Raw genomic sequence first — 57671 nt, 5'->3', positions numbered from 1 at the left:
GGCTAATCGGCGGTCCGACGCGCCCATGCCGGCTGACCGCATGCCTCAGTGAGCCAGCCGCCTGGCGTAACGCCTCGCACGCTGGTTCCACCTCGTCCGCGTACACCCCCTCGGGATCAACGGCGAACGCGTGCTAATTGGGCGAACGCGTGCTAATTGTCAGTGCCCGCAGATATGTTCTGATCGCTGCCGATCTGCATGAACAGCCGTCAACTCATAGGTGGGGAAGGCATCGTGGCCCGGATCGATCCGTTAGCCAGAGCTCAAGCGATGAGGGATCGGGGAACCGACCCGCAGGTGTCGTATCCGGGGGCAGACAAGCCATGGCCGGGCATCTGCCAGACGTGCAAGCGAGAGACCCGGTCCTCGTACAGCAGCGTGATCACCAGGGGACAGGGTGCGTGCTTCTACTGCGGCCAGCGAAAGAGCTCCGCAAAGGCTGCGGAGAAGAGACGGGTAAGGCCTGAGGCGGCAGTGACCGTGATCCGGGCAGCTGGTGTCGAGCCGCTGGAAGACTTCCCCGGTACGCAGGTCACGTGGCGGTGTCGCTGCAACACCTGCGGCAAGGAAATCGACGTCTGGTACTCCAGCGTCGCCTACGCAGGCAACGGCGCGTGCTACTACTGCTCCGGCACCATGCGCCTTACCGACGAGGAAGCCCACGCCGAGATGCTGTCCCTGGGGCTGCAGCCACTCGTCACCTACCCCGGCTCCAACGTTGCCTGGCGCAGTCGGTGCCAGAGGTGCAAGAAGATCGTCGAACCGACGCTGTGTAATGCCAGGAAGACGGTGTACAAGTGCCGGTTCTGTGCGAGGGTCGCCACAGACCCCGAGACCGCTTTAGAGATCATGGAAGACGCAGGATTAACGCCACTTGTCCCCGTCCCCCTCAGCGTCAAGCTTCCCTGGCCGGCAAGGCACATCACCTGTGGTAAGCGCGTAGCCCCCACACTCGACAAGGTGACCCAGCGCAAACGCGCCCCCTGTCGTCACTGCGCCAAGTATGGCTTCCAGCCTAACCGCCCGGGTTACCTATACCTGCTCGTGAACAACGCCCTCGGCGCTGGAAAGATCGGCATCTGCAATGAGGGCACCAACCGGATAAGCGATCACGAACGTTATGGGTGGAGTCTCGTCGCACGGCAACTGCTGCCGGGGCACCTTGCTGTCGAGGCAGAGGGGCGAGTGCTCGACCGCTGGGCACTGCTGGACCTGCCTCTTGGCGCAGGCCGTCATGACATGCCGCAGGGCGGCTGGACTGAAACCGTTGCCTTAGTCGACCGCGACTTGGGCCACTTACGAGAGGACTACTCCTGGGCGCTGGAAGCTGTGGCCTGCGCCGGGAGCGTCTAGGCGCAGTGAACCGTTTGGGAGACGGCCCCATTCTGACTGTCCAGTCTCGTCCCTTGCCTGCTTCGGCAAGACAGCGACGCCAACGATGATCGGCCGTATAAGCCAGGCTTGTGCTGCTGACCACGCAGCGCATCCTGACTCATGTCTCCAGCAGAAATCTGGACCTGCTGGCCGTGGCGCAGTAACGTTCCAAGTTGCCATGGATGCCGATCACCTGGAAGCCATCCCTGCTCAGGACCCTGGGGACGCCTTCGAAGAGACTTGTTGGGGCCTGCTGCGTCGCCGCTATCCTCCCGAAAAGCTGGTCTATCTGCCGGCCGACATGGGAGGAGACTGCGGCATTGAAGGCTATTCCACAGACGGGATTGCCTACCAATGCTATGCCGACCGCGACTCGCTCACATTGCGTCATCGCACCGATAAGCAGAAGACAAAGCTTTATAATGATACAGCTAAACTCAAGACATACGCGTCGAGGTTAGAAGGAGTGCTGGACGGTCTGATTCTCGAGCATTATTTCCTGATGGTGCCCGAATATCATGCTGTCGAGTTGGTTGAATATGCCAACAAGCGAGCGCAGGCGGTGCGCGGCTACGGACTGAGCTTCATCGGCCAAAATTTCTCCATCAAAATAAAGACTCCTACTGATTATCCGGCGGAAGTCCGTGCGGCGCAGATTGATGCCTCCGCGAAAGCGATGGTCCCTTCACCTAAGGTAGCCGACGAGCAGGTATCTCTTTTCTCTACCGAGAAGCCACAGCTTGTTGGGGTGATGGAGAGAAAGCTGTCGGTGCTAGAAGAAGGCTCACCAGGTGCGAATATTGTGGTAGTGCGTGATCGGTTCATTCGCGCTTTCCTGGCAAAGGAGCAGGTGATGGAGGCGCTGCGCGAGTGGCCCGACACCTGGGAAGCCATTGAACTTCGACGCCAGTTGCGGCAGGACTATCTTGACCTTGAAAGTGAGCTCAGCGCTGAATCGCCAGATAGGCGAATGCTCAACCTAATCAAAGAGTATCAGGCTGATCTAGAGACCAACGTTGGAGGCATACGCCAGCCAGACGCCCAAACGTTGGCCTTGGGCCAGGTTGGTGAATGGCTAATGCGCTGCCCCTTGCGCTTCCGGACAGTATCATGAGCGCCTCATGGGATACGGATTTTTTTGAGATCCTTGATGTTCCGTTCGATTTCACGCGTCAACCAGACCCTATTCCTGCAACTTTGCGCCCAGAACGTCGAGTGCCACTCGCACTTCTCTTGGTAGCAAAGAGCCGCGGATCGGGCGCCAGCTGGAAGGCATTGCAGCTACTCAACTGGGCTGTCCGGGATCCGAACAATATGGACCTGCTAGTAGCACTCAGAAATAGCCAAGATATGCCGGAGCGCCCTCTAGTTCGCTTAGACCCTGCTCTAGATCGCGCTCTTGATCTCGCGGTTGGGCTTGAGTTACTCGAACAAAAGTCTTCTCGGGTTTTCCAGCTGACAGCATCCGGCAGAAGGGTGGTAGAGGATTTGAATAAGACTGAGATCTTTATTCGGGAGCGAGAACTCCTTGCCCTACTTCCTGGGAAGCTCACGCAAAAAGAGGTGCAGCGAGTGCTTGAGTGGCGGACAGCATGAGCCGACTACGGTTCCGGTATCTTCGGCTTAGAGCGGAAACCGGCAGGGGGCGCTTCGGCGCAGACATCCCAATGGCTGATGGCCTGATGGTTCTACGCGCAGACAACTCTCGTGGCAAGTCTACGGCAGTGCAAAGTTTCTTGTTTGCGCTTGGCCTTGAGCGCATGATTACAGCCCGTCCCGCACATTCACTTACCGCCGCTATGCGTGATCGACTAATCTACGATCAGAATACGAAAGGCGAGACTCCAGTTCTATCCTCATGGGTAAGCATCGAACTTGAGGGCCAGAACGACACTGTAGCGACTATCACTCGTTGGGTTAAGCACGATGAGATCGGCTCAGGTCTTGTGCGAGTTGCGCACGGGCCGGCGCTTTCCGCTCCCGGGCAATACGAGATGCAGGATTACTACGTCGGTCGGGCCGGTGCAGCGGCTAACCCCCGAGGCTTTCATCACTGGCTGGCGTCCTTTATTGGATGGGAATTACCCGAACTACCAGCCACAGACGGCCGCGTGTCACCCCTGTATATGGAGCAGGTCTTCCCTCTCCTGTTTGTGGAGCAGCGCCGAGGCTGGGGTGGCATACAAGCTCAGATGCCTTACTTCTCTGGAGTCTCCGATGTTCGTCGGCGCTCCATCGAATTCCTACTTGATCTGGATGTAGGAAAGCTCGAAGCAGAACGCCTACGTCTTCGGAGTCGTGAAACCCAGTTGCAGAATGGCTGGAAGGCGACAGTAAAAGCCTTCAAGGATGCCATACGAGGGCAAGGGCTTATCACTATCGGACTACCAGAAACGCTGACGGTAGCATGGCCTCCCCAAGAGCCTCCGATGGTTGCTGAGAGCCGTGATTCGAATTGGATTGGGCTTGATGATCTCCTCATAGAATTGAGGCAGGAGCATCGTCGTCTTGAATCGGCAGTGCTCCCACGCGTCCGGGACGACGAGTCTGAATCTGAAGACCGACTGACCGCAGCGCTCGAGGAGGCTGATGCACTCCGTGAAGCTAGTGCCTTGCTGCGTGAAGAAATCCTGCGTGAGCAGACTGAGTTGCACTCATTGCAAGACCGGCTAGAAGCCCTACGGGAAGATCTACGTCAGCACCAAGACATCATCACATTGCAGCGCTTGGGTTCTGAAGACCTTGAGCGCTTGCACGGCGACTGTCCAGTCTGCCACCAACAGTTGCCAACCTCTCTTCTAATCACCCCAACCCCCGTTAGGACCCTATCTGCACAAGATACAGCAGCTTACATCAAGCAACAGATTGAACTGTTTGAAGTCATGGAGCGCGACACTCGGCGAACATTGGAAGCAAAAACGGAACGCTGGGCAGCTATCCGGGCACAATCGGCTGATCTCCGGTCACAGATACGAGCGCTTAGGACGACGCTCAGCACACCTAACGGAACGCCATCGGTGGAGGCAATAACTCGTCAGGTGCGACTCCGCGAGCGTATTGATCGTTATGAGTCAGTTCGAGAGCGCTTCTATGGACTTATGGGCGAGCTTGAACGCTTAGGGCAAGACGGGCGATCTGTCCGTGCAGCTCTAGGGGATTTACCTAGTGAACGACTATCACCGAGGGACCGCGAAAAACTCAATTTATTGGAAAGATCGTTCGTCGATCAACTACGCTCCTACGACTTCGGATCATTCTCGGACGAGAGATTGCGTATATCTCCCGTCGACTACTTGCCTCGGCGAGAAGAATTTGACTTACAGGCCGACATCTCTGCTTCGGACTCGATCCGCGTTATTTGGGCCTATCTCCTCGGACTTCTAGAAATATCAAAGCGGTTGGCCACCAATCACCCACTACTGCTTGTACTAGACGAGCCGCGCCAGCAGAGTGCTAAGGAAATCTCGTTCCGGGCTTTGTTGCAGCGTGCCGCACAAGATTCGGTGGATCACCAAATCGTATTCGCTACATCTGAGGACTTAGGGTCGTTAAATCGTATGCTAGATGGACTACCACATCGCTTACACGCCATCGACGGGTACGTGCTCAAGCCGGTAGTAGACTGATGTGTCTTGCGAGTACTCCGGAGCTGCAACCGCCTCCCGGAGGCCTGGATTGGCCGTCAGGCCGCATGTTCTTTCCCCGAGCGGACAGCCGCACATCACCAAGGCATGGTCCCCGGCCAGCAGAATGCACAGGTGCACCGTGGTCGCTCGGCGGGCCGGGGCGATGCCCCGGACCTTCGATCGCCCTCAACCCTGTGCGGTGACCAGCCTCGGCGCGATCGGAACCTATATCTGCGTGATGGCCCACCCCTAACTCAGCCACGATGACGGGAACTTACTGGAAAACCATCCGAGCACGATGTTGTTCTCGACATGCCGTAGTGCAGTGATCTCCGTGACGGTGGCCAGCGGGACGGGTTGCAGGTGGCCGGCTCTCAGTTGGCATGACGGGGACCGCAGGGAGCGACTCACCGTCTTACTGGCTGCTTCTGTCGGCCCTCGGGCGCGCCGGGCGGTGCGTGCCCGGACCGGCCGAAGAGCCGCAGCCGGGCACGCTTGCCGACCGGCGCGCCCAGCGGGCCGCGCAGCGGGCCGCCTTTAAAGGCGTAGAGAAAGTTCTCATCGAGCGGGCTCCGTCGACATGGTGCCGGCCTGCCACGGTCGCGGGCGACAAGATGGGCCCGTCCGTAGCAAGTAGTCGGTCCCTAACCCGGCAGAAAGCCCAACTGGGCCAGGTCGTAGCGGCGGGCCAGGGCACGTCCACGTCATGCTGCAAACTCCCACATCTGAGGTGATGTACTCCGGATGTGGAGCAAAGCCAACCTTCCAGAGCCGCAGCACCTCGGACAGTTCCCAGGCGACAACCTCGGACGCTTCGTCGTCCAGGGTGTACTTCAAATGAACGGCATGCGCGCGGCGTAGAGTGCAGGCATGGCGAGCTGTTTGAACTGCGGCGACAGGTTCAGTGTCCCAGCCGCGCGAACCGCGTACAACGACGTGCTCGACGGAGAAGGCGACTACGACACAGACCATGGCGGAGACCTCTGTTTTGACTGCGCCATACCGCCGGAGATTGGCTCGGCCATGGACCATGGCCGCGCGATCATGATGATGAACGGAGACGAAGACTACGACGAAGACCACGTCGAGAAATATCTGTGAGCGCTTGGCCGCGCCGCGGTAGTTCAGCCGAAGCGCATGTTCGCGCGGTTGATATGGGGCACGCCCAGACCCAGACCGAACGGGCTGCTGTCGCGCTGGCGGTGCGGGCTTCGGTTCTTCGAGTTCGTTCAGGCCGACTACGAGCAGGCAGTCAGAAGGGGCATTGAGGGCCTAAGCAACTAGGGCGCGAACGCCCGGACATGCCGCTGACCGCGCTCTCTTGCCGATGAGAGTGTGTGCTTGGACAAGTACCCCGAGCCCGGCGCCCATTCGTCGGCGCGTTCCGGAACCATCAAGGCTGCTGGAAGCCATCGATGTATCGTCTGCGCAGCGCGTCTGTGACGCTACCAAGGCGACGGGACAGTCCAGTAGTCAGCATGGATCTCGTTCCATCGCAACGACCACAGCGGCGTACACGCGTCAGGTGTCGTTCGCGCGACGAGTGGATTCTCGATAGCCGTTAGGTATTCCATGACCTGTTCCCAGGCTCCTTCTGTGATGATCTCCACCGCACATTGTCTGCATTGCCGTTCCGCACAGTTACGGTTTCCGGTGAGTTTCTGCCGAAGATGATTGAACGCATCATTCGGGAAGTCGGCACGGACCAGGTACCAGTGGCCGGTTCGGTCCTCGTCGAGGAGGCCTGCCGCGACGGGTACCTGCTGCGGTAAGTAGAGCCGACCGTCGTTAAAGCGGACCAGCAGGTGGCGATCCAGAGGATCGATGGTGTCGGGCTCCGGCCGTTCGGCGGTGAACCAGGCGAGGGCATCGGACCAAGCGCCAGGTCCCCAGAGCCACTCTGTCGGATAGACGGTTGTCTCGAAGCGGGCATCGAACCGGTCGAGCCAAGGGTCGTATGGCACGGCCAGGGCGATCAGGTAAGTGAACTCGTCCAGGTCAAGATTCGGTGGGGTACGAAAGAGTTGCTCGGCGGGTCCAATGATGATTCGGCGAGTGGGGTCCCAACCGATGATGAAGGGACTGCGTCCCAGCGGTGCGGGATGCAGTCGTCCATCTCGCGTCGGGACACCCCACAGTTGGTTGATGATCTCAGCGAGGTCTCGGATGGCTCGCGTCGACTCCACGGGCGCGAGTAGGTAGTAGCCGGCATGATGGGCCACACGATTGCGGAATTCGACGATCAGTTTGTGGGCAAATCGGGCATAGGCCCCGTTGAGCAGACCCTCCTCGCGAGCCCATGCGAGAAGTCCCGTCAGCATGCCGTCGAACTTCACTAGGCGGGAGGTCCGGCGTGTCCGCACCCGCCAAGGGGGCGGCTTTGGCCCCTGGGACCGCCGCCTGCGCCGCGGCCTGCGCCGCCCAAGTTCATCGCGAAGGTCCTCAACTGAGGTGAATGTGAGCTGGTGTTCCGTGTCATTGTCATCGACGAAGGTGGCGGTTCCGCCGAAATATTCGACGAACCGTTCCCGGAGCGCGTACTCCAGCACTAGTTGCGCCTGATCATGGGCCACGGTGAACATCTCGTAGTCGAGGACGCCGTAGCTGTGGACTTTCCGGACGCGCTCGAAGCTCTTACGGACCGGTTCAGGGATCAGATCCACAAGATCGGCTGAGGCGACGAGCTCCTGCTGGTAGGCAGCGGCGTCCTCCGGCTTCATCAATCCACCCAGCCCCAGTGGAGTAAACCCCAGAGTCCTCTCGTCAGGCGCCTGCAGCTCTTCAAGCGATCTGATCTCCATCAGGACCTTCCGTCTGTGAGCAAAGCCCTTCAGGATAGACCTTGTCGAGCTATCGGAGGGGGCGGCCGGACATCCTCTTCTGCCGCAAGTCGCACACCCGGCACGACTACGGGTTGATCATGTCAACCCTCAACCGAGGCTGCAGAGTCAAGCATCAACCCAAGCAGGAGGGACTGTACGGTCTTCGGCTCTGTCTTCTTCTCTTTCGGCTCTGTCGCAGATTCGGTGGTGACGGAAGGTTCTACTGCCTCACAGTGAGTCATGCTTGATCTTGACGTGCTTGTGAGTGCAGTGTTCTCGGGGTTGTCGCCGCTGGTGGTGAACGACGTGCAGGACGAGGGTGAGCGAATCCGGGTGCTTGCGCGAACCCCGGACTGGGCGGTCGCCTGTTCGGGGTGCGGGGTTGAGACAACCCGCGTGCACGGCTATCACGACCGGACCGTTGCCGATGTCCCGGTCGATGCACGCCGTGTGCTGGTGGTGGTGAGGGTTCGCCGTCTGGTCTGCCCGACTCGCGGTTGCCGTCAGACCTTCCGCGAACAACTGCCTGACGTACTGGAGCGTTACCAGCGGCGCACCACACGTCTGACCTCGCAGATCGGTGCGGTGGTCCGCGAACTGGCTGGACGGGCCGGTGTGCGTGCCTTATCCGCGCTGGCGGTTGACCTGTCCCGGCACACCGCGCTGCGCCTTCTGCTGCGCTTTCCCTCGCTCCAACCTCGGGTGCCTCGTGTGCTGGGGGTGGATGACTTCGCACTGCGCCGGCGGCACCGCTACGCCACTGTGCTGATCGACGCCCAGACGCGCGAGCGCATCGACGTTCTGCCTGGCCGCACCGCCGACGTGCTAGAGGCTTGGCTGCGTGCTCATCCCGGGTGCAGGTGGTGTGCCGGGACGGCTCAGGCGCCTACGCCGAAGCGGTGCGCCGGGCGCTGCCGGACGCGATCCAGGTCACTGATCGCTGGCACCTGTGGCACAACCTCGGCGAGGCCGTCCTGAAAGAAGTAGCCGGACACAGTGCCTGCTGGGCCAAGGCCGGGCCACCAATACAAGATGGGAAACGCGCGCAGACCACCCGCGAGCGCTGGCATCAGGTCCACGACCTACTCGGCAAGGGCGTCGGGCTGCTGGAATGCGCCCGCCGACTGAACGTGTCCCTCAACACGGTCAAACGCTACGCCCGTGTGGAGGAACCGATGCGCCTGCAGCGGGCTCCGCAGTACCGCTCTACCCTCGTCGATCCCTACCGCGACCACCTGCGGCACCGCCGTGCCGACGACCCGCCGTCCCCGTCCTGCACCTGTTCAACGAGATCAAGGCCCTCGGCTACACGGGCAGCTTCAACCTTCTCTACCGCTATATCACCCAAGGGCGGGTCGAAGCCGACCGTCTGCCCATTTCCCCACGCCGCCTGGCCCGCCTCCTGCTCACCCGGCCCGACAACCTGAAAGACGAGCACCGGTGCCTCTTGGACGACCTCACCACCGCCTGCCCGCAGATGATCGACCTGGCCGAACTCGTCCGCGGTTTCGCCGACCTGCTCCGGCCGCGCCAGGGCAACGCCGAGCGTCTTGACGCATGGATCATCACCGCCCGAACCTGCGATCTGCCTCACCTGCACGCCTTCATCCGCGGCCTTGACCAGGACCGCGACGCCGTCCACGCGGCCATCACCCTGCCGTTCCACAACGGTGGCACCGAAGGCGTGAACACCAAAACCAAGCGAATCATGCGCCAGATGCACGGCCGGGCCGGCTTCGCGCTGCTCCGCCACCGAATCCTGTTGGGCTAACGCTCCGTCACCACCGAAAGAGAGACAGAGCCGATCACTGGACAGACCCGGCGACTACCTGAACTACTGGCTCAAGCACATCGTCAAAGAAGAACGGCGTCCGAAGACGTACCAGGGCTATGAGAGCGTCGTCCGTCTCCACCTGGTGCCCGTCTCGGTAGCCGGCGGCTGAACAAGCTCAACGCTCAGGATGTTCGCCTCTTCGTCACCCGCACTCGCACCGAGTGTCAGTGCTGTAAGCATGGTTGGGACGCCTCCCGCGAGGTGCCCGTCTGCTGTGCTGCCAAGAAGGGCCAGTGCTGCGAGTCGCGGCTGTCGACCCGGATGGTTCAGTCGGTCCATGCCGTACTTCGGAACGCCTTGGAGTGCGCCGTCCGGGAAGAGATCATCCCCCGGAACGCGGCCAAGCTGGTGAAAGTCCCCGTGCCGAAGTACAAGGTGAACCGTGGTCTCACCGTGCCCCAGGCCCGTGCGGTGCTCAAGGCCGCTCGGGAACATCGGCTCTACGCTCTGTACGTCCTGGCGCTCTGCCTCGGCCTGCGACGCGGCGAACTGCTCGGGCTCCGCTGGGAAGATGTCGACCTCGACGGCGGCACGTTGGAAGTCGTGCAGACCCTTCAGCGTGTCGCCGGCCGCCTTCAGTTCGTCCGGCCGAAGACGGAGGACTCAGCGCGTACCGTCCCCTTGCCCTCGATCTGCGTGGAAGCGCTCCGAGAGCACCGTAAGCGTCAGTTCGCCGAACGGTCGGACCGCTGGCAGGAATGGGAAGAACACGGCCTCGTCTTCCCCTCTCGCCGCGGGACCCCCATGGAACCGGACAACCTTCGGCGAAGCTGGGGAGCGATCCGCAAGACGGCCGGTCTCGGTGAGATGAGGTTTCACGACCTCCGACACACCTGTGTGACGCTCCTGCTCAACCTCGGCGTCCCGCCCCAGGTCGTCCGCGACATCGTCGGCCACAGCGACATCGAGGTCACCATGACGATCTACGCTCACGCATCGCTCGACGACAAGCGCACCGCCCTGCGCAAGCTGGGAGATGCCCTCGGATAGCCGAGCCCTTTTCACAGCTGGTCAGCACGCTCGGTGACGCAGTTACCGAGCGTGCTTCCATTTGATCCGATCGCGGAGAACAGGAACGTAGTCGAACCCCCGACTTTCCAGCTGCCCCGCGACCCACTGGGCAGCACGATCGTCGGGATCGAGTTCCCGTAGGTGGAATCGGAGGCTCTCGACGGCCTTCCGCTCGCGGGCCTTGCGCCTCTTGGGCAGAAAATCGCCTGGCAGGTTGTGACACACGTTGGCGATCATGCGCATGTGCTCCAGATGCCTCAGTGCTGTATCGGTCTCCCCATCAGCCAACGCGCGCTCCGCCAGGTGACTGACGGCACGAATCTCTATGAACGCCTTGGCCATCAAGCCCCTAACAGCCTCCTGCGCCGAACCACGTTCCAAGCCAGCGGGCCGGTCACGCGCTGTCCGCAGGTCTTCCGAGAACGTGTAGCAGGAGCAGTGGCCTTCGCGCTCTTCAACGCAGCGCGGGTGCTTGCAACTGTGGTCGTGTCGGTGATCTCGGGACCACACATGGAAGTCCCGCCTTATGCCCCTGGCGCGCCAGACCGTCTGATACTCCTCCCACCGTGACAGCGTCTTGGGAAGCTGCTGGAAACGCTGCATCGGTACAGACCTGTTAAGACCGCTCTTGATGAGCGCACCGTCGTTCATCCTGAGCACCATGGCCGCACAGATACAGCCTTCTACGGCCACATCCCACGACCTACGTGGCCAAGGGATCACGTAGTGTGTTCCGCCTGGAGCAAGGTGGGCAGCCAGAAAATCGCTGGCCTGCGGCTTGGTGGAGCGTGAGGTCTCACGCAGCAGCTCGATCATCGTGGCCGTGTCGACGGCACGAACCGTCCGAAGCGCCCTGGGCAACACAGTGCCGTGGTCCGAATCATTCGCCACAGGCCAAGGAAGTAACCACACGAACATCAGCGTGCCATGGTCAACGCTGCAGCGGAGGCGGCGCCGTTGCTGTCAGCGTTGCTGTCACAGACGCGAAAACGCCCCGGAGCGATAGTCGCTACGGGGCATTCTTGCTGGTCAGATGTGGTGGTCAGGGGCGGGGTCGAACCGCCGACCTTCCGCTTTTCAGGCGGACGCTCGTACCAACTGAGCTACCTGACCCGGCGGTGAGATGACACCTACCAGAGCGGTCCTGACGGGACTTGAACCCGCGACCTCCACCTTGACAGGGTGGCGAGCACTCCAAACTGCTCTACAGGACCTTGCTTGTCGCCGGGAGCTTGTGGCTCTCGGCCTTTGCGCTCGCTTAGCTTACCAGCTCTTCGGAGATCTTCTGACCTCCGTCCTGCTGGCGAGCCTGAGCTCGCGCGTGCCCCCAACGGGATTCGAACCCGTGCCGCCGCCTTGAAAGGGCGGTGTCCTAGGCCGCTAGACGATGGGGGCTCAGGACTTTCGTCCTGGATCCGTGACGTCTTCCGTCGGGGACTTCTGAAGCATAGGGGACTCGGGCCCCCGATGCCAAAGCGGTCACCGCCTGGAAGGTGTCGGGCTGGAGTCGTCCTCCCCCGTTGGCGACGGGGCGGCGGAAGGCTCCGGAGAAATTGTACGACCGGGGTCGGCCTCGATGTGACGTTGAATCTGTACCCACTGCTCGCCGAGGCCCCCGAGTGTGACGTCGTCCCAGGCCTGGAGGCGATGCGTGCTCCGGTCGAAGTACAGCACCGACGCCTGGATGGGCGTGGGCTCGTCGTGTTCCAGGCCCCGCAGACCGGCGCTCCCTGTGGAGCCCTGGATCATGACGCGGGTGCCGGACGGGAGCATCTCGGTGGACCGCTCATGGACGTGCCCGGCCAGGACGAGGGGTGTGGCCCCGGTGAACGCCCGTCCGATGGTCGGGTCGTGGACGGCGACCACGTCGACGGGGATCTTCTTGGCCGGCTTGTCGGCCGCGCCCACCGGGGAGGAGGCCGACGGGGACGCCGAAGGAGTCGTGGTGGCGCTGGGAGAGGATCGGGCAGGCGGTTTGGCGGCCGCGCGTGCGGGCTTTCTGCCCGCTTTGACGCCCTCCGCGGAGGGCGTCACCCGCGCGGCGTGGGTGCGTCCGAGGTCGGCGAGCGTCTCGGGGTCTGAGTCGACCTCCACCGACTTGTCGGGGGTGAACCTCGGGTCACCCACCCCGTAGATGCGCAGCCCCTCCACGGTCTTCTCGCGGCCGTCCAGGACGACGGCGTTCTTCTGCCGTCCCACGGCCTCCTGCGTGGCGATCGAGTCGTGGTTGCCACGCACGTAGACGTACGGGATCCCCAGCTTGCCGATCTCCTCGACGAACCTGTTCTCTGCCTTGGTCCCGTGGTCGGCGATGTCTCCGGTGTCGACCACCATATTGATCTTGAACTGGTCCTTCAGCGAGTGGATCGTGCTCCAGGCCACCGGGTTGAGGTGGATGTCGGACACATGGAGAACGCGCAGTGTGTTCGGATCCGGCGAGTAGACGGGCAGGCTCGCCCCCGCCTGGTAGAGCTGGGAGACGTTCGTGACCAGCTTGGCGAGTTGCCCCTGGTACTCCGAGAAGCGCGTCACGATCGACTCGGCGCTGCCGATCAGGGACGGCACACCGGTGAGCAGGCCGGTGTACCGCGGCTCGGCGATGGATCGCGGGTTGAAGGTCAGCACCGACAGCAGGGCGACGAGCCCGATCGCCATGATGCCGCCGAGCCCCGTCCACAGCGCGCTGCGCCATCGCCGGAAGACGATGAGCCCGGCCAGCGCCGCCCCGGCGACCGCCCACAGCGCCGCCCTGATGAGCAGCTCGCGCAGGCCGGCCAGGAGATCGGCCTCGATCAGGCCCGGCAGCGTCTCGGCCCAGCGCGGGCTCTCCAGGAGCCGCTGGGCGACGTCCGCGTGGATGCCGTCGAGGCTGAGAGCGAGCTGTACGGGACCGTGGTGGGAGTCGAACCGCAGAGTGCCCAGCGGCCGCACGTCCAGCACGGTCTGGCCACCCCAGGACGGCCGGAGGGTCATGCCGATCTCCGCGGGCCCCACCGCCGTACGCACGTGAGCGCCCATGGAGAGCCCGAGCCATGCTCCGGCCAGCGCGACGATGCCGATCAGCAGGGCGTTGCCGCTCCAGCGGACGCCACGGCGCGCCGCCAGCCCCTGGGCGATCCCTTTCCAGCGCATCGAATTCATCGCCCCTTGCCTACCCGATAATCCCGCACATCTCATAGCGGCGCGGTGTCAGCTCGCGTGTCGGTGGCGGTCAAGACGGTTCATCCTGGGTTCGCACGCATGTCGCGCCGCGATGAGTACGTGGCGCCTCCCGGTCAATGACACGATTGACCGGTGGTGGAGGTTTCGCGGGAGAAGTTCGAGGAACTGGTCGCCGAGGCGCTGGACACGATCCCGCCCGAACTGGCCCAGGTCATGGAGAACGTGGTCATGGTGGTCGTGGACGACCCGCCGGAGCCCGGCCTGCTCGGGCTGTACACCGGTATCCCGCTCACCGAGCGAGGCGACTGGTACGTGGGCGTGCTTCCCGACCGCATCGAGATCTATCGCAACCCGATCTGCGAGATCTGCGACACGGAGGACGAGGTCGTCGAGGAGGTACAGATCACGGTGATTCATGAGATCGCCCACCATTTCGGGATCGACGATGATCGCCTCCACGAACTGGGCTGGTAGGCCGCCATAGCTCCTGTTCGACGCGCCTTTCCGAGAAGCTCGGCCGGCCTCGTTCAGCGGTGGCGTAGGGCGCAGAGGTCCCATCGCCAGAGCGGGTGGGTCGGCGCCATCCGGGCGTGATCCTGCACAGCAGTGCCTGAAAAGACGCTCGCGCCGACGAGGTTCGGCCAACCACGCGCGGACCCGGCACGGTGCGTGACATACTGAACACGGACTGTCAGGAAAGGCATAGTGAGCCCACCGGAGTCATATGGCGGCCACACGGCCAGGCCGGCTGCCCGGGCGGCACCGCCGCTCGTTCGAAAGCCAGGCGACGTACAGCGAGGTCATCGCCATTGGCGAGTTCCGAGCCTTGTGGGCCGGTCAATGTCTGTCCTTGCTCGGGGACCAACTCGCCCAGGTGGCGCTCGCGCTCCTCGTCTTCGACCGGACGGGTTCTCCGCTCGCCACCGCCGCCGTCTACGCCCTGACCTACCTGCCCCCGATCATCGGTGGCCCGGTGCTGGCCGGACTCGCCGATCGGTACGCGCGCCGCACGGTCATGGTCGTGTGCGACCTGGTCCGGGCGATCCTGGTCGGCCTCATGGCCGTGCCGAGCATGCCGTTCCCTGTGCTGTGCGTCCTGGTGTTCTGCGTCGTGCTGCTCAGCTCGCCGTTCACCGCGGCCCGCGCGGCGCTGCTGCCGGAGATCCTCGACGGCGACCGGTACGTCGCGGGCTCCGCCCTGCAGAACATGACGAACCAGGCCGTGCAGATGCTGGGCTTCGCGGCGGGAGCGGGGGTCATCGCGGCGATCGGCGCCTACCAGGGGCTCGCGCTGGACGCGGTCACCTTCCTCGCCTCGGCGCTGATCCTCGCCGTCTGGGTGCGCAGGCGTCCCCCTCCGGCGCCCGAGAACGGCGTCCACGCCTCCATGTGGGCCACGACCAAGGCGGGGACCCGGCTGGTCTTCGGTGACCGGCGGCTGCGCACTCTGGTGTTGTTCGCGTGGCTCTGCGGCTTCTACGTGCTTCCCGAGGGCATCGCCGTGCCGTACGCCGCGACGCTGGGCGGCGACGCGCGCGAGGTCACGTTGATCACCGGCCTGCTGATGGCGGCCATGCCCACCGGAACGGTGATCGGAGCCTTCCTGTTCAGCCGGTTCGTACCACCGGCGGGGCGGCTGCGGTCGATGGGATGGCTGGCCATGCTCAGCTGCGCGCCCCTCATCGGGTGTGCGCTGCGGCCTCCACTGGCCGTCGTCCTCGGCCTGTGGATCCTCGCGGGAGTGGGCGGGGCGTACCAACTCGCCGCCAACACCGCCTTCGTCCAGTGTGTGCCGCCCGGCCGCCGCGGCCAGGCGTTCGGGTTGGTGCAGTCGGGCCTGCTCGCCGCTCAGGGCGCCGGCATCCTCGTCGGAGGCGCCGCCGCCCAGGTGCTCGGTCCAGAGCCGGTGGTCGCCCTCGCGGGGGCGGCCGGGCTGTGCGTCGCCGCACTGCTCGCCGTGCTCTGGACCGAAACTCGTCACGAGATCATCGCCAGGGTCCGCGCCCAGGTGTCCTAGACGTTCGCCGGCGGCTCGTCCACGGGCGACTGCGGCCGGTTCCCGGACGTGGGCGACTGGGGCTGAGCGGGGGGCGCGTAGGGCGACTGGTAGGCGCCGTCGGCGGGACGCCCGTCCTGCGGGGCCTGCCAGGCACCCTGGTCGCCGTAGGGGGACGGACCGTTCTGCGGCGCCTTCGACTGCCAGTGCGAGGAGACCTGGTGCCAGGCGGAACCGCTGTCGTTCTTCTGCTTGTTGATCAGGTCCTGGACGATGGAGCCGCTCTTGCCCTCTTGCGGGATCAGCAGCCAGGCGACGGCGTAGATCCCCACGCCGAGGCCACCGAAGAAGGTGGCGACGGCGAGCGCGAGCCGCAGGATGTTGGCGTCGACGCCGATGAATTCGGCCGCGCCGGAGCACACGCCGGCGATGATCCTGCCCTGGCGGGTGCGACGGAGTTCCTTCGTGGGGTGACCGTGGAGGTTCATCTCGTTCATGCCTTCAGACTGCCCCGAGGCTCCTTCTCCGCACATCGGGATTCCCCCTGGCCGGACCCTGGTGACGCCCTGAAGCCGAACGGCGAGAACCCGCTGCTTGAGCCGTACCCTGAGAGGGCACCACCCGTAGTGGAGTCGGGGTCGCCCTGACGCGGCCCTTGCGCCTCACGAGAGGTGATAGGCAGTCGCGCGAGGCGCGGTACGCTCAGTACTCTGCATTCCATCCGGGCCGCTAGCTCAATGGCAGAGCTGCGGACTTTTAATCCGTAGGTTCAGGGTTCGAGTCCCTGGCGGCCCACCTGCGAAAACAGGCGTGTTGGGCCTTGCTTCGGCCCGCAGTACAGTCATCCGCTACAGCCAGCAGGGCCGGACCCCGTCTTGGGAGTCCGGCCTTTATGCTTCCGGCACCCATCCGACTGGCTCCTTGGCGTCCACATCGACGGCCTCTCGTCCGGCCTCCGGCAGGACGTGCGCATAGGTGTGCGTCCTCTGCTCGATGCCTCGAAGGACAGCGCCTGCGAGTCCGGCCCGGCAGGGGGTCGGGAGAGAGTGGGCGCCGGGACGGTCGGTCCCTTTTGCTGGGCTTCGGCTGTTCCTGCTCGAAGCGCCGCCGCTTCGTCAGATCAGCAGCAGGGTCTTACCTATGGCGGTGCGGTTCTCGATCGCCGCGTGTGCGTCGGCGGCGCGTTCCAGGGGGAAGGTCTGCCCGATGATCGGCCGGACGAGGCCGGCGGCGGCGTGGGACATCATCTGCTCCGCCCACCGCACCAGGTTCGGCCTGAAATCGAAGAGTTGCTCAATGCCGATCACGTCCACGCCCTTCGACCGTGCCTCCGCAGGATCGATGAGGGTGACCTCGCCGCTTGAGGCGCCGTGCACCGAGAACCGGCCACCGCGGGCCGTCACCTCGAACGCGGCCCGCCCGATCGGTCCGCCGACGCCGTCGAACACCACATCCGGTCCCGCGCCGCCGGTCGCTTCGAGCACTCGCCTGGTCCAGGCGGGTTCGGTGTAGTCGACCGCGGCCTCAGCGCCCAGTTCACGAATGACCTCAAGCTTGTGTGCTCCGCGGGCGGCTCCGATGACCCGAGCGCCCGCTGCGACGGCGAGTTGCACCAGCAGACTGCCGACGCCACCGGCGGCCGCTTCGACCAGGACCCACTCGCCCGCGCGGATGGCGGCCTTCTCGGCCAGTCCCTGCGCGGTGCTGCCATCGCTGTGCAGCGCGACCGCTTCCGGCAGGCCCAGTCCGTCCGGGACCGGGAACAGGTCTTCTACCGCGGCCACCGCCCGCTCGGCGAAACCGCCGGTCTCTCCGGTACCGGCGAGGACGCGCCGCCCCAGCCAGGCCGGATCCACCTGCGTCCCGGCCGATCTCACCCGTCCGGCCACCAGACCGCCCGGCACATAGGGCAGTGACGGCATGGAATGCCATTTGTCGATGCCACGCCTGATCTGTGTTTCGACGAACGTTATGCCGGCGACCGCCACATCGACCACGACCTGGCCCTCCCCGGCCACCGGATCCGGCGCCTCACCCGGCACCAGCACCTGCGGACCCCCGAACCGGACCACCCGAACCACCCGCATGCCGCCCGACTCCCATCAGGTCGCTGACGTGAACCCCGAGCATGCAACTTCAAGCAGGCTTGAGGTCAAGGCGCCGGGGTTCAGCCGGGCGGAAGTCGCACGGCAGGGGCTTTGCACGGTCACCCGTAGGAGATGGATTCCTGAGGAGCGCGCCGGATGTGAACGTGTCCGTCGTTGGGGAAGGGCGGTCGAGCGGGAACGATCTCGGCCAAGCCGTACCCGCACTTTTGCGCCACTCGGCAAGAAGCGTGGTTGTCGACCTGGTGGAGCAACCTGAGGCATTTCAATCCGTGCGGGGTGAACCTCTCGAAAGCCCAGGTCGTCAGCAACTCGAGAGCCCGGCCGGCGATACCTCGCCCGCGTACTGCGTGGGTGGTCCAATAACCTACTTCGGCGGAGTCTCCGCCGGCGACGTACCCTTTCACTACCACATTGGCCACCAGGCGGGGGCGGTCGTTCTCAGCCGCCGATTCGATGACGGCGAAGCTCAGCCGGTCACCGTCGTTCCAGCCTTTTCTCTGCAGCTCTATCCACCGCCGGGCGTCCTGTTCGTCATTGACGTGGAACCTGGTCCATTGGCGCATGACGGGATCGCGGTAGGCGTCGATCAACTCGGGAATGTCGTCTTCTGTCCAGAGCCGGAGCAGCAGAGAGGAACCCTCTTCGCGCGGGGGACTGTGAACTACGACGGTCATGTGGATCCTTGTCGTCTTTGCTATGGGATCTCCATCCTGCCCTCTCTAGCGGGGGCGGCGAGCATGCCTCATCGACGTGGACCAGGGCACCTTGGCGAGCCGGAACCGCGGCGCCCTGGAAGACCGTCAGCGGGCGACGACCATTTCAAGTCCGAGAACGAAGGCCCTTTCGAGGGCGTGTCCGCAGCGCTGCCCCTGGCCTTCGATGGGGCATGAGCCGCGTGCTCTGCTCGGGGAGCCGGTCTCTCAGTCGCCGTGGTGGTGGTGGTCGCCGCAGTGCTCGGCCTCGCCGGCGGGCACGTTCAGCGTGGGGTTGCGGTCGAAGAACCCGTACGGCGTCAAGGAGAATCCGGTGTGGTCGACGGGCATCACCGGCCAGTCCTCGGGCCGCGGGAAGTGGGTCACGCCGAAGGTGTGCCACAGCACGACGTCTTCGCCGTTCAGCGGCCGGTCACCCGCGACGTACGCCGGCAGACCGTCGCCTCCGGGGTTCTGGTTGACGAACTCGCCGGCCGGGTACCGCTCCTCGGGCGCGTACCGGGTGATCCACAGGTGCCGGGTGGTGAACGCCGCTCGCGCGGCGATCGACGAGGACGGGTCCGCCAGCAGGGTCGGGTTCTGCTGGGCGTGCAGTACGTAGCCGGTCGGCTGACCGAGCCGGTTGGTGCGCTCGGTGCTCACCACGTGCCAGGTCCGCCCGACCGAGGCGTCCGCACTGCGCGCTCCCTCGGCCTCGCTCTCGATGCGGGTGCGGGCGTAGCTGAAGGCGTTGCCGTAAGGGTTCTCCGGCGAGACCGGCACCCGGACCGCGTCGACCTCGTCGACCGCGTTCCGGAGGCCGTCCACCATCATGTCGAGGCGAGCGCTGAACAGGTGCTGGTGGAACGGGGCGCCCAGTCCCGGGGCCACTTCGCCGGCGTAGGGCCGCTCTCGCGGCCCGGGGTAGGCCGAGGTGAAGAGGACGCCGGTGAGCTTGGCCTCGCACTCGATCTTGCCGTCGAGGTAGAGGTACCAGTAGAAGCCGTAGTCGTAGTTGCCGACCGTGGTGAAGAACGAGATCACCAGACGGCGCTGGCGGCGGACCTCGGCCGAGTTCGGGGTGTAGATGTCGGTGTGCTTCCAGAGCGTGCCGTAGTCCTCCTCGTGCAGGCAGATCGCGTTGGGGATCCGCCGCACGGTGCCGTCCTCGTCGGCCAGGTCGACATCGATGTAGTGGATCTCGCCGAGACAGTCGCAGCCCAGAGTGAGCGAGTTCGCGAACCGGCCGAAGAGGTATTCGCCGGTGTCGAAGTAGTTCTGCCAGAACCGGACCGGCGCCGGGTCTCCGTACGGCACCACCATCTCGGCGATGGAGGCGCGGTAGACGATCGGCCGCAGCTCGCCGTCGTGGTCGGGGTCGGCGTAGGCCAGCTGGTGGAGCACCAGGCCCTCGCGGGCGTCGAACCCGAAGTGGAAGGACCAGTTCGCCCAGGAGATGCGGTCGCCCTCGACCTGGAACGACGGCCCGTCGGGCTGGGTGATCTCGATGGGTCTCAAGGTCTCCAACGGTGCCGGGCGCCCCTGTGGGAGATGGAATTCGCTCAGTTCTTCCGGCAGCGGGAGGACACCGCTGTCCAGGACCTCGGTCACCTTCCTCGCCACCAGGTCGACGTAGGCGCTCAGCCCGTCCACCGGGTGCGCCCAGACGTGACCGTTGGGGTCGGAAGTGGCGAAGCACAGCACCCGGATGATCCTCCTGCCCTCCTCGCCAGGCAGGTCGAAGGCGCCGGCGGACAGCGGCGCGCATCTCACCTGCTCTGTGGTCAGGCCGCGCCTGGCCAGCGCGTCGACCCAGGCGGGCTCTTGGGCGAGGATCCCATCGACCGACATGAACTCCTCGACCAAGATCGGCATCCCGCCGTGGGAGCCGTCGACGTCGGAGATCGCGGCCACCGCGCCGGCGGTGAGGTCGACGGTCACGTCCCAGGCGTCGCCGGTCGCGGTGTCGAACAGCAGCACTCGCGCCCGGCGGTCGGGCCTGGGCCCGGTACCGGCCTGAAACGCGAGCACCTCTCGCTTGTGCGGCTCGAGCAGGCCGACGTAGACGAAGCGGACGCTTTCGCCCGCCAGGCCGGCCTCGCGTACCAGAGCGGCGGTCCGCTCGATCTCGGTCGCGGTGAGGCTGGAAACCGGGGTGGTCAGGGTGGTCATGGGGTCCTCTCGGGTGGGGGTCGAGTCGAGGCGTCCGACTCGACGGTTCGAACGTCGGATAACGCGAGCACCGGATTGAACATCACGGACATCCGGCCGGTGCGGGCGGAGAAGAGCGTGACCGTATGACTTCGGCGTGGGTGGCCCGCGAGATGGTGCATACGAGGTCCTTGGCTTCGTCTCGGAGAACCGCCGTCGACTCGAAGGTGACGAGGGTGAACGTCAGCGCCGGTGCGGGGGAGCCATGACTGGATTCTTCCCCAGAGAAGCGGCGAGAGCGAGAGGCTTTGGCCGACGATCACCAGGGAGGAGCATAACGGGCAGAATGTCCGGAGTGAGCAGGTCAATCGTCCCGGATGCCGAGAGGCTGCGGGTATGCCCCGGGACACAGCGGCCAATTGTGGATTTCATGCCATGATAACGGTGTTCTTCGTGGTGTCCGTATCCCTGGAGCGCATTGTGGCCATTGACCGTTATGCTAGATCTCCGGATCCGTGCAGGCGGTGTTGACAAGCTCGACCCGAGTGTTATATCTACCCGGCTCGCACTGTTCCACTTTCCGCCGTGACCGAAAAGCGAAAATGCGCCACTCCGCAGGATCGGAAATATTCGAACATCATCTGCGGCCGATCTCCGCAAGAGATCGCGGCAGCGGTGCCCATGCCAGAGCGGGCGGGCCGCCACGCGGCGCCGGCGGTCGCATTGGTGCTCACCGCCGAAGACCGCCCCGTGGCTCCACTGGACCCCGCCGCCAGGCCCTGACCTCGGCGAATCATCCTCGAATGGATCGCGTCATGATCGAATCTGTGCTGTCGCGCCAGGCGTGTTCACTGTGGGCGACCTCACCGTCGACATCGCCGGCAGCACCGTGACCTCCGCGCGCCAGTGAACTCGAACGCCGAGTTTGTTGCAGGTTCTTGAGAAACATTCATATGCGCCGAAAAACCAGGACTAAGTGAACATTTCCGCACCACCATCACTACGTGTGACCGTGGCACGAATCTGCCATTCCATCTGCATCCGAGGACTTGCGTGAGCCCTGCCGTCGATGCTTAGGTGGTGCACATGACAAGCGTGCCGCCATGTGCGACAGGTGAGGGGAAAGCCGGAATCACCGCGCCTCACCCACGACAGATCTCCATCAGATCCTGATCGTCGACGACACTTTCGCGAAATCCGCTCGCGAACCGCTTGAACGTAGCTTCACCCGAGGGTCAAGGGCACCCTCGCATCATCTTCCACGGTCATCGATCGGCACTCCGTCCGCAGTTTGGACCGATTCAACCAGTCAAGACAGGACAAAGAGACACGAGTCCCTTTCGCCCTTCGGACGCCGAACATCTCTTCCATTTCGACGTTTCACCGCAACTCACCGCCTGTTCACGAGAACCTTCATGTGATCGCCCGGAAGCGTAATTCACTACGCCCGGATCACCGGCCGGACGCGACCATATGCGCGTTTCTCGACTCCGGATGAACTTGGAGTCCCCTCCGTGACGAGTTCGCTTTCCGATGTCCAAAACCCGAATCCGACGACCGGTGAAAGCTCCCAGTCACCCGCGCCGGCCCTCACCGCGGCCTTCGATCCCGGGCGTTTCCACGACGGCGCCGTTGACATCGTCAGTCGCCTGACGACGTATCTAGGCGACCTGTCGGTCCGGGGGCTCGACCTCCTCGATCCGGCGACGCTGCTGAAGGCCGCACGAGAGCTGATGACCCTCGAACGGCAGGGCATCGCCGACTTCGACGCCGATCGGGTGAACCAGATCGTCGACCTGTACACCGGAACCGGCATCCCGGTCTACTCACCCGGCTACATGGGACGGCAGTTCTCCGGCGTGGTGCCACTGGCCAGCCTCATCGACCTGGTCGGCTCGGTGGTCAACCAGCCCTCCTCCTTCTACGAGGCCGGGCAGCTCCCGAACGTCGCCGAGCGGCTCATGGCCGAGGAGCTCAACCACTTCATCGGCTGGGACCCCGACCGGTTCGCCATGGTGACCACCTCGGGGGGCTCCCTGGCCAACCTCACCGCGCTGCTGGCCGCCCGCAACCGCGCCTTCCCGCAGATGTGGACGGCCGGCGCCGGCGGCATGCCGGGGCGCCCCGCCATCGCGGTCAGCGAGGAGGCTCACTACAGCGTGACGCGGGCGGCGGGCGTGCTCGGCATCGGAGAGCGGCAGATCGTCCGGCTCCCCGTCGATCAGGCCGGGCGGATACGTCCCGATCTGGCCGCCCCGGTACTGGATGAGGCGCACCGGCGCGGCCTGCGGCTGTTCTGCCTGGTGGCCTCGGCCGGGACCACGTCGATGGGCGCGTTCGACCCGCTGGACGAGCTCGCGGCCCTGGCGCGCCGGTACGGGCTCTGGCTCCACGTGGACGGGGCGCACGGGGCGAGCCTGCTGCTGTCGGACCGGCATCGGGACAGGCTGCGCGGCATCGAGCAGGCCGACTCGCTGACCTGGGACGCCCACAAGATGCTGTTCATGCCGGCGCCGTGCACGTTGCTCTTCTACCGCGACAAGGCGGCGGCGCGTGGCGCGTTCCGGCAGCGTGCCAGCTACGTCTTCGACGAGGACCCGGACGTCTACAGCGCCTACGACAGCGCGGACCAGAACTTCGAGTGCACGAAGCGTCCAATGATCATGCCCCTCTGGACGGTCTGGTCGGTCTACGGCCCGGCGCTGTTCGCGCAGAAGATCGACCGGCTGTGCGCGGTGACCCGGCAGGCGTACGAGATCGTCGCCGCCGAGCCGGACTTCGCGGTGGCCCACGAACCGGAGTCCAACATCCTGTGCTTCCGCTACCGGCCGGACGGCGTGGATCCGGCGACGGTGCACCGGCTGCAGCTGGAGATCCGTAACCGGATCCGGGACGGCGGACGCTTCTTCATCTCCAAGGTCGACATCGACGGGGTGGCCGCGCTGCGCGTGGTGGTGATGAACCACCTGATCGACGCGGACCACCTGGCCATGCTCATCGCCGAAATCAGGGACATCGGGCAACGAGTGCTGCGCGCGAGCGCCACGGCCCGCCACGATCAGCGGAACGGGAGTCATTCATGACCATGACGGACCTGGACACCACCGCCTCGGCGGACCTGGCGGCCCGGCTGATCCCGGAGGAGGAGCTGCGGCCCCGCTCCGTGGACGACGTCACCCGGCTGCCCTCGTTCGCCGAGAAGCTGGAGGAGTGCGGGCGGCTCACCGGAACGCCCTACTGCGAGTCGCCGCTCGGCCTGCAGAACGCGCTGGTGTTCCGCCGCCTTCAGCAGCTCGTCGGCATCGCCCTGCTCAACCCGCTGTGGCGCGAGCGGCTGCACTACTACGGGATTCGCAGCGCCCCGGCCGACCTGTCCGAGTGGGAGCGGATCCCCCTCTCGGACAAGACCGTGCAGCGGGACATGTTCATGGGCGCGCGGGCCGGGATGGTCGTGCCGCTCGACCGTGGCGGGTTCGAGGTGGTGGCCAGCGGCGGCACCGGTGACGGCATGCCCCTGGAGATCGTGTACTCCCTGCGGGAGCTGCGCGACACCTATCGCATCTCCGGGGCGTTCATGGGCGCGTACCAGCTCGGCCGCTACCTGCGTGGCCCCGCGCCGCGCTGGCTGTTCACCACCCTGGCCGACTACCAGATGTGGAGCAGCGGGACCATGGTCGGCGGCGTGCTGTCCCAGGTGCCGGGGGTCAACTACATCGGCGCGGGACCGGTGAGCGCACCGGTGCTGGAGCACATGTTCTCCTACCCCGGCCACAAGGCGCTGATGGGCATCACCGCCGGCATCGCGATCCTGCCCGAGCTCGGCGCGGGCCTGACGCCGCAGGCCAGGGCGAGTTTCCGGGTCGCCATGTACGGCAGCGGCTCCCTGCCGCAGCGCAAGCGTGACGAGCTGGAGGCGTTCTTCCCCAACGTCTCGATCCTCAGCTACTTCGCCGCGACCCAGGCCGAGTGCGTGGGGCTGCAGCTCGACCACACCTCGCCGGCGCTCTCGGCCGTGCCGGGGCTGCACCTGGTGGAGATCGTGGACGAGCACGGGCGTGCCGTCGCCGAGGGCGAGGAGGGCGAGCTGGTCGTCACCCGGCTGCACGCCGACGAGACGCCGCTGCTCCGGCTCAAGCTCGGCGACCGGATGATCCGCCGCCCCGCCCTGGACGGGCCCGGGTTGCGCACCGAGCGGTTCGAGTTCGCCGGGCGTACCGCCGATGTGCTGCACCTCAACGACAGCCAGTACTCGGCGACGCTGGCCTACTCCGCCTTGCGCGGGCGGCTGCGCGCGACGTCCGGTGTCGACCTGGACCTGATCGCGCACGAGGTCCAGTTCCACAACCACCGTGAGGACCGGAGCCTCACCCTGCTGGCTGCGGTGGACGACGCCGAGGGCACGGCCGCGGCCGTCGAGCACGCCCTCGGCCCGAGTGGGACGCGGCGGCTGTTCACCCAGGCGCTGCCGAGTTCCCTGTCGCTCTTCAACGACCGGGAGGCGAACGCGGCCGCCATCGAGCAGATCGGATACGAGTTCCGGCTGGTGTTCGTACCGCCCTCCTCGCCGCGGATCGAGCGGACCACCGTCGGCAAGACGCCGCTGGTCAGGGACCGGGGCTGAGCACGCGGCGGCCCTCGCACCCAGGAAATCCGACAAGGAGCATCAATGGCAGAAAAGGTCAGCATCGTCGTGCTGGTCGACGCCGTCGGGGCGTTGTCCGACCGGACGCTGCACAACGGCAACCTCTCGCTGGTCGACGACAGCCCGGCGGGAAGCCGGCACCAGGGGACTCCCGACCTCATCACGGCGGTGGTTCCGGGACAGGTCGTCCAGTGGACGCCCATCCACGTGGACGTGCAGACTCCGGTCGAGATCGAGGCGATCGAGTTCCTGTCCGGCGTGGCCGTCCCGCCCTCGGACGCCCAGGTCTTCCCACCCCCGGGCGACCCGGCCGTGCCGCCGTACCCGGTGGAGTCGCCCGCCGTCGCGGCACCCGACGCCACGGGTTCCGACGGGTACGACAACCACGACCTGCTGGTGTGGGAGGGCGTCGTCCCCGACTACATGGTGCCCGGCGTCCCATACCGGTACCGGCTGTCGCTCAAGCTCCACGACGGACCCAACAGCGTGCTGCACATCGACTCGCCCGCGCTGCTGCGCGTGTGAGCCACGCTTCGCGAAAGGCGGTTTCATGGCCCAGCAACACGGGATCATCGTGCTGTTCGACGTCGAGAACGCGCTCCGAACGCGGTCGCTCGACGGCAACACCTACTGGTTCGACAACATGAAGTTCCTCGGTTCGGTCGGGGAGGGCACCGGGCAGCTGGTGACGATCGTGCCGGGCACCTACTTCCTCGACGGGTCGCAGGCGACCGAGCAGGTGCTGAACTGGCTGCCCGCGGCGCTGGGGGCGATTCCCCCGACGGTGCCGCGCAACTACCTGGCCGAGCAGGAGCGCGCCCACGACCGGCGCACCCTGGAGCAGCTGGCCGCGCTCGGCGGCGATGGCGAGGTGAGCAGTACCGAGGTCTCGCGGCTGCAGCAGCGGGTCGGCAGGCGTCCCCGCAAGCAGGCCGGCGGGCGTGGCCTCACCGCGGCCAAGCTGCTGGACGTCACCGGGAAGGCCACCAGCAGCGCCGCCGCCTACAACTACCCGGCTCCGGTGATCACCGACATCACCGGCCAGGCCGTCAGCGAGAAGATCATCTACCCGGCGCAGTACGGGTCGCCCGACATGGTCTACGACGGCTGGTACTGGGCCGCGACCGTGGACACGAGCCGGCCGGGCGTCTACCCGTACACCATGCACGTCCAGCTGCACGAGCTGGTCGAGCAGAACGACGAGCTGGTCTGGCAGTCCGTGGACCTGACCTGCGAGTCCAGCCTCAAGATCACCAGTGACCCGAAGCGCAACGCCTTCACCGGTGCCGGGCTCGGCGTCCTCCCCCTGCCGGCCGCCCCTCCTGCCGGCTGAACCGGCCCGCACCGGAGCATCTTCCAACGAAGGAGCCACATGCCCCCGAGGAGCAGACAGCCCGCGCCCCGGCCCGCCCGGCCTGTGACGATCACCGCGGTGATCGACCCCGTGGCCGCGCTGGCGTCGGAGAACCTGGACGACAACCTCTACCTGTACGACACCAACAAGGCCGCCGGGTCCTCCGGTTTCGGCACTCCCGAGCTGCACAGCCGGGTGCGCAAGGGCGACACCCTGCTGTGGAACGTGATCCCGCTGGAGTGCGAGACCTACGTGGCCCTCGCCGACATCGAGATCGACCCGCAGATCGCCGAGCCCACGCGCAAGGTGTATCCCGGCACCGACATCGTGTTCTGGACCGCCGAGGTCAAGCAGGACCTCACCAAACCGGTGCCGTACCGGCTCTCGTTCCTGCTCGGCACCGTCAGCACGCCGTTCACCCCCACCGCCCGGCCGGCTCTGACCCGGCCCGGCGACCAGGGAAAGGAAGGCCGATGACCCAGGCGTACGCGGCGACGGACTTCGCCGATCGGGGCCAGCTCAACTCCGTCCAGCTGAACGTGGTCACCCTCGTCGACATGGAGAAGGCCGCCGCGACGAAGTCCCTGGACGGCTGCCTCTACATGATGGACAACAGCGTCGGCGGGGTCGGGCAGGGCAGCGACCACCTGGAGACCATCTGCAAGCAGGGGCAGGTGATCAACTGGATCATCCGCCCGATCGACATGCACCGCCGTCCGGACGGCACCTGGCCCCCGATGCCGAAGATCAACAACCTGGTCTTCCTCGACATCGAGAAGGGCGACGAGGACGACGTCGCCGAGCGCCGGATCATGACCGAGCTCAAGGTCTACGGTGCTCCGGACCGGATGCGCGACCAGTACACCGCGGTCTACTACTACTGGGCAGGGGCGGTGATGAGCGACGCCAAGCCCGGGGTCTACCGCTATCGGTTCGTCCTTGAGCTGGAGAAGGAACACGGCACCGACAAGTTGTACCTGAACTCCGCCCACTACCCCGCCCTGCGGGTGCTGCCCGTCTGACGTTCCCGTAACGGCAACGGCTTGTCATGGCCGCCGCGCGGCGGCCATGACAAGCCGGGCCGGCCCGCGTCCGTTCGGCTAAGGTGTCTCGCAGGATGCGCCGCGGTGAACGGAGCTGCTCATGACGACCACCATCACCGTGATCGGCGGCCCGACGGCCCTGATCGAGCTGGACGGCCTGCGCGTCCTCACCGATCCGACCTTCGATCCGCCGGGCGATCACGCCGTCGGGCCGCTCACGCTCACCAAGACCGTCGGCCCGGCCCTCTCCTTCGCCGACATCGGCCGGGTGGACCTGGTGTTGCTCAGTCACGACCAGCATCCCGACAATCTGGACAAGCTGGGCCGTGAGGCGATGTCCGCCGCGCCGCTGACCCTGAGCACGCCCGAGGCCGCCGCGAACACCGGCGCCACTCCTCTGCGCCCCTGGGAACACCACGACGTCGGCCGGCTACGCGTCACCGCCGTTCCCGCCCTGCACGGCCCGCCGGGATGCGAGCCGATCGTCGGTCAGGTCACCGGCTTCATGCTCACCGGCGCCGGGTCGCCCACCATCTACGTCAGCGGGGACAACGCCTCGCTCGCGTACGTGGAGTCCATCGCCGAGCGGTTCCCGGCCGTCGACGTCGCGCTGCTGTTCGGCGGCGCCGTCCGCGTCCCCATGCTCGACGAGCCGCTCACCCTGAACGCCGCCGAGATGGTGACCGCCGCGCGCCTGCTCAAACCCCGGCACGTCGTGCCGCTCCACGTCGAGGGCTGGAGCCACTTCACCGAGAACCAGGCGGACGTGCACACCGCCTTCTCCGAAGCCGGTCTCGGCGACCTGCTCGTCGCCCCCACCCCCGGGCGAGCGATCACCCTGATGTCCGCCTGACGGCACGGAGCGGCGGCCGCGGATGCCGGTGCACAAAGCCTTCAGCCGGCGAACCCGCCCCCTTCACTCACGACGTTCGGAAGACAGCTCACCCACCAGCGCGACGTCATGTGTTCCGGCTCCCGCGCATCGCCAGACGACCATCTCGTCTTCCAGCTCGGCGCGCAGGCCCAGACCGTGCACGGAGCAGACCGGCCAGACTCCCCAGATCATCTCCATGATCACTTCTTGGGCGGCGTCGGCGACGCTCGCGAGCGCCCCCTGAGGGTCTCTTCCGGCGACGGGCCGAATGCCGTTGCCGTGGTGAACGCCGCGGAACTCCACCCACGCCTGATCGCTGTCATCCCAGTCGGGGACGACCAGCCGGAGCATCCCGGGAATCCCCGTGGCCCGGACGTCGCGCGCCACCCTCTTCAGCGCCTGCTCCAGCTCGGTCCACAGACCCGGTTCGAGCGCGAAGGTCGGCTCGAAGCCGCTGTCACGGAGAAGGTCCTCGCCCAGCCGGGCCAGGTCTCGCGCGGTCAGGTGGGCGGTGGCGCGTTCGAGGACCTCTTGTACGGCAGGCGTGCGCAAGCCCTTGTCGTAGAGCAGGCAGGCCAGTTCGACGACGAGTTCGGCATCGAGGCCGTCATCGCGCAACGCCACGTGAATCCGGCCGCCCAATTCGTCGGCGAGCCGTACGGCTTCCTCACGGGAGTGCATACCGCAAGTGTCACCCACCGCGGGACTCCGACCGGCGGCGCCGTACGCGCCGCCGCGTGTTTCCTTGTGCGGTGGCGCCCGTCATACGATCATTCGCGACGGCCGATGCCTCAGATCTCCTACCGGTGCTACTTCCACTGGTCACTCTCGGGAACGCCCTCTACCGTCTGTCCAGAGACCGAACGGCGGCGAGCAGCATTTCCTGACCGTCCCCGGCCGCCGTTCGATGTCAGGGTGATCGGAGATCCCGGCCAACCGGGCAGCCTGGGCGGAGTATCAGCATGAGCAGGATTCTGTACGTCATCGTGTGCGCCGCCGGTCCTGCCGGGCAGGTCGGTGAGCTGGTCGGGCCGGCGCGGGAGGCCGGATGGACCGTCCAGGTCGTCGCCACCCCGTCGGCCCTCGGCTTCATCGACGTTCCCGCCCTGGAGCGACAGACCGGCCGCCCCGTCCGCAGCCGGTACCGCAGACCGGACGAGCCAAAGCCGCCGCGAGCCGACGCCATCATCGTGGCCCCCGCGACCTACAACACCATCAACAAGTTCGCCCAGGGCATCGCCGACACCTACGCCCTCGGCCTGCTCGCCGAAGCCCCCGGACTCGGCATCCCCGTCGTCGTCCTGCCCTTCGTCAACGCCGCTCTCGCCGGCCGGGCGCCCTTCCGCCGCAGCGTCGACCAACTACGCGCCGAAGGCGTCCACATCCTGCTCGGCCCGGGACGGTTCGAGCCCCACCTGCCGAACTCCGGAGCCGACCCCACCGACACCTACCCCTGGCACCTCGCCCTGGCCGCCCTCCAAGCAGCGGTCGGCTGATTCGAAAGGCCTGGCCGGGGCACATGGCACGCCGCCAGGTTCTGTCGGGCGGGTTTGGCATGATGCCGGGATGGCTGTGGATTCCAAGCACATCAGTGAACACATCGACCGTCGCGCGGCCGACGTCTACGACTATGCCGTGGAGCCTGCGAATCTTCCGGAGTGGGCACCGGGGCTGGGCGACGCGGTGCACAACGTGGACGGGCAGTGGTTCGTGGAGACGCCGGAGGGCCGGGTCGGCCTGGCGTTCGTGGAGCGCAACCCGTACGGCGTCCTCGACCACACGGTCACCCTGCCCTCGGGTGTGGCCGTGTACAACCCGATGCGGGTCATCCCCGACGGGGACGCCTGCGAGGTGGTGTTCACCCTGCGCCGCCTCCCCGGGATGAGCGACGACGACTTCGCCCGAGATGAGGGCCTGGTGCGAGCCGACCTGGCCCGGTTGAAGCACGTGCTCGAAGGGTGACCGGCGATGCCGGGCCCTGAGCGGACGCGGGCCCTGGCGGGTACGCCCGCCAGGGCCCGGTGCGGAGGAGCGGTCAGCGCACGAAGTTCACGTCACTGCAGAAGAAGAACGCCTGGTCCATGTGCGAGGCCTGCCAGATCGTCAAGACCACGGCCCGGCCGGTGTGCCCGGAGGTGCTGACGTTGGCCGTGTAGGACGAGCCGGGGCTGTACCTGCCGGTCTTGGTGATCAACTGCAGGTCGCTCCACTTGATCGCCTGGGTCGTGGGGTCGAAGCCCTGGCGGGTGACGTAGACCAGCAGGTAGTCGGCGCCGTGGCTGGCCTGGTCGTTCACCTTGACCGTGAAGCTGTTGCCGATGTCGGTCGTCTTCCACGCGCCGACGGTGTCCATCGACTTGTACAACCCGCCCTCGGCGCGGCCACCACTGCAGATCTGGCCGTCCGGGATGCGAGCCGAGAACTGGCCGGCGAGCCCGTTGCGGTACAGGCTCATGTAGTTCCACATGGCGAGCGGATTGTCCTGCCAGGCCTGCCAGCACATGGGGTCCTGCTGTGCCATGGCGGGGTTCTGGAAGTCGTTGCCCCAGCGTTGCTGACAGCTGTAGTTGCGGTTGGCCGGGTCGCCGACCGCGCCGTGCGCGAAGGCAGGGGTGACCCAGGTGGCCAGGCAGGCCACCAGGGCTGTGGTCAGGGCCGCGGCGCGAACGGCCCAGCGGCGGGTCAGGGAGGCTTGACGTTGAGGCATGTGATTCTCCATTTACCGGTGGGGGACCCGGATTGAATGTGAACGCTCACACATATCGCCGCGATGCTAACTGACTAAGCCGAGTTTGGACATTGTCAAGCCCGGCTGACCGATTCTCCACAAGCCCTTCGATGGGTTCGGATCGCGTTGACCAGGACATTCGCCCGGCCTGACGGCTGTGCCCGCGGCATCGTTCGTGTACGTTTCATGGTTTCGCCGCTCTCCAGTCCTGCGAAAGATCCATCAGGGCGGAGAATTCCAGGCACGGCTCGGTGAACCGGCGTGGGATGCCGAAGGGGAGGTACGGCGGTCCGCCGGCGGTGGGTCCGGGACGGCTTCGCGTCGCGTTCCGGCGGGGGCTAGCCCAGGTCGGCGTGCGGCAGGTAGCGGTCGAGGCGGATCATGTCGTCGCTGACCATCAGGGTGTCCATGTCCTCGATGCGCCAGCCGGCGCCGAGCAGCACGGGCAGCAGCGGGTGCGTGCCCGGCACCGACACCTGCGCGAGTTCGGCGTCGGGGTGCGCGGCGATGGCCTGGAGCGCCACGTTCACACAGTCGTCGGGCGTGTCACCGCCCACCGGCCCCACCAGGACCTCTTCGTCCATCACCCGGGTGAACGCGTACCCGCTCCGGCCGGCCAGCACCGTCACGCCGGGCAGTCCGGCGTACCAGGTCAGGCAGTCGGTGCGGTCGCCGCCGGACACCCGGGCGTCCATCGCCCCGGCGACGTCCGGCCCTGCCACCGCGAGGGTGGGGTCGCCGTCGGCACGCGGCCGGCGCAGCCCGGCCAGCGCTCGCGGCGGTCCTTCGACGTCGAACAGCGGGCAGCGGGGGATCATGCCGTGCCGGACGTACAGGCCGATCGCCCGCTCGTCGTCGGAGGCGAAGGCGGACCGGGCGCCGTCCTGCGGGAACAGCTCGGCGAGGATCATGCGGCCCACCCCCGACGACTGGTGCTCGGGCAGCACGAACAGGTCGCCGAGGTGGGTGAGCTTCCCCCGGCGAAGCGTCCCGCCGAAACCCACCACCCGGCCATCGACCTCGCCCACCATCAGGTCCCCGAACGCCCGTTCGGCGTCCAGGAAGTCGGGCACCCCGGGGCCGCCCGGCCACAGGCCGAAGAGTTCGAAGCGTCCCCCGATGTCGCCGCGCAGGGCCGCCATGTCGGCGTCCCGCGCCGCACGGATGATCGGAACTGCCATTCGTTCCCCCAGCTGCGAAAACCCCCGGTCGTCCTCACCATAGCCCGGCACCGGTGATCTTCGGTTCCGCGGCGCCGGGTGGCGGCGGACGGCGCCGCCACCGCCTGCCCGGAACGGCCGGGACGACATCGCCCTGTCGATGGTCTTGACAGCGGGAGCATGACTCTCGCACGCTTCGACGGCCGGTACCTCCGAGCGAGGTGGCCGGTGAACGAAACGGCCGGGTCGACGTCACCGCCATCCGGCATCCGGCGGCCGGCGCCCAGGTCGATCGGCGGTCGTGAGGTCGGCCGGCAGTTGCCACCAGGAGGTTTTCGTGAGTTTTCCCCCCGAGTTCGTCTTCGGAGCCGCGACGGCCGCGTACCAGATCGAAGGCGCCGTCGCCGAGGACGGGCGCGGCCCGTCGATCTGGGACACGTTCAGCCACAGCCGGGGCCGGACGGACAACGGCGACACCGGTGACCTGGCCGTGGACCACTACCACCGCCTCGACGCCGACCTCGACCTGATGGCCGAACTCGGGCTGCAGGCCTACCGGTTCTCCATCGCCTGGCCCCGGATCGTGCCGGCCGGGCGGGGCGCGATCAACCCGAAGGGCATCGATTTCTACTCGCGTCTGGTCGACGGGCTGCTCGCCCGGGGCATCCGCCCGGTGGCCACGCTGTACCACTGGGACCTCCCCCAGCCGCTGGAGGACGCGGGCGGCTGGACGAACCGGGCCACCGCCGAGGCGTTCGCCGACTACGCGCGGGTCGTCGGCGCCGCGCTCGGCGACCGGGTCGACACCTGGACGACCCTCAACGAGCCCTGGTGCTCGGCCTACCTCGGGTACGGCAGCGGGGCGCACGCGCCCGGGCGTACGAGCAGGCTGGAGCCGCTGCTCGCCGTGCACACGCTCAACCTCGCGCACGGCCTGGCCATCCAGGCGTTGCGTCCGGAGGTGCGGCCCGACGCGAAGTTCTCCGTCGCGCTGAACCTGCACGTGTTCCGGCCGGACGGCCCGACGGGCGAGGCGGCGCGCGCCAAGGTGGCGGCGCTGGGGAACGACGCGTTCCTCGGGCCGATGCTGGAGGGCCGCTACACCGACCGGCTGGTGAGCACGACGGCCGGCATCACCGACTGGTCCTTCGTCCGGGACGGCGACCTGGCGGCGATCCGCCAGCCCATCGACGTGCTCGGGGTCAATTACTACAGCACCAACCGGGTGCGGATGTGGGACGGCTCGGGCGAGCTGGAGCGGTCGGACGGACACGGCGACCGGACGGCGTCCCCGTGGCCGGGGGCCGAGGACGTCGAGTTCCTCCAGCAGCCGGGGCCGCTGACCGAAATGGGATGGAACATCGACCCGGACGGCCTCGGCGACCTGCTCACCGAGCTGCACGAGCGGTACCCGGACCAGCCTCTGATGATCACCGAGAACGGAGCGGCGTTCCCGGACGTGGTCGAGGACGGCGCGGTGCACGACACAGGCCGGATCGACTACATCCGGCGGCACCTGCAGGCGGTGCTCGACGTCAGGGACAAGGGGGTCGATGTGCGCGGCTACTTCCTGTGGTCGCTGATGGACAACTTCGAATGGGCCTACGGGTACGCGAAGCGGTTCGGGATGGTGCGCGTCGATTACGACACCCAGCGGCGCACGCTGAAGGACAGCGCCCACTGGTACGCCGGTGTGATCCGCTCGCGCGAACTCTCCTGAGCACTCCCGCCCGCCGTCCGGTGGGCCGGGCCGGCGAACGCACCCTCAAGGAAGCACGCGGTGACCGGAAAGGTCGCCGGGTCTCCGCCGTAGGGCGGCGCCGGCATTAGCCGTACACCGTCCCACCGACGCGGCGCCGACGAGAGGACCCATCTGACGGACGGGGAGAAGCCACCCGACGTACGGCGCTAACGACGACGGCGACGTAAGAATGCGCGCAGGCCCATGACCACGGCTACGGCCAGCAGTACCGGAACGGCGAGGATCAGGATCTCGGCCCAGCCGAACGAGGGCATTCGCGCTCCCTTTCTCGTGTGCCTGATACGAGGCTGGCGGTCCAGACCGGGCCATCAAGGGGGCCGGATATCGGGGAACATCTCCGCCGGTCGGGACTGCTGTTCGCGGGCGCGGAGCCCTCGAACCCAAAGCCGGGTTCGAGGGCTCCGCATGGCGGCCGGGGTGGTCAGCGGCGGTTGATGGCGACCACGGTGTACGGGGTCGTGGGGGTCGGGGTGGTGCTGAAGCGGGCGTTGGGGAGGTACAGGCGGTCGCCGTGGGCGGCGACCGTGGTGGGCACGTCGAAGCGGGGGTCCGTCAGCCCGCGGACCACCTTCCCGGACGTGCCTCTGCCGTTCAGTTCGACGACGGTCACGGTGTTCTGGAAGTTCTGCACCACGTAGAGAGTGCAGCCCTCCAGCAGCATGCCGTCCCCGTTGACCAGCGACGCGGTGCCGAGGTCCACCAGGGTGGCGACGCCGGTCTTCGGGGCGACGCGGAACAGCTTGCCGGTGTTGGACTGGACGACGAGCAGCGCCGCGCCGTCGGGGCTCTGGGTGATGCCGTTGACGTTGAAGCCGTCCCCGTAGGTGATGTCCCCGCTCAGCGGCACCTGCTTGGCCTCGGCCGGCAGCGCGCCGCCGCGGCCGAACGGGACGACGTACAGCACCGGGTTGATCGAGTCGGTGAAGTAGGCGGCGTCGGGGGTGAGCACGACGTCGTTCACGAAGGCGGGGCCGGTCGCGAGCTTGTAGGTGGCGATGACCTTGCCGCTCCGGGTGTCGACCACGCGGGCGTCGCCCGCGTCGCCGCCGGCGACGAACAGCCGGCCTCGGGAGTCGATCTTGAGGCCGACGGACGGGGTGCCGGGCCCGGGTTCGATGATCCGGCCCGCGCCCGTGCGCAGGTCGGCACGGTAGATCGCGCCGGTCGCGACCGAACCGAAGTAGGCCGCGTCGCCCGAACCGATGGCGATGCCTTCGGGCTGGAAACCGTCGGGGAGGGAGAACTCGGTGGGATAGGCGGGCTTGCCGGTCGCGGTGGAGGCCACGCCGGCCGCGGCGCCGGAGCCGGTCGCCGCCGTGGCCGGCGCTCCCGCGAGCACGACCAGGAACCCGGCTAAGAGAACTGCCACCTTCATGGGGGAGATCCCATCTGTCAGGAAAGAGAGATCTTTCCGGAATGCCCGCCTGGGCGACGGATCTAACGCCGATCCGATGGACGGGAGCCGATGTCGTGACCTCCCGGGCCACCGGCACCAGGCCCGGCCCTCCGGTGGCCAGGGCGAATGCGCACCGTGACCGTCGTTCGCCGTGTGCCCGGCCGAGCGGCGTACCGGACACCAGGGCGGTACGCGGAGGTGACGGTAATTGCGTTGTCCGGCCGGAGGGACCTCTGCTGTACTCCCGGAGGTAACCCGGCCGGACGAGGAGGCAGTGATGAGCACAGCGGTCATGTCCACGCAGCAGGTGATCGCCCCTCGTCCAAAGGACATGACCGCTGGTGACAGCACCCGATTCGACGGCGGCGCACGGAGCCGCCGCCCCTAGCCCCGACCACGCGCCCGGGGGATCCCGCGGGCGAATCGCTTCTCCCGGTACGCCCGCGTCACGGCGGGACATCCTGCGGTCGTTCCGGCCGGCGCCGCGCGCCGCCGCCGGGCTGATCACGGGCATCGGCGCCGCCACGGCGCTGCCACTGGCCGCGCCCCAGCTCACCCGCCGCTTCGTGGACGACGCGATCGGCGGGGCCGGCCTTCGCCATCTGACGCTCGTCGCGCTGGGCTATCTCGCGCTCGCCGTCGCCGGCCAGGCCGCCCGCCTGCTCGCCGCATGGCTCGCCGGAGGGCTCGCCTGGGACGGCACCAACCGGCTGCGCGAGCGTCTCGCCGAGCACGCGCTCGGCCTGGACATGGCCTTCCACGGCAGGCGTACCCCCGGAGAGATGATCGAGCGGGTGGACGGCGACGTGGTGGCCGTCGCCGACTTCGCCGTCGCGTTCCTGATGGACGTCGTCGCGGGCTTCCTGCTGCTCGTCGGCGTGCTCGCCGTCGTCCTGGCCACCGACGCGCGGCTCGGCGGCGTGCTGCTCGTCTACTGTGCCCTGATCGGGCTGCTCATGGCGCGTACGCAGCGGCTGGCCGTCCCCTCGGCGACCCGGGCCCGGGCGGCGAGCGCCGTGGTGTTCGGCACGCTGGAGGAACGGCTGGCCGGCGTGGAGGACATCCGGGCCAACGGCGCCGGCGCCCAGGCCGTGGCCCGGTTCCAGCAGGTCAGCGCCGAGATGTACCGCGCGGAGGTACGCGCCGACAAGGTCAGGAGCGCGTTGCTCGCCGGGACGTCGGTCGCGTTCGCCGCCGGCACGGCGCTCGTGCTGGGCCTGGCCGCGTGGGGCCGGCAGTCGGGGGCGCTGACGGTCGGCACGGCCGTGCTGCTCTTCCAGTACACGCAGATGGTGCGCACACCGCTGGAGCGGCTGATCGACCAGCTCAAGCAGTACCAGACGGCACTGGCCGGGATCGCGCGCATCGGCGAGCTGCTCGCCGAGCGGCGCACGCTGCCCGGCCCTGCCGCCCCTCGCCCACTGCCGGCGGCCGGGGCGCTCGGCCTGCGCCTGCGCGGCGTCGGGTTCGCCTACCCAGGCGACGGCGCGCGGGTGCTGTCGGACGTCACGCTGAGCCTGGCTCCGGGTGAGACGCTCGGCCTGGTGGGCCGCACGGGCAGCGGCAAGTCCACCGTCGCCCGCTTGCTGCTGCGCCTGTACGACCCGGTCGAGGGCACCGTCGCGGTGGGCGGGGTGGACCTGCGGGACACCGCCCCGGCATCGCTGCGCCGGCGCGTCTGTGTGGTCACGCAGGATGTGCAGCTCTTCGCCGCGACCGTGCGGGACAACCTCACGCTGTTCCGGCCGCTCGCCGACGACGGCCGGCTGCGCGCCGTTCTCGAAGAGGTGGGGCTGGGCGAATGGCTGGCCGGCCTGCCGGACGGGCTGGACACCGAACTCACCGGACACGCCGGGCCCGCGGACCACACCGAGCAGGACGAGCCGCTCATGCGGCACACCGGGCTCTCGGCCGGGGAGGCGCAGTTGCTGGCGTTCGCCCGGGCGTTCCTCGCCGACCCGGGTCTGGTGATCCTGGACGAGGCCTCCAGCAGGCTCGACCCGGCGACCGAGCGGCACGTCGAGCGGGTCACCGGCCGGCTGCTCGCCGGGCGCACCGGCGTGCTCATCGCGCATCGTCTCTCCTCGCTCTCCCGGGTGGACACGATCGCGGTGCTGGACGGCGGCGCGGTGGTCGAGTACGGCCGCCGCACCGACCTGGCCGCCGACCCGGCGAGCCGGTTCGCCCACCTGCTGCACGCGGCGGGGGTGCGCGCATGACCGGCCGGATGGACGCCCAGGAGAGCGCGCGAGTGACGGCGCGGGCGGGCCGGCGGAGTGCGGCGCGGGTGCGGCCGTGGCGGGTGGTGGCCCGGGTCACCCGGATCGTCGGGCTGCGCCGTTATGTCATCGGCGCGCTCCTGTGGGCGCCGGTCAGCGTCCTGCCCCTGCTCAGCGGGCTCGTGCTGCAACGGCTCTTCGACCACGTCAGCGCGCAGCGCGTCGTCGCCATCGGGGAGCCGCTGTGGCTGTGCGCGGCGCTCGTCGGCGTGGAGATCGTCCGCGGGCTGGTCATGGTGATCGCCTGGGTCTACGGCACGTACTGGTGGGACGCCGCGGCGACCGTCCTGCGCGCGAACCCGTTGCGCTCGGTCCTCACCGCCCGCGGGGCCGCGGCCGGCCGGCTGCCGCACTCCTCGGGCGAGGCCGTGGCGCGCCTGCGCGATGACACGGCCGACCTGGTGCAGCTCACCGACGACATCGTGAGCCTGGTCGGCGCGGCGCTGTTCAGCGCCGCCGCCCTGGTGATCATGGCGGCGATCGACCCGGTCGTCACCCTGGTGCTGCTGGTGCCGATGGCCGCGATCGGCGTGCTGAACCGGCTGCTCAGAGGGGTGGTCCAGCGCCGGCACCGGCGAGCCCGCGTCCTCGGGGCGATGGTCACCGGCTTCGTCGGCGACGTCTTCGGCGGCGTGCTGGCGATCAAGACGGCGGGCGCGGAGGACGCGGTGCTGCGGCGCCTGCGCGAGCGCAACCGGGCGCGGCGGGACGCCGCCGTACGGGACCGGCTCGCCGCCGGCCTGCTGGAGACCGGGACGGGCGCGGCCGTGGAGATCAGCATCGGTCTGGTCCTGCTGCTCGCCGCCCCGGCGATGCGCCGCGGCGCGTTCACGGTCGGCGATCTCGCGCTGTTCACCGGCTATGCCGGTTGGCTGGCCGCGCTGCCGCGTACCGCCGGTTCGATGCTGTCGCGGCTGCCGCAGGCCGCCGTGGCCGTCGAACGGCTCACCCGGCTGATGGCCTCGCATGAGGACGCGACGGATCTGACCCGGCCCGGAGAGGTGTGGTTCACCCGCCGCCCGCCCTCCGCGGCGGCCACGCCACCCGGGCACGACGACCCGCTCGAGGTGCTCGACGCGCGCGGGCTGACGGTCCGCCACGGGCACGGCAGGGGCGTGCGGGACGTCGATCTGCGGCTCGCCCGCGGGTCGTTCACGGTGGTCACCGGGGCCGTCGGGGCGGGCAAGACGACGCTGGTGCGGGCCCTGCTCGGGCTGGCGCCGCTGGACGCCGGCACGATCACCTGGAACGGCAGGCCCGTGGCCGACCCGGGGACCTTCCTGGTGCCCGGCCGGGCGGCGTACGCCGGCCAGGTGCCCCGGCTGTTCTCGGAGTCGCTGCGGGAGAACCTGCTCCTCGGCCATCCCGGCGACGGACGCCGGGGCGGCGGGGGTGATGCGCAGATCATGCGTGCCCTCGAACTCTCCGTGCTCGACCGGGAGGTCGCGGCCATGGCGGACGGGCTGGACACCGTCGTGGGCCCGCGCGGCGTGCGACTGTCCGGCGGTCAGGTGCAACGGGCGACGGCGGCGCGGGCGCTGGTCCGCTCTCCCGACCTGCTCGTGGTGGACGACCTGTCGTCCGCGCTGGACGTGGAGACCGAGCGGCTGCTCTGGGACCGGATCGCCGCCGCCGCCCGGGACGGAAGCGGGCCGGGCACTCTGCTGGTGGTGTCGCACCGCCGCGCGGTACTCGAACGGGCGGACCAGGTCGTCGTGCTGGACCGCGGACGGGTCGCCGGACGCGGAACGCTGACCGAGCTGCTGGAGAGCTGCCCGGAGATGCGGCGGCTGTGGACCGGGGAGTTGCTGGTCGAGGCGGAGGAGGCCCGCTGAGACCGGCTCCGGGCCGTGCCTGGGCGCGGAGGGCTACAGCACGCCGAAGGCCGGAATGGACCGGGCGCTCATCAGAGGCGGCGGTGGGCCGGGGCGGCGTGCGCGACGGCCGGGGGCGGGCACTCCGAGGCATCGCCCACCGGACCCGGGGACGCCTGGGGCGGCCGGTCACGACTCGGCCGCACCTCGCCCGGCCCTGGCAGCGGGTCGTCGACGTGGAGGAAGCGCTCCTCCAACTGGGTCTCGGCGGCCAGATGGGCGGCCAGTTCCTCCAGCGTGGCGGCGCAGCGCACGTTCGACAGGCCACGCTGGAGGAGACTCCGGGAGACGCCGTGCCGGCGGACGGCGTACCATCCGCCGCCCACGGCGTCCGACACGAGCCAGTGCTTGCCGTATCGCTCTTTCAACTCGTGGATCGTCACCGCCATGGCCGAACACCCGTCCGGCGACCGTACGGACGCGGGCGGCGTCGCGCGGTGGTGCGTCTCGCGGGTGGTGCGGCGAGATGAGGGGAAAGAGCAACCGTCAAGCAACAGATGCGTGCCGGTGCGGCGGGGGAAGCCATACGGCCAGGTTAGTGAGCGCAACGTGATCAATCAATCACGGATAGTAATCATCGACGGCTTTGGCCTACATCGGCCACACCCTGTCACTCTGAAGGTATGAACACCACTGATCTGGTGGCCACACGAAGGTCACTGCACGCCGTCGCCGAGCTGCTGCTGGCCGGGCCGCAGTACCGGCGGACCGGCACCATCCGCCTGCGGGCCACGCCCGGCGGCTTCGGCACGACGACAGAGCCTGACCTGCGGGTAGAGGGGGGCGAGCTGGTGGCGGGCGGCGAGCGCCTCCCGCTGTCCGGGCGGTCGTTCCAGGAGCTGGGCATCGCGACCGGAGCGGGGGCCGGCGCCCCGGAGAACCTGTACTCCGACGGGTCGGGCGCCACGCCGGACGACGTGCCGGCCGTCGAGCCCGCCGCGGCGGAGCTGCTCGCCCACGCCCTCACGCTCGGTGACCGCGCGCTGCGCGCGTTCGCGCCGGATGCGACGCCGGTGCTGTGGCCGGAGCATTTCGACCTCAGCATCACCGTCGACCGGGTCAACTACGGCGTCTCGCTCGGCGACGGTTACCTTGACGTGCCCTACGCCTATGTCGGCCCCTGGGAGCCGAGAGGCGGCGACTTCTGGAACGCGCCCTTCGGCGCCGCCCACCCGCTGACCGAGTTGGGCGAGGACGCCGCCGCGCTCACGGCGTTCTTCGCCGAGGGCAGGAAACACGCCACCACCTGACCGCTGCACTCGTCGTACCGGCCGTCCCCGGACAGCGGGGACGGCCGGCAGCCGCTGCGGACCGGTGGCGGCGTCGATCGGCCAGGCGGCGGGAAGCGGGCCAGGACGCCGTCCGCCGCGGGGGAGAACACCGATCGGGTGCGTGCGCCGGGGGACGGCGCCCTTCGGCAGGGGTCCTCGGCCGGCGGCTCCGGATGCACGCTCCGTCATCGCCGCCGAGCGGGACCGGCTGCTGAGCCCACGGTAGGGACCTTGCTCCGGGGCCAGCCTTTTCTTACCCGGCCCGGCTCTCGGAGCCCGCCGGCCGCGGCACGTGGGACGACCTCCGTCCGGAAAGATGTCCGCCATGCGGCTCGAATTTCAGCTCTGGGGATATGTCGTAATAGCCACATTTCTCTGGCTCCCCGGTGCCGTCGCCGCCGCACATCTCCTGGCCCGCCACCGGGCGCGCCGGGGCCGTCCGCACCCCGCTCGCACGGCGTACGCCGATGTCTTCGCGGTGACCGGGACGCTCCCCTGGGTGTGGATGATCCTCACGCCGGGACGGGCCTCCGGGGTCAGCCTGGTGCCGCTTCGCGACCTCGCCGAGCTGGCGCACGGGCCGCTCGGCGCGGCGTTCGCGCAGGTAGGAGGCAACCTGCTGGTCTTCGCCGCACTCGGCGCGCTGCTGCCGGTGCGTTCCTCGCGCTTCCTGCCGCTGTGGCGGGTGGCCCTGCTCGCCGCCGCGCTGTCGGTGACGGTGGAGGCGCTGCAGTACGGCCTGCGCCTCGGACGGGTGTCGTCGGTGGACGACGTCCTGCTCAACACCGCGGGCGCCGTGCTCGCCGCGCTCGCCACCCGCCGCTGGTGGGCCACCCGGACGGCGGCCGGCGACGGCACCCGATAGCCGGGCGCGCGAAAGGCCCCGGAGATCACCACACAGGCACGATCCGCGCAAAAGAAGCACGGGACCAACGTGCGCTTCTGTGCGATCGTGGACAAGGCGGGGCAAGTTCTCTGGAGACGCGGACCGCGTTGGTGACTGAGGGTGATAGAGCGTGATGCAATCCCCGGTACCTCACGAACTCCCCATCTATCGCCGTATCGCCGATCGCCTGCGCCAGGCGATCCAGGCCGGCGAGTTCCACGACGGGGATCGCCTACCGGGCGAGAACGCCCTCATGGCCGAGTACGGCATCGCACGCGCCACGGCGCGGCAGGCACTGTCCGTCCTCATCAACGAGGGCGTCGCCGTACCACGCAGGGGGTCGGGAGTCTACGTGCGGCAGTTCCGGCCGATCCGCCGGCACGGCTCGCGCCGGCTCTCCCGCGAGCGGTGGGGGACGGGGCGGGCCATCTGGGACGGCGACACCGCCGGCCGGCCGTACACCGTGGACGAACTGGAGATCGCGCGGGAGCCGGCCGTGGACGAGGCGGCACGGGTGCTCGGCTGCGCGGAGGTCTGGGTACGGCGGCGGCGCTACTCGGTGGACGGGCGGCCGGTGCAGCTCGCGGCCTCCTGCTTTCCCGCCGAGCTGGTCGAGGGTTCGCCGGTCACCCGGCCGGACACCGGGCCCGGTGGCGTCTACGCGCGTCTGCGCGACCTGGGGCACGCGCCCGCGCACTTCACCGAGGAGGTACGCGCCCGGATGCCCGCCCCGGAGGAGAGGGACCGGCTCGGCCTGTCCGCCGGCACGCCGGTCATCGTCGTCTGCCGTACCGCGTTCGCCGCGGGCGGCGAGGCGGTCGAGCTGAACACCATGATCATGGACGCCGCGTCGTACGTACTCCAGTACGACTTCGATGCGTGAGTCAGGGGGATATGTCAAGCGTTAGGGTGACCTGTCCCGCTCGAACATTGATTTCTCTAGAGATGTCCCGCACCGTGAGGGAGAAAGCTCACGACCTGGCCCTCGCCGCGGGAAGGGTGGACGGGATGTCGTTCGACCGGCACCTCGCCGAGATCGCCCGGGAGTTCCCCGACTGGACCATCTGGCGCAGCGACGCCGGCCGGTGGTGGGCGACCCGGCACCACCTGCTCACCGCCCGGGAACGCGACGCCGGCTGCGCCATGACCGTCGACGCCGACGACCCCGAGGGACTGCGCGAACGCCTGCACGAACAACGCCGGTACAGCGTCGCCCTCACCGAGAACCCCGACCCCGCCGGCACCTTCCCCGACCGGCCGGAACACCTCCCCGCCGCTCCGCCGGACCGGCCAGGGGGACACGAGTCCGCGCCGGCCTCCGACGGGCCGGATGAGCCGGAACCTCACCGGCCCGACCCGCCCGGCCCTCCCCCCTGACCCGGTGGAGCCATCCGGGGCCCCAAGCCCAGGCGGACCGGATGGTTCTCCCCTCAGGGCGAAGGCCGCGGCGAGATCAGCGTTCCACCCGCGAGAAGAGACGAAGAGGGCGACAGGCGTACATGACGACGAAGGACCGGTCTTTTCGGTCCTTCCGCTGAGGGGGGACGGGGCCGCCGCACGGCGGCCCCCGCCCGAAGCCCCGATCGCCCGGCCGCCCGCCGGACGAGAGGGACCGCGGAAACCTCCGACCCTATCGGGGGCGGAGGTTTCCGCTCGGGGCGGAGGATCCGTCCGCGCGGCTACTGACGGTGCGGAGACAGGCCGCCGCCGTCGAGGTGGCCGGGAGTGCGCACGTCGGCGCCCTCGAAGAAGCCGCGGACGCGTCCCTGCGGCGCCTCGTGCCCGAGCACGACGTCCTGCGCCTCCGGGTGGCGGTCCACCACCTGCACGGTCTCCTCGACGACCTCACGGGCGTCGCCGGCGTCGGCGTCGAAACCCGAGCGCGCGTACCCCGCGTCCTGCGGTCCTCCCGTACGGTGCGCCGCGTGGGCGTCCTGCTGGTCCGCGCCGGCGCGCGGGCTGAACAGGTCGTGGCCGGCCGGCGCCCCCTGCTCGACGGCCGCCCCCTCCTCGTCCCGCCCGTCCTGGTCGCCCCGGGTGACACCCTGGGCGCCGGCGTGCCGGGCGTCCTCGGCCGTGCGGTCGTCGCCGCTCGCGCGCCCCACCTCGCCGGTGTCCTCGCCCCCATCGGCGGTGTCGTCCAGCACGACGCGCACCGAGTCGATCTCCTCGGCCGCCGGTGCCTCGGGCTTGCCCAGCAGGTCGTCCACGGTGCCGATCTCGGGCGGAGGCGGCAGCACGGCGCCCTCGTCGACCAGCGGGCCCGCGGACGACTCGCGCCGCAGCAGGTCGGTGAGCACCGAACCCATCTCGTTGAGCCGGCGCATGACCTCACCGTGGGTGTCGGTGAGGAAGGTCACCCGCTGGCCGGTGTGCTGGTCCAGCGAGTCGGCACGCTGACGGGCGGCCTGCAGCGTGTCGCCCGCCTCGGCGCGCGCGGCCTTCAGGGTCGCCTCGGCCTCGTTCTTGGCGGAGCTCAGCGTCGCCTCGGCCTGGGCGTTCGCCTCGGACACCAGACGCTCGGCCTCGTGCTGGGCGGCCGTGAGGGTGCGGTCGGCCTCGGCCCGCGCGTTGCGCAGCGTCTCGTCGGCCTCGGAACGCGCCGCGCCGAGCGTCTCCTCGGCGTCCGACCCGGCCTGCGCGAGCAGCCGCTCGGCCGCGTCGGTGGCCTCGGCGACCCGGCGCTCGGCCTCCGCCTGGGCCGACGAGAGCATGCGTTCCGCCTCGGCGGCGGCCTCCTCGCGCGTCTTGGCGGCGTCGGCGTCGGCGGTCTCCCGCTTGGAGATCGCCTCCTCCTCCGCGAGCTTGAGGATCGCGCTCAGCCGCTGGCCGAGCTCGTCGTAGTCCTGCGGGGCCTCGGCCAGGCGGCGGCGCGCCTCCGTGAGCTCGACACGGCCCTGCTCGGCCTGCTCGATCGCCCGTGCCAGCCGTTCCTCCAGGTCACGAATCTGGTTGCGCGTTCGGACCATGTGATCGTGGACCTGGCGGCGGCTGTATCCACGCATCACCACCTCGAAGCCGAGGTCCTCGTGCATCATGTCGGGAAAGCTGTCGTGCTGGTTCGTCATGGCTGAGCCCTGGGGGTCTTGAATCGAGTGGGGGTCGTGCTTCGGTAACGACACGTCAGGAGACGACTTTCCTGCCATCTGCCCAAGTCCGCAACCCGAACGCCCGACTCTTACCGTCTGGATGGCTCCCTCCCACCGGCAAGCCCCATGAACCACCCCAAACCCGCTCAGACGCAGCCCCCCGCCTCAAAGGCGCCCCGCCGAGCGCAGCGAGGAAAAGACAACACAGCTCGCGGCAAGGGCGCCACGAGCCGCCGAGCGCAGCTAGGCCATATGACACCGTGAGATCATCGGGTTATGAGCGAGCGTCCGCACTCCAGGTCAGAAGGGCCGGGGGTCTTTCCGGCCTCGCCCTATGTCGCGGCGCTGACGGACGCCGTGCCGGTCGTCCACCCCGAGGCGTACGTGGCGCCGACGGCGGTCGTGGTGGGCCGGGTCCGGCTCGGGCGCGGTACGAGCGTCTGGTACGGCTCGGTGCTGCGGGGCGACGACGAGGCGATCGAGGTCGGCGACGAGTGCAACATCCAGGACCTGTGCTGCCTGCACGCCGACCCGGGCCTGCCCGCGGTGCTCGATGACCGGGTGAGCCTCGGCCACCGGGCGGTCGTCCATGGCGCGCGCGTGGAGACGGGGGCGCTGGTCGGCATCGGCGCGGTCGTGCTGAACGGCGCCACGATCGGCGCGGGTTCGCTGGTCGCGGCGGGCTGTGTGGTGACGCCCGGCAAGAAGATCCCGGCGGGGGTGCTGGTGGCCGGCGTGCCGGGGAAGGTCGTGCGCGAGCTGACCGACGACGACCGGGCGACGTTCGCCCGCACCCCGGACAACTACCTGGCCAAGGCGGCCCGCCATCGCGCCGCCACCCCGCTCCCTTCGTCTCCCGGCGCCTGACGCCCACTCCGGAGCCTTCGTGCAGGTCGGGGAGTCGTGACCTGCCGCCAGTACGATGGCGGCCGTGCAGTGGGACCCTTTCGAGGCGATCGAGCGGGATGTCCGCGCCATGGTCGCCGACCAGCGGTGGGCTGACGTCCCCGCGCCCACTCAGGCACAGGCCATGGCGGCCCGCCTGCTGCGCACCCCTGACGGCGGCTGCTGGCTGTTCGGCACGCACGCCCGCTGGCATCGCCACGACCAGGCGGACGGGGAGTGGCATCTGTCGGCGCCCCCGGCGGCGCCGCAGGTCCGCGCCGCCGCGCTGCCGGCCCACCCCGCGCCGCCGGTGCCCGGGCATCTGCTGCCGGCCGCCGCCGACCTCGCTCTCGCCCGGGGCTCGACGCAGGCGTTCGTCGGCCCGGACGTCCCGCGCGGGCTCGCCGACCGCATCAGGGAGCTGCTGGACGTGGCCTGCGGGCTCAGGGAGGAGAACCGCCCTTTCACGACGGGGCCGTTGCGCGAGGTGTTCCACGAGGACGCGACCGCTCCGGTGGCCGCGATGTGGGGGGCGATCATGTGGACCGCCTACGCCCCCGCGTTCGACGGCAACGAACGGCTGCTGTCCATGTTCGGGGAGTTCCTCGACCGGCCGCTCCCGGGGGACGACTGGGTGCGCTGGCTGCCCGCCATGCCGCTGTCCGCGCTGACCTCGCTCTACGCCGAGCGGCTCGCGCGCGGGGCGCGGGCGGCGACCTTGGTGGCCGCCCATCTCACCGACACGGCGTCCGCGCTGCTCGCCGATCCGCGGTTCGAGTTCCGGGCCGCCGCGCTGCTGGCGATGGTGACGCCGCTGCGGTCCCGGCCGTGGCTGGACCATCCCGCCCGGGACGCCGAGACCATGGCACAGGCCTGGATGTCACGCTGTCCCCCGAGCCTGCGCGGCGCGCTGCTGCCGGAGACCTCTCCCGGCGAGCATTTCCGGCACACGTTCTACGACCTGGTGGAGGCGCTGTCGTTCGTGTCGGTCCATGGGGCCGACCCGCGGGCGGTGGCCGCCTCGTTGCTCGCGGCGGATGTCGACGCCATCGCTCCCACCGTCGCGCCACAGCTCTACCCGTGGCTGGACGCCGAGTTGCGCCGCGCCTTCCAGGTGGCGCTCGGCGATCCGGGGCATCCGCTGCGGGGCTGCTGGCCGCGCGACGGCGAGCCGCCGGAGGCGCTGCGACCGGCCGACCGGAACACGGCGGCGGCCCTGCTCGGGGCGGGGTACGCGACCGGGCTCGCCTGGTGCCGGCTGACCGGTACGGTGCCGCCGCCGCGGGGTTTCCCCACGTCCTCGGCGATGGTGACGTGCCTGATCCACCAGCGGGACGACCCAGTGCCTGGGGCCCCGGCAACCTCGGCGGAATGGATACGCCACAGGTGACCCCGGTGGCAAGATCTAAACCGATTATCGGGTTATTTGTTGCTTACCTCGCGTATATCATTCCCCGCCCCCTGATCTGGGGATTTGACGGAATTGTGATCTCGGAACGGGGAAATGGTTCCACGGGGACACGGGCGGGTCTGGCGAATGGTCCCGATGGGCCATGTCGTGCAAAGCCACTCGGCCGTAACCTCGAAGTGGGTGTGGGCTGCGGAAGGAAGGACGACGCGGTGGGGCACGATTATCTGGACTCACGAGTCCATGACCGTGTCGCGTTGGACGAGATCGCGCTCTACGCGGAGGTGCTCAGCGCCGTCGCTGTCAGCGAGCGAGAGCTGACCTTGGATGAGCTCGACAACGCGCTCGGGTTGCGGACTTCGGTGAGCCACTGAAGTAGCTCGCAGAACTGGTCCCGAACTCCCTTTGGGGTTCGGGACGGTTTTGTGAGAGGCGCCGGACCTTCTTGTGACCCCTCGACGGGACTAGTCAACCCGGGTCGTGCGGCACCCGCCCGCCACAACGGGCGCACTAGCCTTCCGTACGGTCGCGACGGGCCCGATGACCACCGGGCGGGCGCGAGCCGGACGCCCGCGAGAAGCCAGGGCGCAGAGCCGCGCCGGCACGATCGGCGCGCGACCGAGGCCGGGCGGCGCCGCGGAGTTCCGGGCCGAGACGTGCCGGCGGAGCTTGCGATCGGGTGTGACCTACGAGCGGACCAGGCGGGCGATGGCGGCCGAGGCCTCCTTGACCTTCTCTTCCGCCTCGGGCCCACCCGCGCTGATGGCGTCCTTCACGCAGTGGCCGATGTGGTCCTCCAGCAGGCCGAGCGCCACGGCCTGCAGGGCGCGCGTGGCGGCCGACACCTGGGTGAGGACGTCGATGCAGTAGGCGTCCTCCTCGACCATGCGCTGCAGTCCGCGTACCTGGCCTTCGATGCGCCGGAGCCTGGTCAGATAGGCCTGCTTGTCATCGCTGTACCCATGCATGCCGTCCACGATACCTCTTCGGGGTATGCGGGCCGTGACGCTCAGGAGCGGCTGCGCAGGGAGTCGAACAGCTCCTCCCACCGGACGGCGATGGCGGGCGCGGCGTGCGCCGCCGCCGACTCGCGCGCCCCCGCGGCGAGCATCATGCGGCGGCGTTCGTCGTCGATCAGCGCGAGCAGCGCCGAGGCGTACGCCCCGATCTCTCCCTCGCCGGGTGGCACCAGGACGCTGTCGAGGCCGGGGGTGACGAACTCGCCGACCCCCCGGGCGCCCGCGAAGCCCACCACCGGGACGCCGCAGGCGAGCGCCTCGATCACGGTCATGCCCGGCGACTCGGTGTGCGAGGTGACCGCGACGATGGACGCCTTGGCGAACTCCCCCTGCAGGTCGGGGGTGGTGCCCATGAAGTACACGTTGTTGTGCAGGTTCAGCTCGCCGACCAGCGCGCGCAGCCGCTTCTCCTCCGGCCCGCCGCCGTACAGGCGCAGCCGCCAGTCCGGACGCTTGTCCGCGACGATCGCGAAGGCGCGGATCAGCCGGTCGAACGCCTTGCCCGGCAGCCACCGGCCACCCGCCGAGACGATGCGGTTGTCCATGCGCGACCGTGGCCAGGGGCCGGGCGGCAGGGCGTCCGGGATGGTCAGCACAGGCGGGTTGCGAGCGCCGTCCAGCAGGCGGGTGAACTCCTCGGCGGTCGTCTCGGTGGAGGCGATCACGGCGTCCAGCTTGGGGTAGAAGCGCCGCACCGGGGCCGGGACGGCCGGGCGGCTCCACTCGCGGGCGACGCGCACCGTCTCACGCGGCACGTGCCGCGCGGCCTGGACGCCGAGCCCCGGCCTGGTGGTGACCAGCACGTCGCCGCGCAGGCCGCGAAGGGTGCGCCACAGGGCCACCTCGGTGCGCATCTGGCCGCGGGGCAGCAGGTGACGGACGCCGGGACGCGCGTCGACCAGCCAGCGCAGCGAGACGCGCGAATCGATCGGGAAGAACGGCGTCTCACGCACCCTGCGCACGCTGATGATCTCCACGTCGTGCCGGCCGGCCAGCTCGGTCGCGAGGTTGAGCACGCCGCGCGTGTCACCGCGCATGCCGTACGCGGACGGGACCAGAAAGCAGATCTTCATCCGCCCACCTCGAGACGGAGCTCGTCGTCCACCGTGTAGCAGGGCCGGACCGGCACGCCGTCCACGGTGGTGTCGGGATAGTGGACCCGGCGCCGCTTGCCGTCCACGTCGTCGATGCGGGCGCCGAGCGGGAGCGGCGCCTCCAGGCCGTCCACCTCCAGCGACGGCGTCCACAGCCCTTCGTACTCGGACGTCGCGGCGATCACGTCGACCAGCGAGAGCGCGGCGTGGAAGCGCACCCCCTGGACGGTCGCCGCGGCGGTCACCTCGGCCTCGGGACCGGAGACGCCGCGCAGCGCGAGACGGGCCCCGCGATGAGCGTCGTCGTCGTCGAAACCGGTGTAGGCGAGCAGGCCGGTGACCTCGAACCGGCCCTCGCGGAACCACACCGCCCGCACGTCGGCCACCGGCTCGGCCGGGGAGATCTTCAGGGCGAGGAAGCCGTTGCGGGTGCGGTAGGCGCGGTAGGCGAGAGTGCGGCGGCTCAGCGCGTAGGCGTCCAGCCGGTCGAGCGAGAAGCCCGGGTCGACGCACTGCATGCGGACGCGCCCGCCCCCGGACGGGCCGGGCTCCAGGTAGGTGTCCCAGCGGCCCGGGGTGAGGTCGAGCGGGGTGAGCGAGACCGCGACGGACGCCTCTCGCGCCTCGGCTCCCGGCGTGCCGAGCACGACCTTGGCCTCGGCGCCGGTGCCGCGCTGGCGCAGGACGAGCCGGGTGCCCTCGGCCGGTGGTTGCTCGATGGACAGGCGGAGCGAGAGGACGTCGGCCAAAGTGACCTCGGCATCGGTGACGACGACCCGCACCGCGCCCCCTCCCCGTCGATTGGAGCCCCGCGCGTTGAGGTTACCGTTATTTCTTCGATATGTGGAGGAAGCATTTCGGGCCCTGTGCGTCCTCACGGTGGACACAGCCCTCCCGCAGGTCAGAACGTGATCACGCCTTGATGCGATCATGGTTTTCCGGGGCCGTCCGGACGGCCCGGCGCGCCCGTCCCGGCGGCCCCCGCGCACCCTCGTGAACCACCGTGCCGGCCGGCCCGCGGCGGCGCGCGATCCCCGCCCCGCGAACGCATCCGGACGGGCCGGAGGCATCCCCTGCGCAAGACGGCGCGGCACGCGGGCCGGGGCCGGTCAGGCCTTGACCGGCCGGCCCTTGACCGAGGTGACCAGGAGCTGGGCCACGTCCACGACCTGCAGGGTCTCCTTGGCCTGGCCGCCGTTCTTCTTCTCCTCGATCGCGTCGCCGAGCATGACCAGGCAGAAGGGGCAGGCCGTCGAGACGGTGTCCGGATCGGTGGTCAGGGCCTCGTCCACCCGCTCGGTGTTGATGCGCTTGCCGATGCGCTCCTCCATCCACATGCGCGCGCCACCCGCGCCGCAGCAGAAGCCGCGGTCCTTGCAGCGGTGCATCTCCTGGGTCTGGACGCCGGGCACCTTGGCCATGATGTCGCGCGGCTGGGAGTACACCTTGTTGTGCCGGCCCAGGAAGCACGGGTCGTGGTAGGTGATCTTCTCCTCGATCGGCGTGACGGGCGTGAGCCTGCCCTCCTCGACCAGCTTGGCGAGCAACTGGGTGTGGTGCACGACCTCGAAGGTGCCGCCGAGCTGCGGGTACTCGTTCGCGAGGGTGTTGAAGCAGTGCGGGCAGGTGGCCACGATCTTCTTGACCCCGGCCTCATTCAGCGTCTCGATGTTCTGCTGGGCGAGCATGTTGAACAGGAACTCCATGCCCAGGCGGCGGGCCGGGTCGCCCGAGCACGCCTCCATCGGGCCGAGCACGCCGAACTTCACCCCGGCGATGTGCAGCAGCTCGGCGACCGCCTTGGTGGTCTTCTTCGCGCGGTCCTCCAGCGCGCCCGCGCAGCCCACCCAGAAGAGGTACTCCAGGTCGTCCGGGACCTTGTCCTCGATCACCTGGACCTCGATCGGGTCGGCCTCGCGCGAGGCGAGCTCCTCGATCCACTCGGCGCGCTTCATCTCGGGCAGGCCCCACGGGTTGCCCTTGTTCTCGAGGTTCTTGAGCATGACGCCCGCCTCGGAGGGGAAGCTCGACTCGATCATCACCTGGTAGCGGCGCATGTCCATGATGTGGTCGATGTGCTCGATGTCCACCGGACACTGTTCGACGCACGCGCCGCAGTTGGTGCACGACCACAGCACGTCGGGATGGATCACGCCGTCCTCGGCGACCAGCGGCTTGCCGGCCAGCGCCAGGACGTCCTCGGGCAGGCCGGCCCGCTCCTCCTCGGTGGCGAGCAGGTACGGCGCGATGGCCATGGCGTGGTCGCGCTGGTCGAGGATCAGCATCTTCGGCGAGAGCGGCTTGCCGGTGTTCCACGCCGGGCACTGCGACTGGCAGCGGCCGCACTCGGTGCAGGTGTAGAAGTCGAGGAAGCCCTTCCACGTGGTGTCCTCGATCTTGCCGCGGCCGAAGACGTCGGTGTCGGGGTCGGCCTCCTCGAAGTCGAGCACCTTGCCGTTGCTGCGCATCTCGGGCACCGCGCCCAGGGCGTCCGGACGGCGGGAGAACGCCACGTTCAGCGGCGCGGTGAAGATGTGCAGGTGCTTGGAGTTCACCACGATGACCAGGAACACCAGCATGACGCCGAGGTGCAGGAGCAGGCCCGCGCTCTCGAGCACCTCGTTGGCCGTCGCGCCCAGCGGCCGCAGCAGCGCGGCGACCCCCTCGGAGGCGAACGCCCCCGACCGGTAGGGGAAGTTGCCGGTGTTGATCGCCGCGCCGCGGAACAGGAACAGCGACCAGATCACGTTGAAGATCATGAAGAGGATCAGCCACGCGCCGCCGAGGTGGGAGCCGGAGAAGCGCGAGTCGCGGCCGAGCTTCTTCGGGGAGTTCCTGACCCGGATGGCGGCGAACGCCGCGAGGCCGGCCAGGCAGGCGACGGCGATGAGGTCCTGGAGGAAGCCGAGGACGGGCCAGGTGCCGATCAGCGGGATGTGGAAGTCGGGTGTGCCGGTCACGGCCCCCTGGATGAGCGCGCCGTACGCCTCGATGTAGACCGTGATCAGGATGACGAACGCCCAGAACACCGCGAAGTGGGCGGCGCCCGGTGGAGTCCACTTGAGCAGCTTCTTCTGCGCGAACACCTCGACGAGCTGCGCCCGGACCTCGGCGCCGAGGTTGTCCTTGGCGTACCCGATCCGCTCCGGAGCGGGCTGGCCGCTGGTGGCGAGGCGGTAGAGCCAACGCACACGGCGACCTGCCAGCGCGACCGCCACGGCGGTCATCGCCAGCCCGATGATCGCGACAAGCAGCACGGGTCCTCCAAACTGTGGCGTTGGCTGCCCAGCGTAGATACACCGGTCATCCAGGGTGGCTCGGCCGTACCGAATAATACTCGCGAGTAACTTACCAACGGTAGCCGGAACGACGTCTTTGACGAAACGCTACTAGAACAATGCTCCGGGAAAAGCTCGTGCCGGCGCCCGGCCGGTCAGTCGCCGCCCAGGTAGCGCTGGATCGTCGGGGCCAGAAGCTCCACGAGATCGTCGATCTCGGCGGAGGCCAGCGGCTCCAGACGGAGGACATACCGCATCATGATCACGCCAAACATCTGCGCGAAGGCGACCTCCATGCGCACCGGCGGGATGCCGAGCCGCTCCACCACCCGGTTGAACACCGCCATGGTGAAGAACTCGCGCAACATCACCATGACCTGCTCGTTCGTCATGGCGCTCCGCATCAGCGCGAGCACCGGCCCACGGTCGTCGGGGTTCGCGGTCATGGTGAGCAGGAAGCGGACCAGGCGGGCCCCGATCTCGTCACGCGGCCCCTCCAGCAGGAGCGGAAGCACCCGGGCAGGGTCGGCCGGCAGTCGCATCGCCTGGACGAAAATGCCCTCTTTGGTGTCGAAGTAGTGGTGCACCAGGGCGGGGTCCACGGCGGCCTCGCGCGCGATGCCCCTGATCGTGGCCTTGTCGAAGCCCTTCTCCGCGAAGATCTTGCGCGCGGCGGCGAGGATCTCACCCTTGGTGTCGCCCGCCCCGCGCCGCCGGCCCGGCCGCCGCCGTCCGGCCGCCGGACCACTCTCACCGCCGGCACCACCCGCGCGCCCGGCGGCCCCCGGGGCGGTCACCCGCTCGGCGTCCGGCCCCTGCCCGGCCGCGCCCGCTCCGCCGCTCGCCTCGGCCCCTTCCAGGCGGCCAAGGGGGCGGACGCGTCCGGGTGGCACCTCGTGGTTCATGTCGTCTATCGGATCATGTCCGGGAGGAGGCGGCGAAATGCAGCCGGGCGAACGCCAGCCCCTCGGCGAGATCGTCGATGCGCTCGGTGCGGCTCGCGGCCTTGCGGGTGTTGATCTCGAGCACGATGAGGCCGCCGTACCCGGCGGTGGCCAGGCGCTCCAGGATGCGCGCGCACGGCTGGACGCCCCTGCCCGGCACCAGGTGCTCGTCCTTGTTGGTGGTGCCCACACCGTCCGCCAGGTGCAGGTGCGCGAGCCGGTCGCCGAGCTTGTCGGCCATCTCCAGCGCGTCACTGCCCGAGACCGCGGTGTGCGACAGGTCGAGCGTGACCTGCGGGTAGTCCTGGTCGAGCGGGTTCCACCCCGGGGAGTACGGCACCACCTCGGTGCCGCGGGCGCGCAGCGGGAACATGTTCTCCACCGCGAAGACCACATCGGTCTCCTCGCGGATGCGGGTCAGCCCCACCTCGAAGTCGCGCGCGTAGTCGCGCTGCCAGCGGAAGGGCGGGTGGACCACGACGGTGCGCGCGCCGAGCCGCTCGGCGGCCTTGCGCGCCCGCACCAGCTTGGCCCACGGGTCGCGGCCCCACACGCGCTGGGTGACCAGCAGGCAGGGGGCGTGCACGGCCAGCACCGGGATCTGGTAGTGGTCGACGAGCCGTTCGAGCACGTCGATGTCCTGACTGATCGGATCGGCGCCGACCATCACCTCGACCCCGTCGTAGCCCAGGCGCGCGGCCAGCTCGAAGGCGTCCGGAGTGCGCTCTGGATACACCGACGCGGTGGACAAGGCGATCTTGGCGTTCGGGACTCGGATGACGTCGGTCACAACTGCCAGCCTAAGCCGGGTCACGGGCTACCGGCGCGCCACGACCCGGGATGGAAGGAGGATCACAGCACGCGCACCGGGCGCGGGCCCCGTCCGGTGGACGTCCGCGCTGGTCTACGGTGTCCCCATGGCGCGGATCGTCGAGGGGGCCATCCCGAGCCCGAACATCTGGAACTCCCCCCGCACCTACGAGCTGGAGAACCGCGCCGTCGACCCGGACGGAGCGGTGGACGCGGCGATCTCAGGGATCCGGCCGTGGACCGGCGGCATCGTGCTGGACATCGGCTGCGGCGCCGGCTACCACCTGCCCGGCTTCGCCGCCACCGCGAGCAAGGTCATCGGCGTCGAGCCGCACTCGGGCCTGGCGGCGCTGGCCGCCGAGCGCTGCCGCGGGCTCCCGCGGGTCTCGGTCCGCGCTGCCACCGCCCAGGCGCTCCCGGTGCCCGACGGCTCCGTGGACGTCGCCGTGGCCCGGTGGGCGTACTTCTTCGGGCCCGGCTGCGAGCCTGGCCTGCGCGAGCTGTCCCGGGTGATGCGGCGCGGCGGCGCGGCGTTCGTGGTGGACTTGGACGCCACCCGCGGCGCGTTCGGCACGTGGTTCAGCCGCACCGTCCCGTCGTACTCCGCGCCGGCGGTGGAGGCGTTCTGGTCACGCCAGGGCTGGCAGCGCCGCGAGCTCGACCTGCGCATGGTCTTCACCTCCCGGGCCGACCTCGAGGCCGTCCTGCGCATCGAGTTCACCCCCGCCGTCGCCGAGGAGGCCATCGCGCAGACCCAGGGGCTGGAGCTGCCCTATCCGAACGTCCTGCGCTGGCGCCTGTACTGAAGCCCGCCGTACCCCCGGGACGTCGCGGGCTTGACCTTGACGTTGACGTCAACGATTAGCGTGGTCGCGGGCTCAGGGAGGGGCGATGCGCATCGGAGAGCTGGCCAGGCGCGCGGGTGTGAGCACCCGCGCGCTGCGCTACTACGAGCAGCAGGGGTTGCTGCCCGCCCGGCGGTCCACCAACGGCTACCGGGAGTACGAAGAGTCCGACCTCAAGCTGGTCACCGAGATCCGCTCCCTGCTCACCGTGGGTTTCACGCTCGAAGACGCGCGTCCGTTCGTCGAGTGCCTGCGGTCCGGCCACGGGTCCGGCGGCGCCTGTCCCGAGTCCGTCGAGGTCTACCGGCGCAAGATCACCGAGATAGACGACCAGATCCGCACCCTGCTGGAGCGGCGCGCCGAGGTGGCGGCGCAGCTCGCCGAGGCGTGCCCGGGATGCGCGCTCAGAACCGGAGGAACAAGATGATCACACTGACCGCGGAGAACTTCAACGAGCTGGTCCTGCGCAGCGACAAGCCCGTGCTGGTCGACTTCTGGACCGAGTGGTGCCCGCCGTGCCGCATGGTGGCCCCGGTGCTCGAAGAGATCGCCGACGAGTACGCCGGACGGCTGACCGTGGCCAAGCTGAACGCCGAGGACCACCCCGAGATCGCCCAGCGCTACGGCGTCATGGGCTTCCCCACCCTCAACCTGTACCGGGACGGCGAGGTGGTGCGCCAGGTGATCGGCGCCAAGCCCAAGCGTCTCCTGCTCGCCGACCTGGACGGCCAGTTCTGAGGCGGGTGGGCGGCCGCCGGGCGGGCGGGTTTGTCGGCACGGACCGATAACGTGCCTCGCATGACCAAGACGCAGAAGGCCGGCTACCGCTGCACCGAGTGCGGCTGGCGCACCACCAAGTGGGTGGGCCGCTGCGGCGAGTGCCAGGCGTGGGGCACGGTGGACGAAGAGGGCGCCCGCGCCGGCGTCCACGTCGTCCAGGGGGGCGCGGTCTCCGCTCCCGCGGTGCCGATCGGGCAGGTGAAGGCCGAGTTCGCCCGCGCGCGCACCACCGGCGTGGGTGAGCTCGACCGCGTGCTCGGCGGCGGCCTGGTCCCCGGCGCGGTGGTCCTGCTCGCCGGGGAGCCGGGCATCGGCAAGTCCACGCTGCTGCTGGAGGCCGCGGCCAGCATGGCCGGCCACGAGACCGTCCTCTACGTCACCGGCGAAGAGTCCGCCGCGCAGGTGCGCATGCGCGCCGACCGCATCGGCGCCGTGCGCGACCAGCTCTACCTCGCGGCAGAGACCGAGCTGTCGGCACTGGTCAGCCATGTGGAGAAGGTCCAGCCCCGGCTGCTCGTCGTCGACTCCGTGCAGACCATCGGCTCGGCCCAGGCCACCGGCGTGCCCGGCGGGGTCACCCAGGTCCGCGAGGTCACCGCCAACCTCGTCCGCCTGGCCAAGGAGCGCGGCATCTCCACCGTCCTGGTGGGCCATGTCACCAAGGACGGTTCGATCGCCGGTCCCCGGGTGCTGGAGCACCTGGTCGACGTGGTGCTGCACTTCGAGGGCGACCGGCACTCCCGGCTGCGCATGGTCCGCTCGGTGAAGAACCGCTTCGGCCCGACCGACGAGGTCGGCTGCTTCGACCTGGACGAGAGCGGCATCCGCGGGCTGGCCGACCCCAGCGGGCTGTTCGTCTCGCGCCGCTCCGAGCCGGTGCCCGGCACCTGCGTCACCGTGACCGTCGAGGGCACCCGCCCGCTGCCCGCGGAGGTGCAGGCACTGGTCGGCCCGACCGAGGCTCAGCAGCCGCGCCGGTCCTCCTCCGGCCTCGATCCCTTCCGGGTCACGATGATCCTCGCCGTGCTCGAACGCCGGCTCAACGCCCGGCTGAGCGGCTGCGACGTCTTCACCGCCACCGTCGGCGGCATCCGGCTGAGCGACCCCGCGATCGACCTGGCCGTGATGCTGGCCGTGGCCAGCGCGGCGGGCGACCGGCCACTGCCGCCCGGCCTGGTCGTGCTCGGCGAGGTCGGGCTGGCCGGAGAGCTGCGACCGGTGCGCGACATCCGGCGCCGGGTCGCCGAGGCCGCCCGGCTGGGGTTCACCCAGGCCCTGATCCCGGCCGGCTCACTCGACCAGCCGCCGCCCGCCATCGCCGGCGCCCAGGTGCAGAAGGCCGCGCCCCCGGTGCCGGTCGGCCGGCCGCCCCTGCGCACCACGACGTTCTCCCAGGGGTTCGACGTCACCGAGGCCGAGAACGTCTGGGACGCCCTGACGCACGTAACCTGAACGGTGTCCGGTCCGGCCAAGG

The 57671-nt window shown here is 68.7% G+C and carries 50 protein-coding genes, 4 tRNA genes and 1 pseudogene; 33 read left to right on the top strand and 22 right to left on the bottom strand.

Annotated elements, in window-relative coordinates; genetic code table 11:
* Positions 1-378: 378 nt before the first annotated feature.
* The 5 genes from IEY93_RS11865 (at position 379) to IEY93_RS11845 (ending at position 6101) form a co-directional block, all read left to right on the top strand.
* Positions 379-1353, top strand: coding sequence for a hypothetical protein (locus IEY93_RS11865; RefSeq protein WP_189163057.1), 975 nt, complete (start codon positions 379-381; stop codon positions 1351-1353).
* A gap of 199 nt (positions 1354-1552) precedes the next feature.
* Positions 1553-2488 (top strand): hypothetical protein, encoded by a 936-nt coding sequence (locus tag IEY93_RS11860; protein ID WP_189163056.1) that lies wholly within the window; start codon positions 1553-1555, stop codon positions 2486-2488.
* Positions 2485-2970, top strand: a complete 486-nt coding sequence (locus IEY93_RS11855; RefSeq protein WP_189163055.1) for a hypothetical protein — start codon at positions 2485-2487, stop codon at positions 2968-2970. Before IEY93_RS11860 ends, IEY93_RS11855 begins: the two co-directional genes overlap by 4 nt.
* A 128-nt stretch (positions 2971-3098) precedes the next feature.
* Positions 3099-5000 carry a coiled-coil domain-containing protein gene (locus IEY93_RS11850; RefSeq protein ID WP_189163054.1) on the top strand — a complete coding sequence of 634 codons (1902 nt, stop codon included), beginning with the start codon at positions 3099-3101 and terminating at the stop codon, positions 4998-5000.
* An 870-nt stretch (positions 5001-5870) separates the two neighbouring features.
* Positions 5871-6101 carry a hypothetical protein gene (locus IEY93_RS11845; RefSeq protein ID WP_189163053.1) on the top strand — a complete coding sequence of 77 codons (231 nt, stop codon included), beginning with the start codon at positions 5871-5873 and terminating at the stop codon, positions 6099-6101.
* 344 nt (positions 6102-6445) lie between these two features.
* On the opposite strand, the gene IEY93_RS11840 is transcribed toward IEY93_RS11845, so the two are convergent.
* Entirely contained in the window at positions 6446-7801 is a 1356-nt protein-coding gene (locus IEY93_RS11840) for a hypothetical protein (RefSeq protein WP_189163052.1), read from the bottom strand.
* 261 nt (positions 7802-8062) lie between these two features.
* On the opposite strand from IEY93_RS11840, the pseudogene IEY93_RS11835 reads away from it, so the two are divergent.
* From IEY93_RS11835 to IEY93_RS38045, 3 genes and pseudogenes are all read left to right on the top strand, one after another.
* Positions 8063-9593, top strand: a pseudogene (locus tag IEY93_RS11835) (ISL3 family transposase).
* Between the two features lie 37 nt (positions 9594-9630).
* The gene (locus IEY93_RS38050) at positions 9631-9765 is read left to right on the top strand and encodes a tyrosine-type recombinase/integrase (RefSeq protein ID WP_308425750.1); all 135 of its coding nucleotides are present in this window, start codon (positions 9631-9633) and stop codon (positions 9763-9765) included.
* Between the two features lie 251 nt (positions 9766-10016).
* A complete protein-coding gene (locus tag IEY93_RS38045; protein ID WP_229691058.1) occupies positions 10017-10646 on the top strand; it encodes a site-specific integrase in 630 nt (209 codons plus the stop codon).
* Positions 10647-10688: 42 nt separating this feature from the next.
* On the opposite strand, the gene IEY93_RS11825 is transcribed toward IEY93_RS38045, so the two are convergent.
* The 5 genes from IEY93_RS11825 to IEY93_RS11805 all read right to left on the bottom strand — a co-directional run bounded on the left by IEY93_RS11825 (position 10689) and on the right by IEY93_RS11805 (position 13808).
* Entirely contained in the window at positions 10689-11483 is a 795-nt protein-coding gene (locus tag IEY93_RS11825) for a hypothetical protein (protein WP_189163051.1), read from the bottom strand.
* Positions 11484-11703: 220 nt separating this feature from the next.
* Positions 11704-11780 (bottom strand) — tRNA-Phe (locus IEY93_RS11820).
* A gap of 26 nt (positions 11781-11806) precedes the next feature.
* Positions 11807-11881: transfer RNA gene (locus IEY93_RS11815), tRNA-Asp, on the bottom strand.
* Between the two features lie 108 nt (positions 11882-11989).
* Positions 11990-12062 (bottom strand) — tRNA-Glu (locus IEY93_RS11810).
* Positions 12063-12146: 84 nt separating this feature from the next.
* Positions 12147-13808 (bottom strand): metallophosphoesterase family protein, encoded by a 1662-nt coding sequence (locus IEY93_RS11805; protein ID WP_189163050.1) that lies wholly within the window; start codon positions 13806-13808, stop codon positions 12147-12149.
* Positions 13809-13961: 153 nt separating this feature from the next.
* Here IEY93_RS11805 and IEY93_RS11800 point away from each other — a divergent pair, with 153 nt between their 5' ends.
* Both IEY93_RS11800 and IEY93_RS11795 read left to right on the top strand, forming a co-directional pair.
* The gene (locus IEY93_RS11800) at positions 13962-14303 is read left to right on the top strand and encodes a metallopeptidase family protein (RefSeq protein WP_189163049.1); all 342 of its coding nucleotides are present in this window, start codon (positions 13962-13964) and stop codon (positions 14301-14303) included.
* A gap of 250 nt (positions 14304-14553) precedes the next feature.
* A complete protein-coding gene (locus tag IEY93_RS11795; RefSeq protein WP_189163048.1) occupies positions 14554-15846 on the top strand; it encodes an MFS transporter in 1293 nt (430 codons plus the stop codon).
* On the opposite strand, the gene IEY93_RS11790 is transcribed toward IEY93_RS11795, so the two are convergent.
* Positions 15843-16322 carry a PspC domain-containing protein gene (locus IEY93_RS11790; RefSeq protein WP_229691057.1) on the bottom strand — a complete coding sequence of 160 codons (480 nt, stop codon included), beginning with the start codon at positions 16320-16322 and terminating at the stop codon, positions 15843-15845. The two genes, IEY93_RS11795 and IEY93_RS11790, sit on opposite strands and share 4 nt — an antisense overlap.
* A 226-nt stretch (positions 16323-16548) precedes the next feature.
* Between IEY93_RS11790 and IEY93_RS11785 the strand changes: the two genes are divergently transcribed.
* Positions 16549-16620: transfer RNA gene (locus IEY93_RS11785), tRNA-Lys, on the top strand.
* 320 nt (positions 16621-16940) lie between these two features.
* On the opposite strand, the gene IEY93_RS11780 is transcribed toward IEY93_RS11785, so the two are convergent.
* From IEY93_RS11780 to IEY93_RS11770, 3 genes are all read right to left on the bottom strand, one after another.
* Complete coding sequence (locus tag IEY93_RS11780) at positions 16941-17873, bottom strand: zinc-binding dehydrogenase (RefSeq protein WP_308425749.1); 933 nt, start codon at positions 17871-17873, stop codon at positions 16941-16943.
* A 158-nt stretch (positions 17874-18031) separates the two neighbouring features.
* Positions 18032-18607 carry a GNAT family N-acetyltransferase gene (locus IEY93_RS11775; RefSeq protein ID WP_189163046.1) on the bottom strand — a complete coding sequence of 192 codons (576 nt, stop codon included), beginning with the start codon at positions 18605-18607 and terminating at the stop codon, positions 18032-18034.
* Positions 18608-18853: 246 nt separating this feature from the next.
* Positions 18854-20797 (bottom strand): primary-amine oxidase, encoded by a 1944-nt coding sequence (locus IEY93_RS11770; protein WP_189163045.1) that lies wholly within the window; start codon positions 20795-20797, stop codon positions 18854-18856.
* 1493 nt (positions 20798-22290) lie between these two features.
* On the opposite strand from IEY93_RS11770, the gene IEY93_RS11765 reads away from it, so the two are divergent.
* The 7 genes from IEY93_RS11765 to IEY93_RS11735 all read left to right on the top strand — a co-directional run bounded on the left by IEY93_RS11765 (position 22291) and on the right by IEY93_RS11735 (position 28668).
* Complete coding sequence (locus tag IEY93_RS11765) at positions 22291-23859, top strand: pyridoxal phosphate-dependent decarboxylase family protein (protein WP_189163044.1); 1569 nt, start codon at positions 22291-22293, stop codon at positions 23857-23859.
* Positions 23856-25397, top strand: coding sequence for a phenylacetate--CoA ligase family protein (locus tag IEY93_RS11760; protein ID WP_189163043.1), 1542 nt, complete (start codon positions 23856-23858; stop codon positions 25395-25397). Before IEY93_RS11765 ends, IEY93_RS11760 begins: the two co-directional genes overlap by 4 nt.
* Before the next feature lie 45 nt (positions 25398-25442).
* Positions 25443-25943, top strand: a complete 501-nt coding sequence (locus IEY93_RS11755) for a DUF8788 domain-containing protein (RefSeq protein WP_189163042.1) — start codon at positions 25443-25445, stop codon at positions 25941-25943.
* Positions 25944-25968: 25 nt separating this feature from the next.
* A complete protein-coding gene (locus tag IEY93_RS11750; protein ID WP_189163041.1) occupies positions 25969-26751 on the top strand; it encodes a hypothetical protein in 783 nt (260 codons plus the stop codon).
* Positions 26752-26790: 39 nt separating this feature from the next.
* Complete coding sequence (locus tag IEY93_RS11745) at positions 26791-27249, top strand: DUF8788 domain-containing protein (RefSeq protein WP_504739360.1); 459 nt, start codon at positions 26791-26793, stop codon at positions 27247-27249.
* Complete coding sequence (locus IEY93_RS11740; RefSeq protein ID WP_189163039.1) at positions 27246-27794, top strand: DUF8788 domain-containing protein; 549 nt, start codon at positions 27246-27248, stop codon at positions 27792-27794. The genes IEY93_RS11745 and IEY93_RS11740 overlap by 4 nt, the downstream gene beginning before the upstream one ends.
* Positions 27795-27915: 121 nt before the next feature.
* Positions 27916-28668, top strand: coding sequence for an MBL fold metallo-hydrolase (locus IEY93_RS11735; RefSeq protein ID WP_189163038.1), 753 nt, complete (start codon positions 27916-27918; stop codon positions 28666-28668).
* Positions 28669-28731: 63 nt separating this feature from the next.
* On the opposite strand, the gene IEY93_RS11730 is transcribed toward IEY93_RS11735, so the two are convergent.
* Positions 28732-29370, bottom strand: coding sequence for a hypothetical protein (locus tag IEY93_RS11730; RefSeq protein WP_189163037.1), 639 nt, complete (start codon positions 29368-29370; stop codon positions 28732-28734).
* A 281-nt stretch (positions 29371-29651) separates the two neighbouring features.
* Here IEY93_RS11730 and IEY93_RS11725 point away from each other — a divergent pair, with 281 nt between their 5' ends.
* On the top strand, positions 29652-30185 hold the full coding sequence (locus IEY93_RS11725; RefSeq protein ID WP_189163036.1) for a flavoprotein: 534 nt from the start codon (positions 29652-29654) through the stop codon (positions 30183-30185).
* A 70-nt stretch (positions 30186-30255) separates the two neighbouring features.
* Positions 30256-30651 (top strand): SRPBCC family protein, encoded by a 396-nt coding sequence (locus IEY93_RS11720; protein WP_189163035.1) that lies wholly within the window; start codon positions 30256-30258, stop codon positions 30649-30651.
* Positions 30652-30724: 73 nt separating this feature from the next.
* On the opposite strand, the gene IEY93_RS11715 is transcribed toward IEY93_RS11720, so the two are convergent.
* Both IEY93_RS11715 and IEY93_RS11710 read right to left on the bottom strand, forming a co-directional pair.
* The gene (locus IEY93_RS11715) at positions 30725-31396 is read right to left on the bottom strand and encodes a lytic polysaccharide monooxygenase auxiliary activity family 9 protein (protein ID WP_189163034.1); all 672 of its coding nucleotides are present in this window, start codon (positions 31394-31396) and stop codon (positions 30725-30727) included.
* 359 nt (positions 31397-31755) lie between these two features.
* A complete protein-coding gene (locus IEY93_RS11710; protein ID WP_189163033.1) occupies positions 31756-32598 on the bottom strand; it encodes a GNAT family N-acetyltransferase in 843 nt (280 codons plus the stop codon).
* 316 nt (positions 32599-32914) lie between these two features.
* On the opposite strand from IEY93_RS11710, the gene IEY93_RS11705 reads away from it, so the two are divergent.
* A complete protein-coding gene (locus IEY93_RS11705; protein WP_229691056.1) occupies positions 32915-34297 on the top strand; it encodes a GH1 family beta-glucosidase in 1383 nt (460 codons plus the stop codon).
* Positions 34298-34760: 463 nt separating this feature from the next.
* On the opposite strand, the gene IEY93_RS11700 is transcribed toward IEY93_RS11705, so the two are convergent.
* A complete protein-coding gene (locus IEY93_RS11700) occupies positions 34761-35714 on the bottom strand; it encodes an SMP-30/gluconolactonase/LRE family protein (RefSeq protein WP_203968574.1) in 954 nt (317 codons plus the stop codon).
* A gap of 362 nt (positions 35715-36076) precedes the next feature.
* Here IEY93_RS11700 and IEY93_RS11695 point away from each other — a divergent pair, with 362 nt between their 5' ends.
* On the top strand, positions 36077-37954 hold the full coding sequence (locus IEY93_RS11695; RefSeq protein ID WP_203968575.1) for an ABC transporter ATP-binding protein: 1878 nt from the start codon (positions 36077-36079) through the stop codon (positions 37952-37954).
* Positions 37951-39849 (top strand): ABC transporter ATP-binding protein, encoded by a 1899-nt coding sequence (locus IEY93_RS11690; protein ID WP_203968576.1) that lies wholly within the window; start codon positions 37951-37953, stop codon positions 39847-39849. Before IEY93_RS11695 ends, IEY93_RS11690 begins: the two co-directional genes overlap by 4 nt.
* A 71-nt stretch (positions 39850-39920) precedes the next feature.
* On the opposite strand, the gene IEY93_RS11685 is transcribed toward IEY93_RS11690, so the two are convergent.
* Positions 39921-40277, bottom strand: a complete 357-nt coding sequence (locus IEY93_RS11685) for a ubiquitin family protein (RefSeq protein ID WP_189163031.1) — start codon at positions 40275-40277, stop codon at positions 39921-39923.
* 234 nt (positions 40278-40511) lie between these two features.
* Between IEY93_RS11685 and IEY93_RS11680 the strand changes: the two genes are divergently transcribed.
* The 4 genes from IEY93_RS11680 (at position 40512) to IEY93_RS38040 (ending at position 43422) form a co-directional block, all read left to right on the top strand.
* The gene (locus IEY93_RS11680) at positions 40512-41138 is read left to right on the top strand and encodes a hypothetical protein (RefSeq protein ID WP_189163030.1); all 627 of its coding nucleotides are present in this window, start codon (positions 40512-40514) and stop codon (positions 41136-41138) included.
* A gap of 346 nt (positions 41139-41484) precedes the next feature.
* Positions 41485-42024 carry a VanZ family protein gene (locus tag IEY93_RS11675; protein WP_189163029.1) on the top strand — a complete coding sequence of 180 codons (540 nt, stop codon included), beginning with the start codon at positions 41485-41487 and terminating at the stop codon, positions 42022-42024.
* A 154-nt stretch (positions 42025-42178) separates the two neighbouring features.
* A complete protein-coding gene (locus tag IEY93_RS11670; protein WP_189163127.1) occupies positions 42179-42928 on the top strand; it encodes a GntR family transcriptional regulator in 750 nt (249 codons plus the stop codon).
* Between the two features lie 74 nt (positions 42929-43002).
* A complete protein-coding gene (locus tag IEY93_RS38040) occupies positions 43003-43422 on the top strand; it encodes a hypothetical protein (RefSeq protein WP_229691055.1) in 420 nt (139 codons plus the stop codon).
* A 302-nt stretch (positions 43423-43724) separates the two neighbouring features.
* Here the strand turns inward: IEY93_RS38040 and IEY93_RS11660 are convergent, their stop codons facing one another.
* Positions 43725-45113: a coiled-coil domain-containing protein gene (locus IEY93_RS11660; protein ID WP_189163028.1), complete on the bottom strand. Its 1389-nt coding sequence runs from the start codon at positions 45111-45113 to the stop codon at positions 43725-43727.
* A 297-nt stretch (positions 45114-45410) separates the two neighbouring features.
* On the opposite strand from IEY93_RS11660, the gene IEY93_RS11655 reads away from it, so the two are divergent.
* Positions 45411-46001, top strand: a complete 591-nt coding sequence (locus IEY93_RS11655; RefSeq protein ID WP_189163027.1) for a gamma carbonic anhydrase family protein — start codon at positions 45411-45413, stop codon at positions 45999-46001.
* A gap of 55 nt (positions 46002-46056) precedes the next feature.
* On the top strand, positions 46057-47409 hold the full coding sequence (locus tag IEY93_RS11650) for a hypothetical protein (RefSeq protein ID WP_189163026.1): 1353 nt from the start codon (positions 46057-46059) through the stop codon (positions 47407-47409).
* A gap of 704 nt (positions 47410-48113) precedes the next feature.
* Here IEY93_RS11650 and IEY93_RS11645 read toward each other — a convergent pair.
* From IEY93_RS11645 to IEY93_RS11620, 6 genes are all read right to left on the bottom strand, one after another.
* Positions 48114-48395 (bottom strand): metal-sensitive transcriptional regulator, encoded by a 282-nt coding sequence (locus tag IEY93_RS11645; RefSeq protein ID WP_189163025.1) that lies wholly within the window; start codon positions 48393-48395, stop codon positions 48114-48116.
* 41 nt (positions 48396-48436) lie between these two features.
* Positions 48437-49519 (bottom strand): glycosyltransferase, encoded by a 1083-nt coding sequence (locus IEY93_RS11640; protein WP_189163024.1) that lies wholly within the window; start codon positions 49517-49519, stop codon positions 48437-48439.
* Positions 49516-50322: a hypothetical protein gene (locus IEY93_RS11635; RefSeq protein ID WP_189163023.1), complete on the bottom strand. Its 807-nt coding sequence runs from the start codon at positions 50320-50322 to the stop codon at positions 49516-49518. Before IEY93_RS11635 ends, IEY93_RS11640 begins: the two co-directional genes overlap by 4 nt.
* A 327-nt stretch (positions 50323-50649) precedes the next feature.
* Positions 50650-52797: a (Fe-S)-binding protein gene (locus IEY93_RS11630; protein ID WP_189163022.1), complete on the bottom strand. Its 2148-nt coding sequence runs from the start codon at positions 52795-52797 to the stop codon at positions 50650-50652.
* A 176-nt stretch (positions 52798-52973) separates the two neighbouring features.
* A complete protein-coding gene (locus tag IEY93_RS11625) occupies positions 52974-53723 on the bottom strand; it encodes a TetR/AcrR family transcriptional regulator (RefSeq protein WP_189163021.1) in 750 nt (249 codons plus the stop codon).
* A gap of 13 nt (positions 53724-53736) precedes the next feature.
* Entirely contained in the window at positions 53737-54552 is an 816-nt protein-coding gene (locus IEY93_RS11620; protein ID WP_189163020.1) for a sugar phosphate isomerase/epimerase family protein, read from the bottom strand.
* Between the two features lie 127 nt (positions 54553-54679).
* On the opposite strand from IEY93_RS11620, the gene IEY93_RS11615 reads away from it, so the two are divergent.
* The 4 genes from IEY93_RS11615 (at position 54680) to radA (ending at position 57649) form a co-directional block, all read left to right on the top strand.
* Entirely contained in the window at positions 54680-55378 is a 699-nt protein-coding gene (locus IEY93_RS11615) for a class I SAM-dependent methyltransferase (RefSeq protein ID WP_189163019.1), read from the top strand.
* 85 nt (positions 55379-55463) lie between these two features.
* Positions 55464-55844 (top strand): MerR family transcriptional regulator, encoded by a 381-nt coding sequence (locus IEY93_RS11610; RefSeq protein WP_189163018.1) that lies wholly within the window; start codon positions 55464-55466, stop codon positions 55842-55844.
* Positions 55841-56155 carry a thioredoxin gene (gene trxA / locus IEY93_RS11605; RefSeq protein ID WP_189163017.1) on the top strand — a complete coding sequence of 105 codons (315 nt, stop codon included), beginning with the start codon at positions 55841-55843 and terminating at the stop codon, positions 56153-56155. The genes IEY93_RS11610 and trxA overlap by 4 nt, the downstream gene beginning before the upstream one ends.
* Positions 56156-56215: 60 nt before the next feature.
* Complete coding sequence (radA, locus tag IEY93_RS11600) at positions 56216-57649, top strand: DNA repair protein RadA (protein WP_189163016.1); 1434 nt, start codon at positions 56216-56218, stop codon at positions 57647-57649.
* Positions 57650-57671: the final 22 nt, after the last annotated feature.

It is taken from the genome of Sphaerisporangium melleum (assembly GCF_014646695.1).
Lineage (GTDB): Bacteria > Actinomycetota > Actinomycetes > Streptosporangiales > Streptosporangiaceae > Sphaerisporangium > Sphaerisporangium melleum.
This window is presented reverse-complemented; position numbering and strand designations above follow the sequence as displayed.

Coding starts and splice junctions, on each gene's coding strand:
- IEY93_RS11860 (WP_189163056.1), top strand. CDS start 1,553: ATGGATGCCGATCACCTGGAAGCCATCCCTGCTCAGGACCCTGGGGAC.
- IEY93_RS11855 (WP_189163055.1), top strand. CDS start 2,485: ATGAGCGCCTCATGGGATACGGATTTTTTTGAGATCCTTGATGTTCCG.
- IEY93_RS11845 (WP_189163053.1), top strand. CDS start 5,871: ATGGCGAGCTGTTTGAACTGCGGCGACAGGTTCAGTGTCCCAGCCGCG.
- IEY93_RS11840 (WP_189163052.1), bottom strand. CDS start 7,801: ATGGAGATCAGATCGCTTGAAGAGCTGCAGGCGCCTGACGAGAGGACT.
- IEY93_RS11825 (WP_189163051.1), bottom strand. CDS start 11,483: ATGATCGAGCTGCTGCGTGAGACCTCACGCTCCACCAAGCCGCAGGCC.
- IEY93_RS11805 (WP_189163050.1), bottom strand. CDS start 13,808: ATGAATTCGATGCGCTGGAAAGGGATCGCCCAGGGGCTGGCGGCGCGC.
- IEY93_RS11795 (WP_189163048.1), top strand. CDS start 14,554: ATGGCGGCCACACGGCCAGGCCGGCTGCCCGGGCGGCACCGCCGCTCG.
- IEY93_RS11790 (WP_229691057.1), bottom strand. CDS start 16,322: ATGAACGAGATGAACCTCCACGGTCACCCCACGAAGGAACTCCGTCGC.
- IEY93_RS11775 (WP_189163046.1), bottom strand. CDS start 18,607: ATGACCGTCGTAGTTCACAGTCCCCCGCGCGAAGAGGGTTCCTCTCTG.
- IEY93_RS11770 (WP_189163045.1), bottom strand. CDS start 20,797: ATGACCACCCTGACCACCCCGGTTTCCAGCCTCACCGCGACCGAGATC.
- IEY93_RS11760 (WP_189163043.1), top strand. CDS start 23,856: ATGACCATGACGGACCTGGACACCACCGCCTCGGCGGACCTGGCGGCC.
- IEY93_RS11755 (WP_189163042.1), top strand. CDS start 25,443: ATGGCAGAAAAGGTCAGCATCGTCGTGCTGGTCGACGCCGTCGGGGCG.
- IEY93_RS11750 (WP_189163041.1), top strand. CDS start 25,969: ATGGCCCAGCAACACGGGATCATCGTGCTGTTCGACGTCGAGAACGCG.
- IEY93_RS11745 (WP_504739360.1), top strand. CDS start 26,791: ATGCCCCCGAGGAGCAGACAGCCCGCGCCCCGGCCCGCCCGGCCTGTG.
- IEY93_RS11740 (WP_189163039.1), top strand. CDS start 27,246: ATGACCCAGGCGTACGCGGCGACGGACTTCGCCGATCGGGGCCAGCTC.
- IEY93_RS11735 (WP_189163038.1), top strand. CDS start 27,916: ATGACGACCACCATCACCGTGATCGGCGGCCCGACGGCCCTGATCGAG.
- IEY93_RS11730 (WP_189163037.1), bottom strand. CDS start 29,370: ATGCACTCCCGTGAGGAAGCCGTACGGCTCGCCGACGAATTGGGCGGC.
- IEY93_RS11725 (WP_189163036.1), top strand. CDS start 29,652: ATGAGCAGGATTCTGTACGTCATCGTGTGCGCCGCCGGTCCTGCCGGG.
- IEY93_RS11720 (WP_189163035.1), top strand. CDS start 30,256: ATGGCTGTGGATTCCAAGCACATCAGTGAACACATCGACCGTCGCGCG.
- IEY93_RS11715 (WP_189163034.1), bottom strand. CDS start 31,396: ATGCCTCAACGTCAAGCCTCCCTGACCCGCCGCTGGGCCGTTCGCGCC.
- IEY93_RS11710 (WP_189163033.1), bottom strand. CDS start 32,598: ATGGCAGTTCCGATCATCCGTGCGGCGCGGGACGCCGACATGGCGGCC.
- IEY93_RS11700 (WP_203968574.1), bottom strand. CDS start 35,714: ATGAAGGTGGCAGTTCTCTTAGCCGGGTTCCTGGTCGTGCTCGCGGGA.
- IEY93_RS11690 (WP_203968576.1), top strand. CDS start 37,951: ATGACCGGCCGGATGGACGCCCAGGAGAGCGCGCGAGTGACGGCGCGG.
- IEY93_RS11685 (WP_189163031.1), bottom strand. CDS start 40,277: ATGGCGGTGACGATCCACGAGTTGAAAGAGCGATACGGCAAGCACTGG.
- IEY93_RS11680 (WP_189163030.1), top strand. CDS start 40,512: ATGAACACCACTGATCTGGTGGCCACACGAAGGTCACTGCACGCCGTC.
- IEY93_RS11675 (WP_189163029.1), top strand. CDS start 41,485: ATGCGGCTCGAATTTCAGCTCTGGGGATATGTCGTAATAGCCACATTT.
- IEY93_RS11670 (WP_189163127.1), top strand. CDS start 42,179: ATGCAATCCCCGGTACCTCACGAACTCCCCATCTATCGCCGTATCGCC.
- IEY93_RS11660 (WP_189163028.1), bottom strand. CDS start 45,113: ATGACGAACCAGCACGACAGCTTTCCCGACATGATGCACGAGGACCTC.
- IEY93_RS11655 (WP_189163027.1), top strand. CDS start 45,411: ATGAGCGAGCGTCCGCACTCCAGGTCAGAAGGGCCGGGGGTCTTTCCG.
- IEY93_RS11650 (WP_189163026.1), top strand. CDS start 46,057: ATGGCGGCCGTGCAGTGGGACCCTTTCGAGGCGATCGAGCGGGATGTC.
- IEY93_RS11645 (WP_189163025.1), bottom strand. CDS start 48,395: ATGCATGGGTACAGCGATGACAAGCAGGCCTATCTGACCAGGCTCCGG.
- IEY93_RS11640 (WP_189163024.1), bottom strand. CDS start 49,519: ATGAAGATCTGCTTTCTGGTCCCGTCCGCGTACGGCATGCGCGGTGAC.
- IEY93_RS11625 (WP_189163021.1), bottom strand. CDS start 53,723: ATGAACCACGAGGTGCCACCCGGACGCGTCCGCCCCCTTGGCCGCCTG.
- IEY93_RS11615 (WP_189163019.1), top strand. CDS start 54,680: ATGGCGCGGATCGTCGAGGGGGCCATCCCGAGCCCGAACATCTGGAAC.
- IEY93_RS11610 (WP_189163018.1), top strand. CDS start 55,464: ATGCGCATCGGAGAGCTGGCCAGGCGCGCGGGTGTGAGCACCCGCGCG.
- trxA (WP_189163017.1), top strand. CDS start 55,841: ATGATCACACTGACCGCGGAGAACTTCAACGAGCTGGTCCTGCGCAGC.
- radA (WP_189163016.1), top strand. CDS start 56,216: ATGACCAAGACGCAGAAGGCCGGCTACCGCTGCACCGAGTGCGGCTGG.